Genomic DNA, 56,718 nt, shown 5'->3' on the forward strand with positions numbered 1-56,718 from the left:
TTGACCCTGACCTGTCCGTAGCCGCGCCATTGGGACCAGGTCTTCTCCTTCTCCTTGGTCAGGCCGTCGTCGTCGTTGTAGTGCCAGGCGGCGTCGCCGAGGTACTGGTAGCTGGTGACCTGGTCCGGTGAGCCACCGGTGCGGTCGGTCTGGGTGACGGATGTCGTGACGTACTTGTTGAACCAGTGTTCGGTGGCGGGGTCTGTGTCGTTGCCTCCGATGTACTGGGGGAAGCAGCGGGTGGTGTTGGTCTCGGGGGTGGGCAGGGAGTTCGCGTTGCAGGCCGGTGCGGAGTAGTTGGCGCTGATCTGTCCGCCGGACTCGTCATCGATCGTGGAGAGCCTGTCCTTGATGAAGGGGGCGAATCCGTCGCCGGTCCTGTCCAGGCGGTTGGCGAGCTGGGTGTAGGCGAACGTCGTCTTGGGGAGCGTGACGGCCGGGGTCGCGGACTCACCCGTGCGCTGGATGCTCTCCAGCAGGAGCTGGTAGTCGGTGTCGGCCATGCCCCAGCGGTGGGTCAGCTTCCAGGAGTCGACCTTGTCGTAGGTCCCGGCACCGTTGAGGACCTGGGTGGTGATGCCCGTCAGCCGCTTGCGGGTCCAGAACGACGGCGACATACGGCTGTTGTCGCAGCTCGTGCCCGCCTTGCAGTTGAGGTCCCAGGGGGTGTCGTACCAGTGGAAGGCCTGGGAGTCGATCGTGTCCGCGGCGCACGTGACACCGGACTTGGGCAGGCAGCGCTCGCCATTGGCGAAGACGACCTGCGAGAGCGGCTTGGCCGTGTACAGGTCGTTGGAGCGCTGTCCGTAGTCGATGCGCTTGAGGGTTCCGCCCCGGGTGTAGGGGGTGTCGTCGGTGGCCTTGAGGTTGCGGCCGTAGGAGTTGGTCTCCTTGGTGTAGTGGTAGCTCATGGCGTTGCCGTGGGGGTCGACCACGTAGTCGAGGTTCCACCGCCAGGCCTGCTGGCACCAGGAGTCCGCGAACGTCGCCCCGTGGCACTTCTCGCCGGTGTTGTTGCCGTAGACCGGCAGGGTCCAGGTGGAGTCGGTGGTGGGCTTGCCCGTGGTCCAGCCGGGCAGCCGGTTGTAACCGAAGAAGTACTGGATGCCGTCAGGGGCGGTCAGACGCCAGTATTCGTTGTCGTTGTCACCGTTCGCACGGTCGGCGGACTCCAGCCGGGTGACCCGGGTGCCGTCGTCGACCTTGAGCTTGAACTCGTCGTTGCCGGCCGGGACGAGCTCGCCGCCCGACCCGTTGAAGGAGACGAACGCGTTGTCGTAGGCCCAGCACATGTCGCCGGGCTTCCGGCCGTCGGCGTGTTTCACGCCGTCGTCCGCGCAGGGCTTGTAGCGGCGCTCGATGAATCCCGGCCACAGATCGAAGCCGTCACCCACCCAGGACGCCTGGTTGTTCGTCCCGCCGGTACGGCCGTCGACCGCCCCGGACGCGTAGGAGAGACCCACACTCGGTTCCAGGCCGCCCGGGACCTCCGGGGTCTGGATGTCGTAGGACCACGTGAAGTCACCGGTGTTCAAGCTGGTGTCCCACGTGGAGGAGGGCGACAGCGAGGTCGCCTTGTAGTCGCCCTTGTCCCCGTCCGCCGCCGCCACGGTGGCCAGCACGGTGGGTGCCCCCGCCCGCAGCGCCACCGCGTCCGCCGTCAGCGTCCGCGCGGCCGTGTCGTTCACCGCGGCGACGGGCGTGCCGCTACGGCACCCCTCCTTGTCCGGGGTGGTGAGCGCACAGGCCGGAAGTTCGACCAACCGCATGCGGGAGGCGTAGGAACCTCCGTAGGCCTCCGTGAACGCCTCGTAGTCCACCGACACCGCGACCGGGGTCTCGGCAGGGCTTCCCCCTGAACGGCTCGCTACGGGCGGGGACTTCGGGGTGAGCGTGAACAGCACACCACTCACACCGGCCCGCGCCGCCTGCTTGCGGTCGAGGATGCGGGAGGTGACGTCAGCAGGGGCTGAGGACGCGGACGCGACCGAACTGGCCCCCGCCGCCGCCCCCTTCTCGGCCCCTGAGCCGGCCTTGGCACCGGCCTTGGCACCGGCCCCTGCACCGGCCTTGGCACCGGCCTTGGCACCGGCCTCGGCGCGACCGATGCCGATCGGCTGCCCCTTCGGCCGGGCGAAGCGCGCATCCCCCTTCGCGCCGACGCCTGGGACGGCCACCGTCGCCTCACCGGCGGCGGGCAGCGCCACCTGCGGGGCATCAGCGGGAACCCTCGGCCCCTTGGTCACGGCCCGCGGCCTGACCTGGTCGGTCCTGCTGCCGTCGACGGGCTCCTCCGAGGCAGGCAGGCCGGGAAGGTTCGTCACGGCGGACGCGGAGACGGGAGCCGCGGCGGCCTGCAACAGCGTTGCCACCATCACGGCCGACAGAACGATCGAGGTACGGCGGAGCCGTCCGGCTCCGGATGCTCCGGATGCTCCGGGTACTCCAGGTGCACCGGGTGCTCCGGATGCCCCGGGTGCTCCGGGTGGAGGTATACGGGTGGGTCTCATATGGGTTCGTCCATTGCTGCCAGGTGCTCAGCCCCGTGGAAAAGGGCGGAGCACGGTGAGGTGGGGTGAGGTGGGGGTGCGGTGGGAAAGGCAAAGGCCCGAGGCAGGCCGGCCGGCGAAGGCCGGGCCCGCCCCGGGCCCGTCATGTCAGCTTCCGCTGGGAACTTCGGTGGGTATGTCGGCGAACCCCGCGAAGAGTTCGTAGACCTGGCTTTCGTTCAAAGCACCCTGGAAGGTCCACACATCGTCGACCGACCCGGCGAAGTACCCGCCGGAGCCCTGGGCCCGTCCGATCTGGAGCGCCCCGGTCGCCTTGAACGTCAGGACGTCACCGGCCCAGGCGATCAGGTCCTGGCATCCCGACTCGTCCGCGTTGCCGTCGCCGTCCGCGTCACGGCAGGCCACCTCTTGGAGGACGCCGTTGACGTAGAGGCGCGCTTCCTTGACGAACCCGTCGTAGACGACGGTGATGTGGTTCCAGTCCCGGACGTCGGCGAACTCGGTGTTGCTCAGCTGTTTGACGGCGGCGGCCGCGTTGTCCTTGTCGGGAAGGGCGAGCTGCCAGCTGCCGAGCCCGTTCGGATCGGCCGGGTCGGGGCGGTAGCGGACCTCCAGCGCGCTGCGCGTCGTGCCACCGGCGCTGAGTACGGTCATGTCGCGGTCCGGCACCGCCGCCGCCTGGGCCCAGGCCGTCATCGTGAAGCTGGTGCTGGTGTCGACGGGCATCTTCGCCGTCGCCGCGTAGGCGTTCGTACCGTTCAGCTGGAGAGCGCTGCTGTCGATCCAGCCCGTGCCCAGCTGGGCGGCGCCGTAAAGGCTCAGGTGGTTGTTCTCCTGCGAGGAGTCCGGGGTGCCGGCAGGCGTCCCGGAGGTCGTCCCCTCGAAGTTCCACCTGCTCTTGACCAGCGGACGCTGCCGGAAGAGCTGCTGTACCTCCTCGGCGGAGACCGGGCGTTCGAAGAGGCGGACGTCGTCGATCAGACCGGGGAAGTAGCTCTTGACGACCCCGCCGTAGGAGCCGGCCCCGATGAAGATGGACTGGTTGGCGTTGAAGGAGGTGCTGAGCTGGGTGGAGCCCGCCTTCTGGCCGTTGACGTAGAGCGTCAGCGTGTTGGCGACGGTGTCGTGGACGCCGGTCAGGTGGACCCATTCACCGCCCCGCGCTGTCGTTCCCTCCGGCTGCATCGCACGGACGGGCTGGCCCTGCGGGGTGTCGGCGGAGAACTGGTTGAACGCCCACCGGTCGTAGGCGGCCGAGTAGTACAGCTCGAACCCCGGAGCATGGTTGCCGGTCTGGGCGGCGATGATCCCTGCCTGGTTCGGCTTGGTGGCGTCCATCTTCGCCCAGGCGCTGACGCTGAAGCTGCGCGAGGTGTTCACGTGCGGGCCGCTGGTGCGGCCGACCCGCGCGTACCCGGTGCTCCCGTCGAACTGTGCGGCCTTTCCGGCGATGCCCGGGACCCCGGTGGTGACACCACCGGTGTACGTGGCGGGCAGGACGCCGCCCTGCCCCCGGATCTCCGTGGCGTCCGCCTCCTCGTCCAGCGGGAAGATCGCCACGGCGGGGCTGCCGGGGTCGCCGACGGGCTGCTTGGCGTACAGCTTGTCGATCTCCGCCTGAGAGACCGCCCTGTCGAAGATCTGGAGCTCGTCCACAGTGCCGGGGAAGAACGACTTCTTCACCCCGCTGTAGGAGCCGGCCCCGATCGTCAGACCGCGACGGGCGTTCCACGCGTTGGGCAGCGCCGCCTCACCGATGAGCTGGCGATTGACGTGGAGCCGCAGCTTCTTGGCGACCTCGTCGTACGAACCGGTCAGGTGCGTCCAGGTGTTCGCGCTCACGCCACCGGGCTGAGGAGCCATCGCCCGGATGATCTTCGCGTTGGGCTGGTCGGTCTCGAACTGGTTGAACACCCACCGGCTCAGTGAAGCCGAGTAGTACAGCTCGAAGCCTGGGCTGTGGTTGCCCGGCTGGGAGGCGATGATCGCCGCGTCGTTGGGCACCTTCGACAGCTTCACCCACGCGGAGACCGAGAACCCGCGCGTGGTGTCGACCACGGAGAGGTCGGAGGAGGCGTAGGCGTCGGTGCCGTTGAGTTCGAGGGCGGTGCCCTTCGTCCCGGCCACGCCCGTGGTCGCGCCGCCGTGCAGGGCCAGGGGCCTCGGCGGGGTCGAGCCCTGTGCCTCGGTGGCTCCGGCTTCCTCGTCCAGCTGCCAGGTGGCCCGCTCGGGCTGCCCGGCCTTGACGCGGAACTGGTACGTACGGATCTCCGAACCGTTCCCCGCCGCGTCGAAAGCCTGGGCGGTGACGAAGTTCAGCCCCGGCTTGGAGGGCAGCACCTTCATGTTCTTCGCCGCGCCGGCGGTGGTGGTGAGCTGGTTGGCGGAGGCGGGGTTGCTGTTGACGCCGTACCAGTAGCGCGTCACGTCACTGGACGACGACTTGAAGGTGAAGGTGCCGTACTGGCCCACGCCGTCCAGCCACGGGTCGTTCGGATCGTCCGGCTGCGACGCCGGGTACTCCCCGGAGGCGATGGTCGGCGCCGCCGGGACGGTCTTGTCGTAGACGAAGTAGCACGCAGTCGGGTCACCGGCCGAGGACCACGGCGAATACTGGGCCCCGTCATAGGAACGGACGTGCCAGCCGATCGTCTTGTTCTGCGGGATCGACGTGGGCAGACTCATCGTGAAGGCCGAGCCGGACTTCTTGTACGAGGTCAGGGCCGGGTTCCACCGGCCGATCATGCCCTTGCCGTCACCCGCGTCCCACGAGGCCTGGACCTGGATCGCGACGTTGTCGCCGTCCGGGTCGGTCACACCGTTGATGTTGATCTTGCCGAGCGTGCGCACCCGGGGAGCACCCGTGGTGGACTTGCAGACACCGCCGTACTCCATCGAGAGCTGCGACATCTTCAGCTGCGCGGGCGGCCGGTTGTACTGCACACGCAGGAACGCCTTGTCGGAGAACCGTTTCCAGGCCAGCCCGTCCGTCTCGCTCGCGGCCCGCAGCCCGAACGTCATCGTGGACCATTTGCCGTTGGCCGCTTCCTGGACCGCCGATTTGACGTCGAACTCGGCGTCCTTGGCCGCGCATCCGGTGTAACCGTGCGCGAACGACGACGACTTCAGCTGCTTGATCCAGAAACCGGACGCGTTCTGCGAATTCCACGTCGTCGAGGCCGAGATGCCCTTCGTCCGCCACAGCTGCACAGCCTTGGCCGTGCACGAGGCCGACCAGGTGTTGCGCACCACGAACTCCGCCGACAGCACCGTCTGGCCGGCGAACCGGGAGGTCGGAATCTGGTACAGCAGCCGCTTGGTGTCATTGGGCTGGCAGTAGCTCCAGTTGCACAGGCCCATACCGGCGTCGGACTGACCGTTGAACTTCCACTGCGGGGAGGAGGCCCAGTACTTCGACGCCATCGTCCACGCCGCAGCCTTCGGCGAGTACCACTGCGGATCGATGAAGACCGGATACGTCGTGTCCGCGCCCCGCAGCACATCGGCGTCCGGCGTCAGGACCAGCTCCTCGCCCCCGGCCGGAAGCGCCACCCCCACCGGGGCCAGCTTCCCCGACTCCGTGGGAGCGGCCTCCTCCGAACCCTCCGGAGCGGCGGAACCCACCCCCCCACGCACTGCGGGCGCCGACCGCGCCGACGCGCCGCCGGCGTTCTCGGACGTGTCGGCGTTCTCGGACACGGTGCTGGAGTCCCACATCAAGGGCTGGGGCGCTTCGAACACCGCGCCGCCCGCGCCCTTGTCGACCGCTTCCAGACCGCCGCCGGACGTCTGCTGCACATCCATACCGTCCGCGGCCAACTTCAGCCGCAGCTCCGACAGCTCCTCGTTCGCCGCCGCCTCGGCAGAGTTGACCACCAGCAACTGCGTAAAGCCGTCCTCCTGCGCCTCCATCCGCAGATCCACATCCGGCAACACATCCCGGTACGTGGCCCTGGGGCCGTCCAGCTCCGGCGCCGGCAGCTCCCCCGGCCACGACAGAGCCAGCTCACGACCGGCCTTCCGCATCCGTACGAGGGGCGCGTCGCCGCCCCCGGAGAACGCCAGCTCGACCGTGGCCGTCTTCGGTGCGACACTTCCGTCCGCCGCACGCACCAGAGCGGTGTCGACCGGCCGCCACTCGCCCTCCACCCGCGCCCGCACCGGACGCAGATACTCCCGCGCCTCCAAGTTCCCCTCGGGGGTCGCGAAGACCTCGCTGCTCTCGCCGCGCATCGATGTCACTTCGACCGGCTTGCCGGTCTGTTTCGCCTCCGCCTGCGCGGCGTCCGCGCTGACACCGCCGTCGGCGGCGGATCGCGGGGCGGGCGCGGGTGGCTCGCTCTCCGCAGCCGCCGCCTGGGGCGTCAGCGTCGCCAGCACGGCGAGGCCGACACCCCCTACCACCAGGCCCGTAGCTCTACGCGAGCGCAGCCGTCTCCACACAGTCCCACCTCATACCGAAGAGAAGATGCAGATCCTCGATGATGAGGAACCCAGCGGGACTCTATGAAGATCATGTGTAAATGACCAGTGGTTGATGTGGAACCCATGCAGGGAAAACCGGACAAGAGGTATGTGAATCGCCTCACCTGACGGCCCCTAATGCACCGTGGCGGTCAGCCGCTGCACCCCCCGTGCCGTCTCCGTGACCCCGCTGAGGAACCCCTGCGCGCGCGGCGAGGCCGTCGTACGGAGCCACTCCGGGGCGATGTCGCAGACCGCGACGTTCACACCGGTGCCGGCCAGGGCCAGCGGGAGGGTGTGGACCACCGTCGAGGGGAAGCTCACCACCGTGTGCCCGATGGGGCCGCGGCGGGCGATGAGTTCGAGGGGGAGGTCCGGGCGGACGATCTCCAGACCCGTGGCGGCTTCCAGGGCGTGGAGCTTCTCGGCGGACTCGCGGCGGTGGGCGAAGTAGCGGGTCGCGCCGTGGGTACGGGCCAGGGCCGCGACCGCCTCCTGGTACGGGACCGGGTCGACCACCCCCGTCTCCACCAGGGAGGTGCCCACCAGGTCCGCGCCCCTGCCGACGCTCGGCGGACCGAAGCGGGCGCGGGTCCAGGCGAAGGTGTTGGCGGTGACGGCGATGCCCTCGGGGGGCTCGACCGGCATCGCGGTGAAGACCTCCACCGCGTGCCGGGCCGTCGGGGTGAAGCGGCGGCGGGCGGTCGCGGTGACCGGGGCCAGGAGCAGTTCGCGCGGGCCGCCGCGGCCCTTGCGGTGCCAGCGGGTCAGCCGCTCGCCCCGGGCCAGTTGGGCGACGAACTCCATGGTCGCCGTGCCGTCGTCGACCACCGTGAGGCGCTCGGCGCGGACCAGCGTGAGCAGGAGCTGCACGTAACGGGAGAACGGGTCACCGATCACGATGTGGTCCGCGCGCCGGACCAGTCCGGCCAGGGCGCGCAGGGCCTTGAGAGGCGCGCCGGACTCCCCGCGCGCCTCCTGCCAGCGGACGGTGACGCCCTCGTCGCGGGCCAGCTCCGCCATCCGGCGCAACTGGCCGCGCGACATCGGGTCGACCGGGGGGAGGACGACGACCGTGGTGGCGGCCGGGTCGTCTCCCCCCTTGGCGTGGGTCCACTCCAGGACGTTCAGGAGCTGGACCGGGCTCTCGACGAAGGCGAGGTTCACCGGTCGGCGCTCAGACCGCGACCGGCTCGCGGGCCGGCGCGTTCTCGGTCTCGGCGACGACGCCCGGGACGCGGCGGAGCTTCTTCATCGGGCCGAGCTCGGACTCGTACACCTTCTTGACGCCGTCGCCGAGGGAGGCCTCGATGGTGCGGATGTCGCGGACCAGGCGGGTCAGGCCCTGCGGCTCGACGGAGGCGGCCTGGTCGGAGCCCCACATGGCGCGGTCCAGGGTGATGTGGCGCTCGACGAAGGTGGCGCCGAGAGCGACGGCGGCCAGCGTGGTCTGGAGGCCCGTCTCGTGGCCGCTGTAGCCGATCGGGACGTTGGGGTACTCCTGCTGGAGGGTGTTGATGACCCGCAGGTTCAGCTCCTCGGCCTTGGCCGGGTACGTGGAAGTGGCGTGGCAGAGAAGGATGTTGTCGCTGCCCAGCACCTCGACCGCGTGGCGGATCTGCTTCGGGGTCGACATGCCGGTGGAGAGGATCACCGTGCGGCCGGTGGCGCGCAGGGCGCGCAGCAGCTCGTCGTCGGTGAGGGAGGCGGAGGCCACCTTGTGGGCGGGGACGTCGAACTTCTCCAGGAAGGCGACGGCCTCGGTGTCCCACGGGGAGGCGAACCAGTCGATGCCGCGCTCGGCGCAGTGCTCGGAGATGGCGCGGTACTCCTCCTCGCCGAACTCGACGCGGTGGCGGTAGTCGATGTACGTCATCCGGCCCCAGGGGGTGTCGCGCTCGATGTCCCACTGGTCGCGCGGGGTGCAGATCTCCGGGGTGCGCTTCTGGAACTTGACCGCGTCGCAGCCGGCTTCGGCGGCCACGTCGATCAGGGCCAGCGCGTTGCCGAGGTCACCGTTGTGGTTGATGCCGATCTCGCCGGTGATGTAGACGGGGTTGCCGGGTCCGGCGGTACGGGTGCCGAACGTGCGCAGACGGGAGGTGCTCATGGTGGTGCTTCCTTACTTGGTGGGGACAGTGAGGGCTGAGGTGTCAGCGGTGGTGGTGGTGAGGGTGGGGCCCAGCAGCCAGGCCGCGATCTCGCGGATGGCGCCGTGGCCGCCGGGGGTGGTCGTGACGGCGCGCGCCGCGGCGCGTACCGAGTCGTGGGCACTGGCGACCGCCACGGGCCAGCCCGCCAGGGAGAAGCAGGGCAGGTCGTTGACGTCGTTGCCGACGTAGAGGACCCGGTCGGGGGCGATGTGCTGCTCGTCGCACCACTGCTTGAGCGCCTCGTCCTTGCGGTCGATGCCGTGCAGGACGGGCACCTGGAGCTTGCGGGCGCGGGCGGCGACGACCGGGTTCTGTTCGGTGGAGAGGATCAGGAGGGGGACGCCGGCCTTGCGCAGGGCGGCGATGCCCAGTCCGTCGCCCCGGTGCACGGCGACGGTCTCGCGGCCGTCGGAGTCGACCATGACCCGGTCGTCGGTCTGGGTGCCGTCGAAGTCCAGGACGACCGCGTCCACGTCCGCGAGGGAGGGCAGCGGCGAGGGGTCCAGGAGCGGGGCGAGCGCGCGGGCGCGGGCCAGGTCGTGCGGGTCGTCGATCTCCAGCACCCGGGCCGGGTCGGTGGGCACGAGCGCGGTGTGGCCGAAGAAGCGGTGGCGGTGGGTGCGGAAGCCCGCCGCGTCCATCGCGTACACGGCGCCGGTCTCCAGGAAGTCCTGGGGCCGGTCCTGGCGGCGGGGGCGTACCGACTTGTCGTGGTTCACGCCGTACGTCCCCTCCTCCACCGCGTGCCCGTCGCGCCAGACGAACCCGTGGAACGGGGCGACGGTGACGGCCGTGTCGGCGCCCTCCCGGGCCACCGCCCTGGCCACGCCGTCGATGTCCTCGCGGGAGACGAACGGGCTGGTGCACTGGACGAGGAGGACCACGTCGACGCTCCGGGCGCGCTCTGCCTCGTAGACGTCCAGGGCGTGCAGGACGGCCGCCTCGCTGGTGGCGGTGTCGCCCGCGATGGCGGCGGGACGCTCCACGCAGTGCAGCCGGTGGGCGGCGCCGAGGTCGGCGGCGGCGGTACGGGCGGCCTCCGCGATGGTCCCGTCGTCGGTGGTGACGACGACGTCGGTGACCTCGGGGGCGCCCAGCGCGGCGCGGACCGCACGGCCCACCAGGGGGATGCCACCGACCTCGGCGAGGTTCTTGGCGGGGACGCCCTTGGATCCGCCGCGGGCGGGGATCACGGCGAGGACGGTCGGGGTCGGGGGCGGCTGCATCGCTGCTCCTGGGTTCGTCGGGGCTCCTGAGGTCCTGGAGGTCCCTGGGGTGGTGGTCACAGCTCCCCCATCCGGCGGATCACCGGGGCGACGCGCTGGACGCCGTGGCGGTAGGCGCCGCGCGCCGCGTTGCGGACGGTCTCGCGGACCGCGCCCCGCACCCGGCCGGGCTCCTGCGGCGCGGCGGCGCCGGGCAGGGGCGTGCCGTCGGGGGCCAGGTGGTGGCGGGCGAGAATGGAGGGGAGGTAGCCGGGGGCGGTGGCGGGCGTGTAGTAGGGGGCGAGCGGCGGGAGCCGGCCGCCCTCCAGCAGCGCGGCGACCTTGGCGCGGGCGGTGTCGTAGGCGGAGCCGTACGAGCCGTCGGCGGCGACGCCCTGACCCGCCAGCCACTGCCCGTCCGGGCGCGGGCGGTATCCGCCGTCGAGCCGGTCCCAGGAGGTGAGGAGGCCGGAGCCGACGAAGTGGTGGTTGCCGAGGGGTTCGCGTACGCCGAGGTCGGTGAGGATCGCGGTCGGGATGCGGCGGTGCAGGGACTCCAGCGCGGCGGTCGAGGAGACGGTGACCAGGAGGTCGGTGCGGTCCAGGACCTCGCCCATGTGCCCGTAGACCAGGCGGAAGTTGGGCGGCAGCCCGCCGGGCAGCCTCTGCGCGAGCTTCTGGTAGGGCAGTTCCTCGATGTGCGTGGTGTGCTCGCCGGGCTTGGAGCGCAGCTTGAGCAGCACCTCGCGGCGGGGGTGCAGCCGGGCGTGCTCGACGAGCCGGCGGAGCAGGTACGTACGGTCGGCGCGGGAGGCCGGTACGGAGGGCTGGGCGGCGAACACCACGGTGTCGCGGCCCTCTTCGGCGCGGTACGGGGCTCCGCCGAGGAAGGGGAGCGCGGCCTCCGTGACGGCCGAGGCGTCGGCGCCCACCCCCTCGTACACCGCGCGGAAGCGCTCCGCGTCGTGGGCCGAGTTGGCGAGGACGATGTCCGCGCCGTGGCGGAGGAGGAGGCCGTCGGCGAGCTTCTCGTAGACGACGCCCACGTACCCGGTGACGATGACCGGGCGGCGCTCCAGGTCCAGTGCGGCCAGCCCGTGCAGCATCGCCTGGACGCCGCCGCCGACGAGGGCGAGGACGACGACGTCGTACGCCTCGTCGCGCACGGTGTGCAGGAACTCGACGGCGGTGACCTCGCGGACCCGCCCGGCGTCGATGCCGACCTCGCCGACCTCCGCGAGCTGGCGGGGCGTCGGGGTGGCCCGGCCGCGCAGCAGCAACCCGCTGACCTCGACGGGGCGCGCGCCCCCCTGGTCCGCCTCGGCGGTCAGGCGGCGCGCGGTGAGCGCGCCCCATTTCCACCGGGTGTCGGAGTCGGCGAGGACGGCGACCCGCAGCGCCGGGCGGGGCGCATCGGGGGTTCGGGCCGGATCGGCCGCGTTGCTGGTACGTGGGGGCACGTCCTAGAAGTTAGGAAGGCATTTCGATGCGCGGCCCAACGCGATGGCAACAGATGGTTAACAGCGGGCCGACTATTGGGGATTCGACGGCCTGGCTCCACCAAATGGGTTGCTGTGGTGGGTAGTTCACCTGCATTCCATTCTTCGTTCACCCTTCACCGTTCACCGGTGATTCCTCTCCGCTCGCCAGGAGGGCCCTCACCTCATTCCCGTCCCCTTTCCGGGCATTCCGTAGGGGGGAGCGATATCCAAGGCGACCGGTTCACCGCATCGACGGCCGCCGTTCACCTGTATTCCTCATCGGGGACAAGGTCCGTGCCGCGCCCCGCCCTAACGTCGGGCGGGTGGTCAAGCTCTCCGTCATCGTGCCCTTCTTCAATGTGCGGGCCTATGCGCCGGACACCCTCAGGAGTCTGCGGACCAACCTCCGCGAGGACTTCGAGTTCCTCCTCGTCGACGACTGCTCGACCGACGGGACCGGCGAACTGCTCCTGCGCGCCCTGGACGAGATCCCCGGAACGGCCCTGCACCGGCACGAGGTCAACGGCGGTATCGCGGCCGCGCGCAACACCGGGCTGAACGCCGCCCGCGGGGAGTACATCGCGTTCCTGGACGGCGACGACTGGCTCGCCCCCGGCCACTTCGCGGAGCTGCTCTCCCGGACCGAGGCGCTGGGCTGCGACTTCGTACGCACCGCCCACGTCCGGGTGAACGGCAGGTCCCGCAGCGTACGGCGGGTGCCGCACGGCCCCTGCGGATCGGTCGGTGACCCGCGGGCCGCGATCCTGCCCGCCACCCGCACCACGTCGGTGGATTACGCCTACGCCTGGGCGGGGCTCTACCACCGCCGCCTCCTGGACCGGGGGCTGCTGCACTTCACCGAGGGGCTGCACACCGCGGAGGACCGGCCGTGGATCTGGCGGCTGCACCGCGAGGCCGAGTCCTTCGCCGTGCTGGACACGCTGAGCTACTTCTACCGGCGCGGGGTCTCCACCTCCCTCACCCGGACCGGCGACCGCCGCCGGCTCGACTTCCTCCGCGCGTTCGACCAGGTCGTCGAGGAGACGGCGGCGGACCGGGACGCACAGGCCCTGCTGCCCAAGGCCGTACGCACCTACTGCGCGGTCATCGCACACCATCTGGACTCCCTCGGTGTGCTGGAGCCGTCCCTGGCACGCGAGTTGAAGGCGGGCAGCGCGGCGGCCATGGCGCGCCTGCCCCAACGGACACTGGACGAGGCCCTCGACTCCATGGACGTACAGCGGGCGACCCGGCTGCGCAGACTGCGCAGGCGTCCGGGCACCGCGAAGGGGGCGGGTGCCGCGTGACCGCCCGTATCCTCCACGCCTCCACGCCCTCCGCGGTGACGATGCTCGCCGCCATGGCCGACGCGGGGTGCTTCGCCGAGGCCGGCCGCCGGATCCTGCTGCTTTCCCGGACGGACGGACCGGCTCCGGAGACCGTGCCGGACCCGGCGGAGAGCGCCGGCTTCGCCCGGCTGCGTACGCGTTTCGACGAGGTGGTCTCGTGGAACGACGCGATCTTCCCCTTCCACCCGGACGGCTGGCTGCCCAGGGCCGACGACGTCCCCCTGTGGGAGCGCCACTTCCGGCGCGCCTGGGGCCTGGGCGACGAGGAGGTGGAGCTGGTGGTGGAGTCCCCGCACGCCGGCCCCGCGCAGAGCCTCACCCGGATCTTCGCGGGCGTACCGATCGACGTGTACGCCGACGGGCCGGCCTGCTACGGACCGACCGGGGGCAGGGTCCCGCCGCTGACCGGCACCCGGGTGCGCCGGCTGTTCCATCCGGACCTGGTCCCGGGCCTGCGGCCGCTGCTGCTCGGTGAGTACGGGGTGGAGGCGCGGGCCGTACCGAGTGCGGCGCTCCTGAAGGTCGTGGCCGAACTCGCCGACGTACCCGTGGAGTTGCCCGAGGCGGAGGCGCCCGCCCTGCTGCTGGGGCAGCGCCTCGCCGCGCCGGGGCTGCTCTCCCCGGCCGAGGCGGCGGAGGTGCGGCTGGACATGGTGCGCGGCGCGGTGGCGCTGGGCCACACCCGGCTGGTGTTCGCGCCGGATCCGGATGGGGTTGTGGGGGGCGGGGCTGTGCCGGGCGGGGCTGTGGAGGGTGGGGCTGTGCCGGGCGGGGCTGTGGAGGGTGGGGCTGTGGAGGGTGGGGCTGTGCCGGGCAGGTCGGGGGGCGGTGGGGTGGTGGGTGGCCGGTCGGAGGGGGACGTGGCCGCGATGGCCGCCGAGGCGGCGCGGCTGGGGGCCGAACTGACGGTGCTGGACGCCTCCGTGCCCGTCGCGGCCGGGGTCCTCCTGCACCGCCTGCGGCCGGCGCTGGTGGTCGGCTGCTCGTCGGCGGCGCTGTTCACGGCGGCCGGGCCGCACGGGCTGCCCGTGGCGACCGTCGGCACCGGGCTGCTCCTGGAGCGGCTGGCTCCGTACGAGAACGCCGAGCGGGTACCGGCGACGATCGCCGACGCCCTGCTGCCCGGCCTGCGGGACGCCGGCTCCGCGTCGGGCTCGGCACCCGGTACGGAGGTCGGCGCGGACACCCGTACGGGCTCCGGCTCGGACGCCGGTACGGAGGCAGAGGCAGAGGTGCGTACGGAGGCGGAAGCGCGGGCGGACACCTGTACGGGCCCCGCCCGGTCGCCTCGTACGGAGGCAGAGGCAGAGGCGAGGGTGCAGGCAGACACGAGGGTGCGGGCAGACACGAACGCCCTGCTGGCCGCGGTCGCCTTCGCGATGCAGCCGAGGGTCCGCCCGGACCTGCGGCCGGCCGCCGAGGCCTACCTCTCCAGCCGTCTCGACGACCACACCTGGCGCTACTTCAAGCGCCGCCGCCTGGCCTCGCTCGCCCTGCCCGGCGCGGTCCCCGCCCGGCTGGCGTTCCTGCGCCGCAGCCCGGCCCTGCGCCGGGTGGCCCGGCGGGCGCGGGCGCTGAAGGCGCTCCGCGCACCGCTCGCCTGACCTGCCCTGACCTGCCCTGACCTCAGCCGAGCAGCCGCGCCAGCCCCATCCGCCGCCACAACAGGGTGACGGCGAACGACAGCACGGTGATCCCGGCACACACCGCCAGGAAGAGCGCGACGGCGGCCGGCCACCCCACGTCGGCCCGGACGAACGCGTCGGCCAGCACGTCCTCGAAGATGATGTGGACCATGTAGACGCCGAACGTCGCCTCGACGAGCCGGGTCACGGTGGGGCGGATCCGGTCGGAGAGGCGCACCCGGTGCAGCGCGAGCACGAAGCCGCCGGTGAGCAGCGCGATGGCCACGCTCGCGTTCGGGATGACGTAGTGGATCCTGTGCTGGTACCCGACCACGGCGACCAGGCTCGCCGCCGCGAGCAGCAGCCAGGGCAGCCGGCGCCTGCCGAACGCCCCGGCGGGCGCCGCCAGCAGCAGGGCGCCCAGCACCGCGTATATGACCTGGTACGCCCCGAAGCTCCAGCCGAAACGCGGCACGTCCCAGTCGGTGACCCGGGCCAGGTCACCGGCCAGCGTCGGGGCGGCGGCGATGGCCAGGAGCGCGACCGCGATCCCCCAGGGGCGCTTGCCCGCCCTCACCATCGGGACCAGGGCGAGCAACATGATCACCGGCACGTAGGCGTACAGGTACCAGAGGTGGTAGGCGGGCCGGACCGAGGCGAACAGCGAGTCCAGCGCCAGGTCCCCGATCGGGCCGTCGTTGGTGCCCCGCCACCGCCCCCACAGCAGGTACAGGGCCGTCCATACCGCGAGCGGCACCAGGAACCGGACCATCCGCTGCCACAGCCGGGCGGCGTCCTTGGGCGGCGCGCCGACCAGGACGGCCCAGCCCGCTATGGCGAAGAACGTCGGCACGGCGAAGCGGCCGAGGGAATCGGCGACCAGCCCCGTCCAGTAGACGGGCGCCCCGCCGGACGCCTTGCGGCCGGCGGCGTCCATGAACGTGGCGCCCGTGTGCGAGACGATCACACCGACCGAGCAGACCAGCCGGATCAGGTCGATGTCGTAGCGGTGTTCGCGCGGTGCGCCGCCGCCCGGGACGGCCGAGGACTGCGGGCTCGGCCCGACGGGCGCGGGGTGCGGGGTGGCTGTGGTCGACATGATCCTCGAAGTCTGGGTACGGACCGAGTCCCGGCGAACTCGGTCGGTCGGGCGGGCGGAGACATCGCTCCGCCCTGCGGACCAGCAGGCGGATCCCCGTGGCCGACCGCGGTGAAGGTGCTCGCGGACCGGCTCAGAAGCCCAGGCTGCTGCGGGTGCGGCGGACGGTCCGGCGCAGCCGGACCGCGGCGCCCCGGGGGCCGCCGCCGGGGAGGGTGAGCATCTGGAGCCGGCGGCGCTTGAAGTAGTGCTGGGTGGTGCCGTCGAGCCGTTCCCGCAGCCAGGCTTCGGCCTCGGACCGCAGGGCGGGGTGGAGACGGGCCTGCATGCAGTAGCCGACCGTGCGGACCAGCGGGCCGAGCGTGGCGGGCGCGGCCCGGCCCCCGACCACGGCACCGTTCCCGCCCCCCACCACGGCACCGTTCCCGCCCTGCGGCCCGGGGCCGCCCCCGTCAGCCGAGTTCGCGCCGCCCTCCTCGTACTGCTCCAGACCGGGCACCAGGTGGTCGACGATCGTCAGCGGTATGCGGTTGCTGTTCTCGTACGGGGTGATGCGGTCCAGGACGAGCCGGGTGCCGACCCGCGCGATGGGGATGCCGTAGTACGCGGCGGCGGTGAACATCGCGGTGGAGAAGCAGCCCACGACGAGGCCCGGCGCGCAGCGCTCGTAAAGGGTCTCGGCCAGCAACGGGCTGTCCAGCACGGTCAGTTCGACCCCCGCCTCCCCGGCCGCCCGCTCCAGCGCCTGCGAGTAGCGGGCCGGTGCGGTCGGGTGCGGCTTGAAGAGGACCGAGGTGTGGCCGGCGCGGACCGCGCCGCGCAACATCCGGACGTGCAGGTCCTCCTCCTCCTCGGCCGTGAGGATGTTCAGGGTGGCGAGGTACTGGCCCAGAAGCACCGCCGTAGGGGCCTGGGCCTCCACGGCGGCGAGCCGCGGGTCCGCCCCGGCCGCGTCGGAGATCTCGGTGAGGACCCGGCGGAAGGCGTCGTCCGGGACCAGCTCCGCCGCGACACCGAACTCCGTGAGCAGCAGCGGCTCCAGACCGGTGACCAGATCGAGGTGGAGGACCCGGCGGATACGGCAGCCGACCGAGCCGGGCAGCTTGTTCCGGGTCGGCCCGTAGCTCATCAGGCCGTCCGCGTACACGTGCAGGGCGCTCTCGGAGAAGATCGCCGCGAGGGCCCCGGCCGGATTGACCTGGATGGACTCCACGGCCAGCTCCACCCGGTCCTCCGGGCCGATGCCCCAGGCCAGGCGGAAGGCGCGCTGCCACAGCACGGTCTCCTCGGCGCGGGGGCCCCAGCCGCTGGGGTGGTGCGGGCGGATCGTCTCGTTCCAGTCGACGACGGAGTCGAAGCGGGCCGCTATCGCGTCGTAGCCCGGCATCTCCTCCAGCCGCAACGCCGTCTCGGGCACAGCCGAGTTGTTGGAGACCAACAGGATGCGGCGGCTGCCCCCGGCCGCACCGAACTGGCCCGCGTCGATCGCGGCGGCGAGGGTGGCCGCACCGTACAGGGTGGAGACCTGGAAGATCTGGGTGAGCACGGGCATGGGTCAGGCGGCCTTCTGCTTGTTACGCAGGCGGCTCAGGAGCGCCCCGCGCTTGTCGTCGATCAACGTCAGGGTGCTCTCGAGCACCTCTTGCGGCATCCGGTGCAGCGCGGCGGTGGACTCGGAGCGCAGCCGCCGGGCGGTGGCGGGTTCGTAGCCGTCCGCCTTCTCGTTGTGGAAGGCGATCATCGCGCAGTACGTACGGACGGCCTTGGGGAGCAGGCGATCGGCGTCCCGGTCCTCCCCCAGCAGTCCGAGCAGCGTGTCGTAGGCGGGGAAGAAGTCGAGCTGCCGGTCGTCCTTGATCTGGGTGAGGGAGGTGGTGACCCCGCGCCGGTAGAAGACGCCGTACAGCCCGAGCGACGCGTAGGTGCGGGCGCGCAGATGGAGCTGCCAGATCCACAACCGGTCCTCGGCGGTGCGCAGTTCGGTGGCGAAGCGCTGGGCGCCGTCCGCGAAGAGCCGCCGGTGGTAGATCCCCGCCCAGACGAAGGGGTAGTCGACCATCGTCTCCCGCTCGGAGGCCCCGATCCCCTCACGGGGGTCGAGCACGGTGTCGCGGAGCGGGGCCGGGGCCCGCCGCACGACACGGCTGGTGCCGGTGGACTGGACGTGGTCCGTGCGCGCGAAGTCGCAGTCCAGGTCCTGGGCGGCCCGCAGCAGCCGGCCGAGGTGGCCGGGGGCGTACCAGTCGTCCCCGTCGAGGAAGGTGATGAAGTCGCCCCGGGCGGCGTCGATGCCGCTGTTGCGGGCGGCGGCGATGCCCGCGTTCGTCCCGTGCCTGATCACCCGGGCCCCGGGCAGCCGCTCGGCCCAGTGGTCGACCACGGCCGTCGTCCCGTCGGTGGAGGCGTCGTCGACCAGCAGGAACTCCATGTCCTGCTCCGCGTTACGGGCCAGACTGCTCAACGTGGTCCCGGCGTAGGCCCCGACATTGTGGAACGGAACGACAACGGACAGTTTCGGCACGCGGGCCCTCACCTTCGATCATGGTCCGGAACAACGTAACGACGGACCGGAAGGATTGGGTGACACCCGGTACGACACCGGGTGAACTCTGCCCGTCCGCCGGGTGACCGGATCCAACGGGAGGAGGCCGCCCGCACCCCTTGACCTCAAGTCGCGTCGAGGTTCTACGTTCGGCGCATGGACTACTCACACGATGACGCGGGACTCGCCCGCCAGCCGATCGGTTACTGGAGCTGGGCCGCGCACGAGGCGACGGTCACCCACATCCGGTCGGCGCTGGCCGAACACGGACTCACCCAGCCGCCCTGGTGGGTGCTGAACCAGGCCCTCGGCGCGGGCGCCGAGGGGGTGGACCGCGCCAAGGTGGTCGACCTGCTCAGCCACCCCCTCGACACCGGCCCGGACACCGTCGAGGCGGCCGTCGACGAGCTGCTGGAAGGGGCGCTGATCACCCAGGACGAGGAGGCCCGGCTGCGGATCACCCCCGAGGGCCGGGCGTTGCGCGACCGGGCGTACGCACGGGTCGCGCGGGCCCACGCGGAGATCCACGAGGGCATCCCCGACGAGGAGTTCGTCGCCGCGCTGAAGGTGCTCCAGCGGATGATCCACAACGTGGGGGGTGAGGCCCTGCGGGGGTGAGACCCTGCGGGGGTGGGGACCGGCGGGGGGTGAAGCCCGGCGGGGGCGAGACCCGGCGCGCGTGAGACCCGACGCGCGTGAGACCCGACGGAGGTGAGGCCGGCCCGAGGCGCGTGAGGCCCAAGGCTGGTGAGCGCGCCGCAGCGCTCACCCGCCTCGCCGGCCCCGCGGGGCAGTACGGCTAGACGCTGCTCAGCGAGAGCTTCGCCGCGAACCCCAGGAACAGCACGCCCGCCGCCGAAGTCGCCCCCGCCGACAGCCTCTTGCGGCGGCGGAAGACGGCGGCCAGGCGGGTGCCGCCGAAGATCAGCGTCGAGAGGTAGAGGAAGCTGGCGAGCTGGAGCAGCGTCCCCAGCACCAGGAACGACAGGGCCGGGTAGGCGTAGCCCGGGTCGACGAACTGGACGAAGAACGAGATCAGGAACAGGATCGCCTTCGGGTTGATCAGGCTGACCACCAGCGCCCGCCGGTAGGGGTTCTCCGCCGCCCCCGTCGCGGGCGCCTCGGCCGCCTCGGCCAGTTCGGCGGTGCGCCGGTGCCGTTCGCGCCACAGGGAGACCGCCGCCCGCAGCATGCCGATCGCCAGCCAGGTCAGATAGCCGGCGCCCGCGTACTTGACGACGGCGAACAGCAGGGGCGTGGTCCGCAGCAGCGAGGCCGCGCCGAGCGCGGCCAGCGTCATGAGGACGGCGTCGCCGGTCCACACCCCGGCGGCGGCCCGGTAGCCGGTGCGTACGCCGCGTCGCGCCGCGACGGAGAGCACGTACAGCGAGTTGGGGCCCGGCAGAAGAACGATCAGCAGCAGGCCCGCGAGGTAGGTCGGAAGGTCGGTGACACCCAGCATGGACGGAGTTTCGCACATGCGTACGGCGCGTCGCCCGGCCGTTCCACCGACGGAAAGGAGCCGCCCCGTCGTGACCTTCCGGCCTTCCTGTTGTGATCCGGGGGCACTACCGTCATGCGCAGGATTCGACCACCGGTCAGGGCGGGCATCGGTCAAGGGAAGCTCCGGTGAGGCACACCGGATCGATCGGACGGGCCGGAGAAGGGCCTGGGGGGATGGCGGGGATGACGGACAGGAACGCGGGCGTGGAGCGCGACGCGTACGGGAACGGGGGCGGCGGCGACGAGCCGTACACGCGGGACCCGTACACGCGGAGCCCGTACACGCGGAGCCCGTACGCACGCGGGCGCGGCAGGCGGACGGTGACCGCGACCGCGGCCGGGGTGCTCGCGATAGCCGCCCTGGCGGCGGGCTGCGGGCCGCAGGACCCCGAGGCCGACGCGCTGCGGCAGCCGCCGGCGCGGACCGCCGCCGAACCCGCCACCCCGCCGCCCGCGCCCTCACCCTCCGACGACGGCAAGGGCGACGGCGACGGCGCGGACAAGGCCGGGGAGCCGGAGAACACCACCCCGCCCCCGAGCCCGTCGGCCCCTCCGCCGCCTCCGCCCGCGCCCGCCGAACCGGTCGCCGCCCCGCCGCCCGCGCCCACGTCCGCCGCGCCCCGGCCGAGCACCGCCCCGCCGGCGCCGCAGATCCTGATGCGGACGGGATCCGAAGGGCCCCAGGTGCGGGAGTTGCAGGCCCGGTTGCGGCAGATCGGGCACTTCGGGCGCACGCCCACCGGCTACTACGGCACGGTCACCGCCGACGCCGTCCGCTCCTTCCAGGCCAAGCGGGGCACGGAGGTGACGGGCTCCACCGACGCGGTCACCTGGCAGAAGCTGCTGGCCATGACCCGTACGCCCACGGCCGACGAGCTGCACCCGCCGACCGAGCGCCCGGTGGCCGAGCCGGACAAGCGGTGCCTGACCGGCCGGGTGCTCTGCATCAGCAAGAAGAGCCGGACGCTGGCGTGGATGATCGACGGCCGGGTCGTCTCCGCGATGGACGTGCGCTTCGGCTCGGAGTACACACCCACCCGCGAGGGCGAGTTCCCGGTGTACTGGAAGTCCCGGGACCACGTCTCGACGCTGTACGACACCCCGATGCCGTACGCCCTGTTCTTCAGCGGCGGCCAGGCCGTGCACTACTCCGCCGACTTCGCGGCCAACGGCTACAGCGGCGCCTCGCACGGCTGTGTGAACGTCCGGGACAAGAAGAAGGTCGCGGCCCTCTTCGACCAGGTGAAGAACGGCGACAAGGTCGTCGTCTACTGGTGAGGGCGGTACGGGATCCACGGGATCCACGGGATCCACGGGTGAGAGCGGTACGGGGAGGAGAGGGCGCGGGCGGGACCGGGGGAACGTGTCCCGCCCGCGCCGATGCGCTGAGCCGAAGGTACGGGGGGAACCCCGGCTCGTCGCGCTGCCGATGACCAGTCGGCTCACTCACTACTGCGCCCGGCCGTCGAAAAACGTCACACCTGGCGGGAACCGGTCGGCAGCGCGTCCCCACGCGGGGAGAAAAGCGCGGATCAGCAGGTGAGCGGCGTCGGCCGACGGGCCGGCGGCGCGGGTCAGCGGGCGAGTACGGCCGTCGGGGCGGGCGTCACCGGCCGCGGCGGAACCGCGGCCTCCGCCCGTACGCCGACATCGCCCCGGCGCTCGTCGTCCTGGGGCGGGGCGGGTTCGAAGGAGACGGGCGGCAGTGGGCCGCCATCGCCGTCACCGTCCCCCGGCTCCTCGTCCCCGCCGCCGGGGGAGCCCCCGGGACCGCCGGGACCGCCGGGAGCACCGGGACCGCCGGAGCCGCCTCCGCCGAGGAGCTGGTCGCAGAAGCGCTCCAGGTTCTCCTCACCCTTGGCCAGCTGGATCAGCTGACGCCGGCTGCGGTCGTCCAGGGTGCCGTCGCGGAACGCCTTGCAGGCCTTGACGGACTTCTGGTACCAGTTCCCGCCCTGGTCGTCCTGGCCGCCGGAACCACCGGGGCGCTCCTCGCGGCCGGCCGGCTCCTTGACGGTGTCCTCGCCGCCCGATCCGCCCGGTCCGCCCGGCCGGTTCCGGTCGCCCGGACGGTCGCCGTCCGGCGCGGGGGCGGTCCCGCCGGGCGTCGGGCCCACCGGCTCCTCGGACGTACCGGGCTGCCGGCTGCCGGGCGGCGAGACCGGTCCGGGGTCGGCGGGAGGGGGCGGTTCGGCCTCGGCGGACGGGTCGTCGGCGGGCGACCCGGACATCAGCGGTTCGGGGGCCGCCGCCGATACGGAGGAGGCGGGCACGGGCGGGTCCTGGCCGCCGAAGGGGCCCGGGAGGAACCCCGTACCGGCGGCGACCGCCACCCCGCCGAGCGCGCAGCCCGCGAGCGAGACGGCCAGGCCGAAGCGGACCGGGCGGCTCCAGCGCGGGCGGCGGGGCGGGGCGGCGGGGGCGGCGCCGATGTGGACGGAGTGCAGCGTCCCGGGGTGCCCGGGGAACGCGGCGCCCGCGCTCCGCCCGGCGAGCCGGTCACCGCCGGTGCGGGCGGCCTGCCGGAACGCGGTGAGCACGGCGTCCTCGCCGGGGAGTTCACCGGCCGGGACGCCACGGGTGGCACGGGCCGCGCCGAGTGCTTCGGCGAGCCGGAGGGCGTCGTCGCGGGCCTGGTCGCCGAGGGGTACGACCGGCTCGCCGCGGAGCAGTCTCTCCGCCGCGTCCTTGTCGAGCCACCCGTACTGCTCGTCGGCCATCACATGTCCCTCTGCGTCCACGTCCGCGAATGCGTCACACCGGGAGTGACCCCGGCCGGCGCCGCCGGACCGCCCCTACCGGGGCGCTGAGAGGGTACGGCACCGAGCTCCGCGCCGCCGACGACGCCCTGACCTGCGCCGCTCCCGGAACCCTGGACCGGCGCCCGGTCCGGCCCTTCGGCGCCACCGCCCTGGGCGGGCACCCCGGCGGGGCACGGCGAGTCGGGGTGGTCTGCACCGAGGAGCTCGGCGAGCCGCTTGAGGCCGCGGTGGGCGGCGGTCCGTACGGCGCCGGGGCGCTTGCCGAGGGTCTGGGCGGCGCTCTTCGCGTCCAGCCCGACGACCACCCGCAGCACGACGGCCTCGGCCTGGTCCTGCGGGAGCTGGGCTATGAGGGACATCGTGCGGTCGGTGTCGAGCGCCTCCATGGCGTCGCCCGCGGTGTCGCACTCGGCGGGCCTGCCGGTCAGTTCCGTCTCGTCCCCGCCGATCGCGGGGCGGCGGCTGCGCATCCGCAGATGGTCGAGCGACCGGTTACGGGCGATCCGGGCCGCCCACCCCCGGAAGCGGTCGGCGTCCCCGCTGAAGCGGTCGAGGTCACGCGCTATCTGGAGCCAGGCCTCGGACGCCACGTCCTCGGCGTCCGGCTCTCCCACCAGCGTCCGTATGTAGCCCAACAGCCGTGGCTGCACAGCGCGGTACACAGCACGGAAGGCGTCCTCGTCCCCGTCCTGTGCCGCGAGCACCGCGGCGGTCAGCTCCGCGTCGTCCCCCAGCACTCCCTCAACCCGCCCCGCTGTCCTCAATCGCAGCTGGTCACCACTGCTGCGCCACCCTGCGCGACTCAGCACGCTACGTGGTCGGCGGGGGTCACGTCCATGACTTGTACAACTCGCAACAATTCGCGGTCCTCGGCGCGGTGTGACAGAAAACGCAGCCGCGGCGCTGAGATGAGTACGGGGTCGTGCTGCGACCCCGTGGAAGACGGCCGGGGCCTCTCCTGTGGGGGGTGGCGGCCCCGGTCGTCGCTCCTCTCCGCCTGTGCCCTGTCCAGGCACGCCCCTTGAGCACGGAACCTCCGCGTGACCGGCGCACCTGCCAACGTCCACCCGGGCTTGCGTCAGGGGCCGTCATCACCGGCCTGTCCCCCGGCGTCGTTAGGCTGAGGGACCATGGACGCGCCTCTCACCCCGCTCCTGAACCACCTCGACCGGGAGAACCCGGGTGACGTCGTCGGTGTCTACCTCTACGGCTCCGCCAGTGCCTCCGGGCTGCGTCCCGACAGCGACGTCGACCTGCTCGTACTCACCCGTCGTTCGCTGACCGCACCCGAGCGGGCCGCGCTGGTCTCGCTGCTGCTGGACAGCTCCGGATGGCGCGGCCACGCCGAGCGCTTCCCCGGCGCGGCGCATCGGCGGCCCATGGAGCTGACCGGCCTCGTCGTCGACGACGTCGTTCCCCTGACAGACAGTCCACGCCGCGACTTCCAGTACGGCGAGTGGCTCCGCGCGGACCTCGTCAACGGCCGCCTTCCCCGGCCCACGGACGATCCCGATGTCGTCGTCCTGCTGGCGACAGCGCACTCCGCGTGCCGGGTACTGGCCGGCCGAGCGTTCGGAGACGTCGTCCCTCTGGTCCCGCCCGAGCTGCTCAGGAAGGCGGTCCTCGCCGTTGTCCCGGACGTCCTGGAGGGAATCGAAGGCGATGAGCGCAATGCTCTCCTCACCCTGGCGCGCATCCTCGTCACGCTCGACACCGGCCGGATCGTCTCCAAGGACGCGGCCGCCGAGGCGGTCGCCCCGACGCTGACGGCAGCCGACCGTGGTCTGCTGGAGCTGGCCCGAGCCGGCTACCTCGGCACGGTCACCGACGACTGGACCGGCCGCACGCCTCAGGTGACCGTGCTCGCCCGCACCCTCGCGGACCGAGCGCAGCGACACAGCCGGCCGGGTTAGGCGGCACACCGGGAATCCGTCACCGATGCCGTCGCGACGACCACGGCACGGCAGCCACTAAGGTGCTCCGCGTGAACACCGCTCCTCAACCGCCGTCCGCCTTCCGCCTGATCGTCACGGGCGGCGGCACCGGCGGTCACACCTACCCCGCTCTCACCGCCATCCGCACCTTGCAGGCACGCCTGGCGGCTTCCGGCCGCACTCTCGACGTCCTGTGGATCGGGACGGCGGAGGGTCTGGAGGCCCGGGTCACCAGCGCGGAGGGCATTCCGTTCGCCACCGTCGCCACGGGCAAGATCCGACGCCACGCCAACCCGCTGAGGATGGTGTCCCCGGCCAACGTCCGGGACATGGCGCGCGTGCCGATCGGGGTCGCCCAGGCGCGCAGCGCCGTCTCCGCGTTCCGGCCGGACGTCGTGCTCGCCACGGGCGGTTACGTCGCCGTGCCGACCGGGCTCGCCGCCAGAATGTGCCGCGTTCCGCTGGTCCTGCACGAGCAGACCGTCCGCCTCGGCCTCGCCAACCGCAAACTGGCCGGCTCCGCCGCGCGGATCGCCGTCTCCTCGGAGTCGACCGTTCCGCTCCTGCCGGAGAGCGTGCGGTCGGCGGCCGTGGTCACCGGCAACCCCGTACGACCCGAGATCCTGACCGGTCACCCGGACAAGGCCGTGACGGCGCTGGGCCTCCACAGCTTCGACCGGCGTCTTCCGACGGTGTACGTCACCGGAGGCGCGCAGGGCTCGCAGCAGATCAACGACGTGGTCGGCGGCGAACTGCCGTGGCTGCTGGAGCGCGCCAACGTGGTGCACCAGTGCGGCCCCGCCCACCGCGAGGCGCTGTCCGCGCGCGCCGCGGGGCTGCCCGCCGCGCTTGTCGCCAGGTACCACCTCACTCCGTTCGTCGGAGAGGAGCTGCCGGACGTCCTGGCCCTGGCCGATCTGGTGATCTCCCGCAGCGGCGCGGGGACCCTGGCCGAACTCACCGCCCTGGGCAAGCCCGCGGTGTTCATCCCGCTCGCCTCGGCGGCCGGCGACGAGCAGGCGCACAACGCCCGCCACCTGGAGGAGTCCGGGGCGGCGGTCGCCCTCCTCGGAGACGTCACGGGCGGACAGCTTCGCGAGGCGGTCGGCCCGCTCCTCGGCGATCCGGCGCGCCGGGAGGCGATGGCCGCCGCGGCCAGGGCGCACGGCCGCCCGGATGCCGCGGACAGGCTCGTGGACGTGCTGCTGTCCGCGGCCTCCGCGTAACCGCTCACCCGTGGCGGGCTACGTGCACCACCCGCCGGTGTGGAGGGCGGTTCGGGCTCGATCATCAGCCTCGTGCCCAGGGCGTTGCGGTCGTACAGGGCGGTGAGCGCACCGATGTGGTCCCGGACCGGCATCGTGCGGTAGTCCACGTGTTCCCGCGCGCGGACGACGCGTCCGTTCGGGATGAAGTCGGTGCTCTCGCCGTCGTGTCGGCGTCCATCGTGAAGTACGAGGTGAACGTCAGGGGCGCACTACCGGCCGCCGCGAATGCGACCTGCCGCTCGGCCTTCTCCGGCAGCCACATGTCGTCGCTGTCGAGGAAGGCTACGTAGTCCCCCGGGCCCTCGCCATGGCAAGGTTGCCTGCCCGCCCCGCACCGCCCCGTTCGGGGTGCCGGGCGAACTCCATGAGCAGGTCCATGGAGCCGTCGGACGACTGGTCGTCGGTGACCAGCGGCTCCAGGTCGCCCAAGGCCGGCGGCGGTACGTCCAGCCGCACCGAACCGTGGAGAAACAGTGCCGGCTTCGACGTGCACGGCACCGCACAGCACCGCACGGCACGGCACCGCACGGCACGGCACGGCACGGAGCTGGATGCGCGCCGGACAGGTCCAGGGCCTTGCGCACCCCGGCCCCGCTGCCCGCCGTGCCGGTGGTCTCCGCGAGGATCTCCAGGATCCGGACCTGGCGCTCCAGCTCCCCCGCCACCAGCGGCCCCGCGCCCTCCGTCTCGCCGCCGCGCGCCGCCTTCAGCAGGCCGGCGTCCTGCGGGGCGTCACCGTCCGGGGAGTCGAACCGGCCGTGGATCTCCAGTGCGACCAGTGAGCAGGCGTCCGCCCACTCCCGTAGCGGTGCGGGGGCGAAGTCGGAGGGGGCGGCGCCGAGCATCGCGCGCACCCGTGCGGCCGGCCCGTCCGTGACGGCCTCGTCGTCCATCGCCGTACGGACGGCCGCGAGACGGATGGCCCATTCCCGCCCGTCCTCACAGCTCGCCCAGAGCGGCCTCAGCGGCTCCGCGCCCTCCGGTCCCGCCAGTAGTGGCAGGCAGCGGTCCAGGCAGGCCACGGCACTGGCGGCGAGCGCTCGCTCGTCGGCGCGTTCGATCAGTTCCAGCAGACTCATCGACGTCTCCCTCGGTCTACCGCGTACAGCGCCGAATGGCTGAAAATCGTCACTACCGGCGCCGAAGCCGCCTCGCCGCGTGGCGGCAACCGGCCCCGGTTGCACGACAGTCGGGGCCGGCTACGTCCCAGTCGGCCGGCTACGCGGCAGTCGACCCGGCCACGCGGCAACCGGCCCCGGCCATACGGCGGCGGGCCCCGGCCACACGGCAACCGCCCCAGCTATACGGCGGCGGCCCCGGCCACGCGGCTGAGGGCCCCGGCTACGCGGCGGCAGGCTGCGGCGCGTGGTGTCCGGCGCGTGCCACCTGCATCCGGGTCAGGGCGCGGACGAAGAGGATGGCCAGTACGGCGGAGACGACGTCGAGCGCGTCGGCGGCCATCATCAGGGCGAGGCCGTCCACGATCTCCCCCGGCTCCTCGGCCCGCCCCCACGCCCGTGCGGCGATCCGGTCGAGGAGCATGGCGGCGACCCATACGGCCCACCAGAGGTTGAGCGGCGCCCGCGAGACCGGGAGCCGGGCACCCTCCGGGCCCACGGGGGCGCTGGCCCTCCAGCTGCCGGCGGCGACCCGGTAGGGCAACCAGAAGTTGGCCACGGGGACGAACCAGCCGCCCACCGACCAGCCCGGCCTCAACGTGAGGGCGGTCGGGTCGAAGATTTCGGCGTTCCGGCTGGTGCGGTGGAACCAGATGACGAAGACGACGGCGGTGGCGAGGAAGGCCATGAACTGGACGACCCCGGTGGCGGCGTAGAGCCCTTCGGCCCACTCGCCCCGGCTGCCGTGGACGGCCTCGTCGCCGTCGTCCGCGTACCCCGCCCACAGCCCGCGCAGGCGGAGCCCGGAGGCGAGGGCGGCCAGGTCGGTCGCGATGACGGTGGCGAGCAGGGCGGTCACCGCCCGGGAGAGGCCGACGGGTGAGCGCAGCCAGGTCCCGGCGCCCCGGCCGCCGGGGTCGGTAGCCAGGGTGACCGGGCGGCCGGGCAACACCGGCCGGGTGCCCGAACAGAAGGTGCAGAGGCCGTCGTCGGTGACGGCGGTTCTGGTGCGGCAGCGGGTACAGAGCATGAGGCGGTCCCCCCCGGGGTGCAGTGGTGATCGGTGACCTCTCACGTCCCTCCCCAGGAGCGCGCGGTCGGCGGACCGTAGCCCGTGGACGGTCCCGCTGTCCAAGGACTTACGGCCCGCCGTTCCCGGCCGGGGACCGGCAAAAGCCCCCCGGCCGGGGACCGGCAAAAGCCCCTCGGCCGGGGCTCCGGGGTCCCTCAGCCCGCGCTGCCCGTCCGCCCCGCCAGCTCCTGGAACTGCGCCCACGTCAGCTCGGGCTTTCGCGGGTCCCACAGCTTCTGCGAGGTCGCGACGAGCGGCATCCTGATGCCGTCCGCGACCTGCTGGGCGGTCTGCGCGTTGGGCAGGTCGCCCCAGACGGCGAACCGGCCGCCCAGGATCTGCGGCGAGTAGCGCTCCGCCACCGGCTCGGTGCCGCGCAGCACGAGCGGGGTCCACTGCTCGTAGATCCGCTTGCCGGTCGGGTAGACGAACTCGTTCGGCTCGCCGAGCACGTAGTACATGAACTCGTCGTTGAGGTTCAGCATCTTGTAGCCCTCGGCGAGGTACTCCTGCGGGGGCCGGGCGCCGATCTCCTTGCCGGTCCAGTAGTCGATCTCGATGCTCTTGTCGGCCTTGACCTTCGAGTCGCGGAAGAGGCCGTCGTTCCAGGACTTGGCGATCCGGCCCTTGGGTTCGACCACCGCCGCCCGGTCGTTCAGCCAGCCGGTGGCCAGGTCCTCGATGGTGGCGCCGGAGCCGTGCTCGCGCTCGGCGGCCCGCTGGAGCTGCGGGTAGGAGGCGGCGGGGTCGCGGACCATCAGCGCCTGGTACTCGTCGGCGCCCAGGTGCCAGAACTTCCCCGGGAACAGCTCGGTGTACTCGTCGAGCAGCTCGTCGATCAGCTTCGCCGCGCCCGGCTTGGAGATGTCGATGGACCCCCGCGACTCCTGGCCCTGGGTGTTGCGGAGCTGGAGGTCGGGGTGGGCGCGCAGTACCGCGCCGAGGTGTCCGGGCGAGTCGATCTCGGGGACGACCTCGATGTGCAGGCTGTTGGCGAGGCCGACGATGCGGCGGACCTCGTCCTGAGTGAGGGCCTCGTCCGAGACCACCTCGGGGTGGGTCTTCGACTCGATCCGGAAGGCCTGGTCGTCGGAGAAGTGCAGGCCGAGCTGGTTGAGTTTGAGGTCGCCCATCTCGCGTATGCGGTCCTCGATCCACTCCGCGCTGTAGTGCTTACGGGCGATGTCGAGGTTGAGCCCGCGCTGCGGCCGGTCGGGGCGGTCGTTGACCACGCCCTCGGGCACGGTCCGGTCCGCCTTGAGCGACTGCTTGAGGGTGCGGGTGCCGTAGAACACGCCCGACTCGTCGGGGCCGGTGATCCTCACCTTCCGGTCGCGGACGGTGAGGGTGTACGACTCGGCGGGCTTCCCCTCCTTCTCGCCGAGCGCCAGCTCGACGTCCCCCTCGCGGGGCGCCTCGGCGCCCCGGTAGCGGATCTTCAGCTCCTTGGCGAGCAGCTGGGCCTCGTCGGCGAGCACCTGGCTGCCCTCGGCTATGACGACCGTGCTGTCCTCGCCCGGCTGCCAGCCGGGCCCGCGCGCGGGGGTGTGCTCGCGGACGGCCGGGATCGTGCTCGGCGCGCTGGACATCGGGTAACTGCGGGAGGGCGACGGGGCGGCCGCCGTGGCGGAGGTCCCGGACGGTGACGCCGCGTCGCGGGAGGGGTGGCTGCCGGAGCCTTCCGGCCAGACGACGACGGTGAGGACGACGGCGGCCGCGGCCGTGACAGCCGCGCCGGTGACGAGGGCACCACGCGTGGGCGACATCGGTCAGATTCCTCCGGAATAGGGGCCAGGGGGCAGGTAGGGGGCAGGGGCAGGTGAATAGGCTGAAAGGTTGACATTTTTGCTGACGATCCGCCTACCGAGAACGAGCGGGGAGCGTACAGAACCTCAAACCTCGCAGGTCAGGCGGCTGTCAAACGTTCCGAAACTCTCCCGTTCGGGTGATTTTCAGCCGATCCCCCGGACGGCCGCCGACCGATCTCGCTAGCGTTACGGCACATTCGTCTCTCCCTTCACTCCCTCCTCTCACTCCGCCCCGAGAACGTCGCACTCCCACCCGCTGTGCGTCTCACTTTCACCCCGCGTACGCCCCCGTCGGGCAACCTTGTTGCCCTCCTGCCCCTCTTCAGGGTCATAGATGTCGTTGATTCGAGGAGTCCACGCTGTCCAGGTCCAGCGAGTCCCCCGCCGGCCTGCCCAAGCAGTCCACGGCCCCGGCCCGGCCCTGCGCCATACCCGTGCAGCACCGCCGTCCGCCGCAGGTCAGCGGCGCCCTCGGGGTATCCCCCGCCGAACTGGCGGCCGGTCTCGCCCGCTTCAACGAGGCCCCCTCCGCCACCGCCGAGGCCGCCCTCCTGGAGTGCTGCGGCAGCCGCCGCTGGGCCCACCGGATGGCCGCCCACCGCCCCTTCCCGGACCTGGCGTCCCTGCTGGCCGCCTCCGACGAGGCGGGGTACGACCTGGCGCCCGAGGACATCAGGGAGGCGCTCGACGCCGAGCCGGCACCCCTTCTGCACCACGACGCGCCCCGCGCCGCGCACCTCGCGCTGCAGGCCGCGCACGCGGCGTACGAGAGCAGATTCGGCCATTCCTTCGTGATCTGCCTGGACCCCTGCCCGCCCTCGCAGGCAGCGGACCAGGTCCTGGCCGGCATCCGGGTCAGGCTGACGCACGAGGTGGACGAGGAGCGGGCCGTGACCGCCGACGAGCTGCGGCGACTCGCCCGGAGCCGCCTCGTCGAGCTGGTGACCGAGGGCTGGTGACCCGGGGCCGCCGCCCCGGGCCCGCCGGCCACGGAGAGCGCCCGGGGGCAGGGCCGGGGCAGGCCTCCGGGCACCGTGCCCGGGAAGGGCCGCTCTAGCCCGTACGTGCCTGTTTGGTTGCCGCTTTGATCACACCGGAGGCCCCGGCGCGAACGAACCGACAATGCGTCGCTACGATGGCCGGGGCCGGTGGACCGTACCCGGCCGGGTCAGACCGACAGTCAAGCCGGCCGACCCTCATCCCCGCTCCCGGAGGGTTCTTCCGTGCCGGCTGGAACGCTGTACCGCGGCCGGGAAGGCATGTGGTCCTGGGTGGCTCATCGAGTCACCGGTGTCCTCATTTTCTTCTTCCTGTTCGTACACGTCCTGGACACCGCTCTCGTCCGCGTCTCCCCCGAGGCCTACGACGAAGTCGTGGCCACGTACAAGACGCCGATCGTCGCGCTCCTCGAATACGGCCTCGTGGCCGCCATTCTCTTCCACGCGCTGAACGGTCTCCGGATCATCGCCGTGGACTTCTGGGCCAAGGGCCCGCGCTTCCAGAAGCAGATGCTCTGGACCGTGCTGGGCATCTGGATCGTGCTGATGGTCGGGGCCCTGTACCCCGTCCTCGGTCACGCCGTACGCGACGTCTTCGGGAGCTGAGGCCCATGTCCAGCGAGACTTCTTCCGCAGCCGCGATCGGCGACGTCGAGGGCGTGAGCCTCTACGACGTCGACCACCCGGCCCCGGTGATCGAGCCCCCGCGCAAGCGGACGGCCAAGACGCCCAAGGGATCGCGCACCAACTTCGAGATGTACGCCTGGCTCTTCATGCGCCTGTCGGGCATCGTCCTGGTCGTCCTCGTCCTCGGCCACCTGCTGATCCAGCTGGTGCTCGACGGCGGCGTCTCCAAGATCGGCTTCGCCTTCGTGGCGGGCCGCTGGGCCTCGCCGTTCTGGCAGATCTGGGACCTGACGATGCTCTGGCTCGCCATGCTCCACGGCGCCAACGGCCTCCGTACGGTCATCAACGACTACGCCGAACGGGACAAGACCCGCTTCTGGCTGAAGATGCTCCTGTACACCGCCACGGTGTTCACCGTCCTGCTGGGCACGCTGGTGATCTTCACCTTCGACCCGAACATCCGCTAGGCGCCGGGACAGAGGGACCAGAGGAAAACCATGCAGATCCACAAGTACGACACCGTCATCGTCGGCGCCGGCGGCGCCGGCATGCGCGCGGCCATCGAGTCGACCAAGCGCAGCCGCACCGCCGTGCTGACGAAGCTCTACCCCACCCGCTCCCACACGGGCGCCGCGCAGGGCGGCATGGCCGCCGCGCTCGCCAACGTGGAGGAGGACAACTGGGAGTGGCACACCTTCGACACGGTCAAGGGCGGCGACTACCTGGTCGACCAGGACGCGGCCGAGATCCTGGCGAAGGAGGCCATCGACGCCGTCCTCGACCTGGAGAAGATGGGCCTGCCGTTCAACCGGACGCCCGAGGGCCGCATCGACCAGCGCCGCTTCGGCGGTCACACCCGCAGCCACGGTGAGGCCCCGGTCCGCCGGTCCTGCTACGCCGCGGACCGCACCGGCCACATGATCCTCCAGACGCTGTACCAGAACTGCGTCAAGGAAGGCGTGGAGTTCTTCAACGAGTTCTACGTCCTGGACCAGCTGATCACCGAGGTCGACGGGGTCAAGAAGTCCGCCGGCGTCGTCGCGTTCGAGCTGGCGACCGGCGAGATCCACGTCTTCCAGGCGAAGTCGGTCATCTACGCCTCCGGCGGCACCGGCAAGTTCTTCAAGGTGACCTCCAACGCGCACACCCTGACCGGTGACGGCCAGGCGGCCTGCTACCGGCGCGGCCTGCCGCTGGAGGACATGGAGTTCTTCCAGTTCCACCCGACGGGCATCTGGCGCATGGGCATCCTGCTGACGGAGGGCGCCCGCGGTGAGGGCGGCATCCTCCGCAACAAGGACGGCGAGCGCTTCATGGAGAAGTACGCGCCGGTCATGAAGGACCTGGCCTCCCGTGACGTCGTCTCGCGCTCCATCTACACGGAGATCCGCGAGGGCCGCGGCTGCGGTCCGGCCGGCGACCACGTCTACCTGGACCTGACCCACCTGCCGCCGGAGCAGCTGGACGCCAAGCTCCCGGACATCACGGAGTTCGCGCGGACCTACCTCGGCATCGAGCCCTACACGGACCCGATCCCGATCCAGCCGACCGCGCACTACGCCATGGGCGGCATCCCGACCAACGTCGAGGGCGAGGTGCTGGCCGACAACACCACCGTCGTCCCGGGCCTGTACGCCGCCGGCGAGGTCGCCTGTGTCTCCGTGCACGGCGCCAACCGCCTGGGCACCAACTCGCTGCTCGACATCAACGTCTTCGGCAAGCGCTCGGGCATCGCGGCGGCCGAGTACGCGGCGAAGAACGACTTCGTCGAGCTTCCCGAGAACCCGGCCCAGCTCGTCGCCGACCAGGTGGAGCGGCTGCGCAACTCCACCGGCACCGAGCGCGTGGCGACCCTGCGCCTGGAGCTCCAGGAGTGCATGGACGCCAACGTCATGGTGTTCCGCACCGAGCAGACGATCAAGACGGCCGTCGACAAGATCGCCGAGCTGCGCGAGCGGTACCTCGACGTGTCCATCCAGGACAAGGGCAAGCGGTTCAACACCGACCTGCTGGAGGCCGTCGAGCTGGGCAACCTGCTCGACCTGGCCGAGGTCATGGCGGTCTCCGCGCTCGCCCGCAAGGAGTCCCGCGGCGGTCACTACCGCGAGGACTACCCGAACCGCGACGACGTCAACTTCATGCGCCACACCATGGCGTACCGCGAGGTGGCCGCCGACGGCGCCGAGTCGATCCGGCTCGACTACAAGCCGGTCGTGACGACCCGCTACCAGCCGATGGAGCGTAAGTACTGATGGCTACCCCGACCCTGGACAAGACCGACAAGGCCGAAGCCGGCTTCGCCGACTCTCCGTTCATCACGGCCACGTTCCGGATCCGCCGCTTCAACCCGGAGGTCTCCGACGAGGTTCAGTGGCAGGACTTCCAGATCGAGATCGACCCGAAGGAGCGTGTCCTCGACGCCCTTCACAAGATCAAGTGGGAGCTCGACGGGACCCTGACGTTCCGCCGGTCCTGCGCGCACGGCATCTGCGGCTCCGACGCGATGCGGATCAACGGCAAGAACAGGCTCGCCTGCAAGACGCTGATCAAGGACATCAACCCGGAGAAGCCGATCATGGTGGAGGCCATAAAGGGCCTCACGGTCCTCAAGGACCTCGTGGTCGACATGGACCCGTTCTTCCAGGCCTACCGCGACGTCATGCCCTTCCTCGTCACCAAGGGGAACGAGCCGACCCGCGAGCGCCTTCAGTCCGCGGAGGACCGCGAGCGGTTCGACGACACCACCAAGTGCATCCTGTGCGCCGCGTGCACGTCCTCGTGCCCGGTGTTCTGGAACGACGGCCAGTACTTCGGCCCGGCGGCGATCGTCAACGCGCACCGCTTCATCTTCGACTCGCGCGACGAGGCCGGCGAGCAGCGGCTGGAGATCCTCAACGACCGTGACGGCGTGTGGCGTTGCCGTACCACGTTCAACTGCACGGACGCCTGCCCCCGTGGCATCGAGGTCACCAAGGCGATCCAGGAGGTGAAGCGCGCGCTCATCACGCGTCGCTTCTGACCCCTTCGAGGACCTTCACGGGCCCCGGCCGCCCCGGTCGTCACGACCGAGGCGGCCGGGGCTCGTTGCTGCGTCCGGGCGATACGGGCGGTACGGTCATGCGGAGCTCAGGACGTACAGAGAACGGGGATCCCCATGAGCGAGCCGAATCCGTCACCGGGCGACGCGTACAAGTGGGGTCCTCCCCAGCAGCACGGCCACCCGCCGACGGTGGCCGACGGGCAGGCGTACGGTTACCCGCCGCCGGGCCCCGCGCCCGCGTACGGCTACCCGCAGCCGCTGCCCGAGTCGGCGGTCCAGCCCGGCCCCGGCTACGGCTACCCGAACCCGGCGCAGCCGACGATGCCCGGCCAGTACCTCCCCGTACCCCAGGGCGTGCCCGGTCAGGGCGGGGCCCCGGTGCTGTCGATCGGCGACATCACGGTCATGACCGACGCGATCGTCACCCCTTCGGGGACGATGCCCCTCAGGGGCGCGGTCTGGACGGCGACCGACATGTCGCGCACCGAGGAGAAGATCCCGGCGCACGCCATCGTGCTGGCGATCGTCTTCGCCCTGTTCTGCCTGGTCGGCCTGCTCTTCCTGCTGATGAAGGAGAAGCGGACCGTCGGGTTCGTCCAGGTCACCGTCGTCAGCGGCGGCCGTCACCACGGCACGATGATCCCGGCGACGGGCCCGCACACCTTCCCCGCCGTGATGGGCCAGCTCAACCAGGCCCGCTCGATGAGCGCCTGAGCGCCGGGCCGGCGTCATGGCACGTTACGAGCACACGGTCACCGTCGCCGCCCTGGACCGCCCCTGGTTCGAGGAGGCGGCCTCGACGGTGGTGGACCTCTTCGACGCCTCCCGGGAGCAGGGCGGCGCGATCCTGCTGCCCGACGGGCGCCCGGTACACGGTCTGCGGCTGCTGAAGGGGCGCCACCTCCAGTCGGGGGCGCAGTACGGTGAGGCGCCCGGGGAGGGTGAGGCGCCGGAGACGTCGGAGACGACCGTCCTGCGCGAGTGGCGGCCCTCGCGCACCGTCGAGGTGGAGAGCCTCATGGCGGAGGAGGGCATGGCCCTACGGGTGGGGGTGCGGCTGCGCGATCCCCGGGCACCCAGGGCGCTGGAGGTGTCCCTCGACGGGCACAACCCGAAGGGCGGTTCGCTGTACCGCTTCTCGGGCCGCGCCAAGGCCGACCTGCACGCCTGGTGGGCGGCGCTGGACCGGCCCTCCTCGGCGCCCCCGGCGGCTCGGGCCCCCGTCATCGGCAAGGCGGTGCACCGGCTGGGCAAGGCCCGTCTGACGGTGACCCCGCACCCGGCGGAGGACGGCACCTGGCGGGTCCGCGTCGTGCTGAGCGTGCGCGGGCGGTGGCTGCTGCGTCCGGTGGGCGCGGTGGGGCTGTTCTTCGCCCGGAGGCCGATCGAGCGGGGGTTCCGGGAGGCGGTGGACGGTGCGGCCGAGGAGTGGGCCGAGATGCTGGCGGAGCTGCCGTCGCTGCACGGTGAGGCGCTGCGCGCGGAGATCGCGGACGCGCTGACCGAGCCGCCGGAGCCCCGGGAGCCGTCCGAGCCTCCTGAGTCCCGGGAGCTGTCCGAGCCGTCCGAGCGGTCCGAGTCGGCCGAGCTGTCCGAGCCGTCGGGGCCGGGGGCCAAGTCCCTCTGACACCACACCTGTAGACCCCTTCTTGAACATGTTCAAGAAGGGGTCTACAGTCATGCCCAAGAGCAGATTTGAACGCGTTCAAAGGAGGGTGAGGCATGGACCTCACTGTTGTCGCGTACGTCATCTACCTGCTGATCAGCGTGGCGCTCACCGTCTGGGTCGCCCGCACCCTCAGCCGTAACGGGCGGGTCTTCCTCGCCGACGTGCTGCACGGGAACGAGAAGCTCGCCGAAGCCGTCAACCACCTGCTGGTGGTGGGCTTCTACCTGGTCAACCTCGGGTTCGTCACGCTCTACCTCAAGAACGCCGACGGGGTGGCCGACGCCCGCGGACTCTTCGAGGCGCTCTCGGTGAAGGTGGGCGTGGTCCTGCTGGTGCTCGGCGTCATGCACCTGGGCAACGTGTACGTGCTCAGCCGCATCCGCCGCCGCAGCGCGCTGGAGCGCGAGCAGACGCCGCCCGTACCCCCGCAGGGCTGGACGAAGCCGGGGGCCCCCGGCCCGTGGGCCGCACCCGCCCCCGCTCCCGCTCCCGGACAGTGACCTCGGTGACCGCCTCCTGGCCCGTCCGCCGGCTCACCGTGCTCTACGACGCCCAGTGCCCGCTCTGCACCCACCTGAGGCACTGGCTCGGCCGTCAGCGCCAGCTCGTCCCGCTGGACCTCGTACCGGTCGGATCCGCCGAGGCGCGGCGGCGGTTCCCGGAGCTGGACCCCGCCTCCACCTACGCGGAGATCACCGCGGTGGGCGACCTGGGGCAGGTCTACCTGGGGGCCTCCGCCTGGATCGTCTGCCTGTGGGCGCTGGCCGAGTACCGTTCGAAGGCCCACTGGCTGACCACCCCGGCGGGAGCGCCCTTCGCCCGGGGGACCGTGCTCGCCGCGGCGAGGTACCGGTCGGCGACGGCTCCGCGGTGCGGCCCGGGGCAGGCGTGCACCGTGCCACCGGGCGGGCCACGGAGGCCCTAACCTTGGGGCCGTGGTGAAGGAAGAGAAGAACGAGCAGGAGAACGGGGCCGCGAAGCCCGCCAAGGCCGGCAAGGCCGCCCCGCCCGGCAAGGCCGCGAAGAGCGAGCAGACCCGCACGCTGATTCTCGAGACGGCGCTCCGGCTCTTCGCCGAGCGGGGGTACGACCGGACGACGATGCGGGCCATCGCGCAGGAGGCGGGCGTCTCCGTCGGGAACGCCTACTACTACTTCTCCTCCAAGGAACACCTGGTCCAGGGCTTCTACGACCGCATCGCCGGCGAACACGCGGCGGCGGTGCGGCCCGTCCTCGCGGACGAGGCGGAGCTGGCCGCGCGGATCCGGGGGGTGCTGCTGGTCTGGCTGGACGTGGCGGAGCCGTACCACCGGTTCGCCGCCCAGTTCTTCAAGAACGCGGCCGACCCGGAGAGTCCGCTCTCCCCGTTCTCCGACGAGTCGGTGGCGGCCCGTGAGGCGGCGATCTCCATCCACCGGGACACCCTCGCCGGTTCGAGCACCAAGAGCGATCCCGAACTGGCCCCGCTGCTGCCCGAGTTGCTCTGGCTGATACAGATGGGCCTGGTGCTGTTCTGGGTGTACGACCGCTCCCCTGGCGCCGAGCGCAGCCGGCGGCTCGTCGAGCGCACCGCGCCGATCGCCGCACGGGCCATCGCGCTCTCCCGCTTCCGGGTGCTGCGACCGCTCGTACGTCAGGTGCACTCGGTGCTGGTGGAGTTCATGCCGGGCCAGGCGGCCGGGACGGGGCCCCGGCCACCGGCCACCGGCTGACCGACTGCTGGCTGACCGGCTGCTGGCTGACCGGCTGCCGGGCGGGCCGACTACTGGTCAGCTACCGGGCCGGTCGGCCGGCCCGCGATGCGCCCCGGCCCTCGGCCGGGGCGGACCGTCAGAGCCAGCTGAGCTCCCACAGGCGCCAGAAGCCGGTGCCGTCGGAGAGGTACTGGGAGCCGGCGACGCCCGTCTTGGCGACGACGTAGTCCTTCTTCTGCCACAGCGGCAGCAGCGGCACGTCCTCGCCGACCAGCTTCTGCATCGCCTTGAAGTCGTTGGAGGTCCGGCCGCGGTCGCTGAACTGCTGCGTCGCGGTGATCAGCTTGTCCATCTTCTTGCTGGAGTAGCCGCTGTGCAGGACGTTGCCGGTGCCGACGAGCGGCTGGCTGAAGGTGTCGGGGTCCGGGAAGTCGGGGAACCAGCCGACGGTGTACATGTCGTACTCGGCGGCCGCGTACCCCTTCTGGTACCTCGTCCACTCCACGGCCTTGACCGAGACCTTGAAGAGCCCGTCCTTCTCCATCTGGCGCCGCAGCTCGGCGGTCTCCTTGGTGTACATGTCGCCCTCGCGGTAGGCGAAGTTGACGGCCACCGGAGTCTCGACGCCGGCCTCCTCCAGCAGCTGCGCGGCGCGCTTCGGGTCGGACGAGGGGTAGGCGTCGAAGAAGGGGGTGCTGTGCCCGATGTAGCCGGTGGGGATCAGCGAGTACAGCGGGTCGACCGTGCCCTGGTAGACCTTGCTGACCAGCGGCCCCCGGTCGAGGATCGCGGCGACGGCCTGACGGATCTTCTTGTCGGCGAACGGGGAGCCGTCACGGACGTTGAAGATCAGGTTGCGGATCTCGGCACTGGCCGCCTCGGTCACCCGCACGTCCGGGTCGCCCGTGTCCAGCTCGGCGAGCTTCGCGGACGGCAGCTGGCGGTGGGCGACGTCCACCTCGCCGCCGTCCCAGGCGGCCAGCAGGTCCTCGGACGTCTTGAAGTAGCGGATCGTGACGGCCTCACCGATCTTCTTGAGCGCGCCCTTGTACTTCAGGTTCGGCACCAGCACGGCGCGGTTGCCCGACTCGTACGACTTGAGGACGTACGGGCCTGAGCCGTCGATCTGGCTGCCCTTGCGGAGCTCGTTCTCCGGGTACTTGGTCGAGTCGACGATCGCCGCGGCGCCGGTGGCGAGCTTCTGCGGGAAGGTGGCGTCCTTGCCGGAGAGGTTGAACGTGATCGTGCGGCCCTCGGTCGTCACCGTGTCGAGCGTGGGGAAGAGACCCGAGGGGCCGACGTCCGACTTGATCGTGAAGATCCGGTCGAAGGAGTGCTTGACGTCCTCGGCGGTGATCTTCCGGCCGTTGGAGAAGGTCAGGTCGTCGCGGAGCTTGCACTGGTACGTCTGGAGCTTCTGCCCGACGAACCCGCAGCTCTCCGCCGCGTCCGGCTCCGGCACGATGGCGCCGGGCTTGAAGGTCATCAGCGACTGGTAGATGTTGCTGTAGATCGCCCAGGAACCCGCGTCGTACGCACCGGCCGGGTCCAGGGAGGTCACGACGTCCGACGTCCCGACGGTGATCGCGTCGGTCTTCGCCTCCCCCGACGGGAGCAGTTGCCAGGCGCCGACGCCTGCGATGACCAAAACCGCGAGTATCGCGAGAATCCGTACCCGGACCGACCGCATTGCCGTGCTCTCCCTTACCAGCCCCACCACGGCGGGCCGCGCTCAGACACGCACACCGCCGCACGTTCGCGCTTACCCAATCACACGATTTTCACATCTGGAAGAGTAAATGGGGCACTCACAGCCTTTTGTTGGACACGCTCGACGCAGCGTGTCCGAAAAGGACGTTTCTCGCCTCCCACCTGCAATTTTCCGTAGCTGACGGTGACGTTACGGTGCGGTTTTGGCGAAAGTCGCATGATCGCAACCGCAACGCATCCGGAGGCGGGGAGGCGGCTTTCTAGGCCTGGCGCGAGGCGAGTTCGACGACGGTGATGTCGGCCGGGGCGCCGACCCGTACCGGCGGCCCCCAGGCGCCCGCCCCGCGCGAGACGAACAGCTGCGTGTCGCCGTACCGTTCGAGCCCGGCCACGGTCGGATTGGCCAGCTCGGCGAGGTAGTTCCCCGGCCAGAGCTGTCCGCCGTGGGTGTGGCCGGAGAGCTGGAGGTCGACGCCGTGCTCGACGGCGTCGTGGATGACGACGGGCTGGTGCGCGAGGAGGACGGAGGCCCGGGAGCGGTCCCGGTCGCCGAGCGCGCGGACGAAGTCGGGGCCCTGGCCCTCGGTCTGACCCGCCACGTCGTTGACCCCGGCGAGGTCGAAGCCGCCGATCTCCACCCGGGCGTTCTCCAGCGGGATCAGCCCCAGTTCGCGGACGTGGTTCACCCACTGCTCGGCGCCGGAGAAGTATTCGTGGTTGCCGGTGACGAAGAAGCTGCCGTGCGGTGCCCGCAACCCCGCCAGCGGTTCGGCGGCGGAGCCGAGGTCGGCCACCGAGCCGTCGACGAGGTCGCCGACGACGGCGACCAGGTCGGGCGAGGTGGAGTTGATCGTGTCGACGATGCGCCGGGTGTGGGCACGGCCGAGGATCGGGCCGATGTGGATGTCGCTGACGACGGCGATCCGGAAGCCGTGGGCCGCGCGGGGCAGCTTGGCGAGCGGCACGGTGACGCGCTTGACGGTCGGTCCGCGCAGCACGCCGTAGGTCCCGTACCCGACGGTGGCGAGCCCGGCGGCGGCAGCGGCGCCCCCGACGACCCGGGAGACGAAGAGCCGCCGGGAGGGGAGGGCGGGTGCTGCGGTGGCCGGCGATTCCGGTCGCGGTTCCGGCTCCACCGACGCGTCCGGTCGCGGTTCCGGTTCCACCGGTGTGGCGGGTTCCGTTCCTGCCGCCGCTTCCGGTTCCGGTTCGGTGACCGGGGAGGCCGAGGCCCCCTGGCCGGCCTGGGTGGACGGGGAGGCCAGGCCCGCCGGGACGAGTTCCTCCGTACGGGGGCGGGTTCCGCTCGCGGTCGCGGCCACGGTTCCGTCCACCGCCGATACGGAGGTTCCGGTTCCGGCGGCGCTCCGGGCGGCGGCCGCCGCGTCGCGCCGGGCGAGCACCCGGCCGAGGACCGGGCGGACGACCTCGCCCACCAGCAGGGCCAGCGTCAGATACAGCAGGGCGGCCAGCCACAGGAACCCCGGCCAGGCGAGCACCTGCTGGAGCCAGAAGGGCGCGCCGATCCGGCCGGAACTCATGGCGCCGACGCTCAGCAGAGGCAGCACGAAGGCGGCGACGGTGCCCACCTTGCGCATCCTGCTGCCCGGTGCCGTCGTGTCACCGACGAACCGGCGCCACACATAGCGGTGCACGCTCGCCAGGAGCGCCAGCACCACGAGTGCCACCAGGACGAAGACCACTGCTGCCATCCGCGCTTCCCTACGTTCCTGTCGTCATGCGCGCTCGTTGCGCAAAGCCCGGACACCACGGAACCCGATCGCGCCGACCGCCGTCCCCAGAGACAAGGACGTGATGGCGAGCAGCAGGTGCACCCAGAAGTACCCGGTCGGCTCACCCGCGTCGTCGAACGCGAGCCCGCTGCCGTCCTGCCACAGGTTCTTGACGAAAGTGATCCAGATGAACCAGCTCCACACCCCGAAGACGAGCAGGAACCAGGAGACGGGGCGGCTGAGCTTCATGGATCCAGTATCGCCGCCCCCCTCCGGGCCCCTCGCCCGGGGTGGCGTCCGAAAGGGGCAGTCCCGGCCACCCCTTCGGCGGGTCAGCCGGTCCGGGTCCCCATCCACATCTTCGCCCTGTACGTTTTCGACCGTGCCCGCTCTGAAAAAGATCGCTTCGACGGTCGCCTCCGCCGCCGTGCTGTCCAGTCTTGTCCTCACCCCCGCGTGGGCGGCCGACAAGGACAAGGAGAAGGACAAGCAACCGCAGCCGAACCACGTGATGTCCAGCATCGGTGGGGAGCAGCTCTCCAAGGTCGGCACCCAGGTCAACCTCGGCCCGGGTGCCCCGGTGCTGCCCAAGGGGCTGACCGGCCGTTCGTGGGTCGTCGCGGACGCGGAGAACGGGCAGGTGCTGGCGGCGCACAACGCCCACTGGCGGCTGCCGCCCGCCTCCACCCTCAAGATGCTGTTCGCGGACACGGTCCTGCCCGCGCTCCAGCCCACCACCCTGACCCACACGGTGAAGGACAGCGACCTGGCGGGGGTCGGTGAGGGCAGCAGCCTGGTGGGCGTCAAGGAGGACCACACGTACACGGTCCACGACCTGTGGCTCGGGGTCTTCCTCCGGTCGGGCAACGACGCGGTGCACGTGCTGTCGGAGATGAACGGAGGGGTCGCCGAGACCGTGACGGCGATGCAGAAGCACGCCGAGGAGCTCCAGGCGCTGGACACGACGGTGGTCTCACCGGACGGGTACGACGCGCCGGGCCAGGTCTCCAGCGCCTACGACCTGACGCTGATCGCCCGCAGCGGCATGCAGAAGAAGGACTTCCGCGAGTACGCGGCGACGGCCTCCGCCGACTTCCCCGGCGAGAAGAAGAAGGGCAAGAAGCGCGAGACCTTCGAGATCCAGAACACCAACCGGCTGATCACCGGGGACAACGGCGTCGAGCCGTACAAGGGCATCGCGGGCGTCAAGAACGGCTACACCACCCACGCGGGCAACACCTTCACCGGGGTCGCCGAGCGCGACGGCCGGGTGCTGCTGGTCACCGTCATGAACCCGTCGGCGGACGAGAGCCACGCCGTCTACAAGGAGGCCGCCGACCTGCTCGACTGGGGCTTCGCCGCGAGCGGCAAGGTGCGGCCGGTCGGTGAGCTGGTGCCGCCGAAGTCCGTGGACACCGGCACCGGCGACATCTCCGGCGGCAAGGGCGCGCAGCCGGCCTCCGGGGCGGACCAGGGCACCGGGGGCCAGGCCAAGGCCGCCCACGCGGCGGCGGCCGGACAGGCGTCCGGCGGGGTCGGTGTCGCGCTGGCGATCGTCGGTGGCGTACTGGTGGCCCTGGCCGCCGCGGTGTTCCTGGTGAACCGCCGCTGGCCGCTGGGCGGCCGGGGCCGCCAGGCGCCGCAGGACTGATTCAGGAGGCCCGGGTGCCGACGCGGGAGGGCTCGGGCTCCATGACTCAGGAGGCCCGGGTGGAGCCGCCGGTCTCGGTGGCCTCCGGCTCCCCGGCCTGCACGGCCTTCCCGGCTTCCTTGTCGTCCTCCCTCTCGACGTCCTCGTCGTCCTCCTCCTTTGACCGCGTCGCGGTCCAGGCGGCGCAGAACAGCAGCAGCTTGGCGGAGAAGTTGATCCACAGGAGCAGCGCGATCGGCACACCGAACGCGCCGTACATGCTCTTGCCCGCGACCCCCTTGATGTAGCTGCCGAGCAGCAGCTTGAGCAGTTCGAAGCCGACCGCTCCGATCAGGGCCGCGACCACCAGGCGGCGCCGCGGCGGCTCCGTACCGGGCAGCAGCGACAGCAGATAGAGCATCAGCAGGAAGTCGGCGAGGACCGCCACCACCAGGGCCGCCAGCTGGAGCAGGATGCCGCCCACCCCGCCCTGGGAGATGCCGAGTTGGTCGGCGGTCCAGCCGATGGCGGTCGTCCCGACGGTGGAGACCGCCAGGGTGGCGAGCGCCGCTCCGCCGAGACCGACCAGGAGCACGGCGTCCTTGAGCTTGGCGACGACCGGATTGGCCTCCTGCACGTCGTCCAGCTCCCAGACCGCGCGCAGGCACTCCCGCATCGAGCCGATCCAGCCGACACCCGTGAAGAGCAGCAGCACACCGGCCACCAGACCGACCGTGCCCGCGTTGGCCACCAGGTTGTCGATGCCCAGCTGGTCGGAGATCCCCGGCACCTGGTCGGCGATCTTCTCCTGGATGGTGTCGAGCTGTCGGTCGCTCAGCAGCGCGGCCGCGACCGCCGCGCCGACCGCGATCAGCGGGAAGAGCGCCAGGAAGCTGATGAAGGTGATCGCGGCGGCGAGCCTGGCCCAGTGGACCCGGTCCAGCCGCTCGTAGGAGCGCCAGGCGTGTGTCTCCATCAGCCGGGAGACGAGCGGCCCGACGACGGGGAGTTTCTTGAGCCAGTCCATGAACCTACGCGTACCCTCCCGGGCCCCGAAAACCTGCGGACCGCACCGAGGACTCTTCCGGACGCGTCCGAAAGAGCGAGGCCCCGCCCCCGTGGCACCCGCTCCATCACCCATTCCGGTGAGGGATGTAACAAAGGAGACGAATAGGTTTTCCCGGACGATACGCCCGGGGCTACGGTCACGGGCATGTCCGTCGACACGGTGTCCTTGTCCGGCTGGGGCCGCACCGCCCCGACCACCGCCGTACGGTTTCGCCCGCGCACGTACGAGGAAGCGGCCGCCGTGGTCCGGGGCCGCGGGCCCCGGGGCGCCATCGCCCGCGGGCTCGGGCGCGCGCCCGGTGACGCGGCGCAGAACGCGGGCGGCTCGGTGCTCGACATGACGGGCCTGGACCGCGTCCGCGCGCTGGACGAGGGGGCGGGGACGGTCCGCTGCGACGCGGGGGTGAGCCTGGAGCGGCTGCTGCGCGTCGTGCTGCCGCGCGGCCTGTTTCCGCCGGTCGTCCCCGGGAGCGGACGGATCACCGTGGGCGGCGCGATCGGCTCCGACGTGCACGGCCGCGACCACCCGGGCGCCGGTTCGCTCGCCCGGCACATCAGCGAGCTGTGCCTCCTCACCGCCGACGGCGAGGTGCGTACGGTGACGCCCGGCACCGCCCTCTTCGACGCGACCACCGGCGGCCTGGGGCTGACCGGGGTGATCCTCTCCGCCACGCTCCGCCTGAAGCGCGTGGCCACCCCGCTGATCGCCGTCTCCACCGAGCGGGCCACGGACCTGGACGACCTGCTGGCCCGCCTCACGGCCGTCGGCGGCCGGCGTGCGGGCCGGGTGCCGTACGCCTCCGCCTGGGTCGACCTGTCCGCCCGGGGCCGGGCGACCGGGCGCGGTGTCCTCACCTGGGGGGAGCATGCGCCCCTCTCCGTGCTACCGGCGCACGCCCGGCGCACAGCTGCTCACCGGCAGCGCGAACCATGGACCGCCGCCCTGTCGGCCCTGTCGGCCCTCTCCGGCGGGCTGCTGGGCCCGGCCGCCACCGCCCTCCTCGACGAGGTCCGCTACCGGAGTGCGCCCCGCGCGCGGAGCGGTGAGCTACGGACGGCCGCCGCCTTCTTCCACCCGCTGGACGCCGCCCCCGCGTGGGACCGGCCGCGGGGCCGGGCCGGGCTCGTGCGCTATCGGTTCACGGTCGGGTACGGGCAGGAGGAGACGCTGAGCCGGGTGGTTCGGCGGCTCTCGGCGCGGCGCTGCCCCGCGCTCGGGGCCGAGCTCCAGCTCCTCGGCGCCCCGTCACCGGGGTGGCTGTCGTTCCCCGCGCCCGGCTGGGCGCTCACCGTCGGCCTGCCCGCCGCGCTGCCCGGTCTCGGCCGCTTCCTGGACGGGCTCGACGAGGAGGTGGCGGCGGCCGGGGGCCGGGTCTGCCTGGCGCAGGACGCCCGGATGCGCCCGGAGACGGCGGCCGCGATGTACCCGCGCCTCGCGGAGTTCCGGGAGCTGCGGGCGGAGCTGGACCCGACGGGGGCGTTCCGCTCGGACCTGGCCCGCCGGCTCGGTCTGTGACCCGTCCGGCCCGCCCACTCCGTCCGGCCCCGCCCACCCCGTCCGGCTAGTCCGGCCCGTCAACCCCATCCGGCCCGTCCACCCCGTCCGGCCCGCCCTGCCCGTCCGGCCCGCCCTGCCCCTGTACGTACGTAAGTTCCCCCTGAACAGGAGTGTTCCGTGAAGGACGCCTTCGGTGCCCCGCAGTCCCTGCTCGTCCTCGGCGGCACCTCCGAGATCGCCCTGGCCACCGCGCGCCGCCTGACCGCCCTGCGCACCCGCCGCGTCCGGCTGGCCGGCCGCCCCTCCCCCGCCCTGGAAGCGGCCGCCGTCGAGCTGCGCGACCGGGGCGCCGACGTCCGTACGGTCGCCTTCGACGCGCTGGACACGGCCACGCACGAGGAGGTGCTCGGGAAGGTCTTCGCGGAGGGCGACATCGACGTGGTGCTGATGGCGTTCGGGATCACCGGGGACCAGGCACGCGACGAGGAGGAGCCGTCGGCGGCGGTCCAGGTCGCCCAGACCAACTACACGGGGGCGGTCTCCGCCGGGCTGGTGTGCGCCGGCGCACTCCAGGCGCAGGGGCACGGTTCGCTGGTGGTGCTGTCCTCGGTGGCCGGGGAACGCGCCCGGCGGGCCGACTTCATCTACGGCTCCAGCAAGGCGGGGCTCGACGCCTTCGCCCAGGGGCTCGGGGACGCGCTCCAGGGCACCGGCGTACAGGTGCTGGTCGTGCGCCCCGGAACCGTACGGACACGGGCGATGACCGGGCAGCCGGAGCCGCCGCTCTCCACCACCCCGGAGGCGGTCGCCGGGGCGATCGTGACGGGGCTGCGGCGGCGCTCGGAGACGGTGTGGGTGCCCGGTTCGCTCCGGGTGGTGATGTCGGCGCTGCGGCACGTGCCGCGCCCGCTGTTCCGGCGGCTGCCGGTGTGAGGGCCGGGAGGACGCGGCGGGTGGTTCAGGGGCGCAGCGACGGCGCGTCGACCGAGTAACCGCTCTGGGCCGGGACGGCGGGCGCACCGCCCCCGGCCCCGAACGGGAAGTCCCGGATCTTGCGCCAGACGGCGTCCGCGCCCTGCTCGTAGAGCGCGAAGGAGCCGCAGGTCCAGGCCGCCTCGTACTCGGCGAGCTCCGCGTAGGCCCGGTCCATCGCCTCTTCGGAGATGCCGTGCGCCACGGTGACGTGCGGGTGGTAGGGGAACTGGAGCTCGCGCACCAGCGGCCCCGAGGCGTCCCGGACCCGCTTCTGGAGCCAGGAGCAGGCCGAGGCGCCCTCGACCACCTGGACGAAGACCACCGGGGAGAGCGGCCGGAACGTGCCGGTCCCGGAGAGCCGCATCGGGAAGGGGCGGCCGGCCGTGGCGATCCGGTCGAGGTGCGCCTCGATCGCCGGCAGGTCGGCCGCCTCCGCCTCGGTCGGCGGCATGAGGGTGACGTGGGTGGGAATGCCGTACGCGGCGGGATCCCCGAAGCTCGCGCGCCGCTCCTGGAGCAGGCTGCCGTAGGGCTCCGGGACCGCGATCGAAACGCCGAGCGTTACGGTCCCCACGTCGTTCTCCTCCATCGTCGATGGTCGATTTCCGGCCTTGCGCCGCGACCCGCCGCCGCAAGTGTGGCCCCTTCGGCCCTGATCTCGCCAGGGCCCTTGGACTCAGTGCTTGGCGGGCAGGAAGCCCATCCGGTCGTACGTCTGCGCCAGGGTCTCGGCGGCGACGGCCCTGGCCTTCTCCGCGCCCTTGGCCAGAAGGGAGTCCAGCGTCTCCGGGTCGTCCAGATATTCCTGGGTGCGGGCCCGGAAGGGGGTGACGAATTCCACCATGGCCTCGGCCAGGTCGGTCTTCAGCGCACCGTAGCCCTTGCCCTCGTACTTCCGTTCCAGGTCCTCGACGGGGCTGCCGGAGAGGGTGGAGAGGATCGTGAGCAGGTTGCTGACGCCCGGCTTCTTCTCCTCGTCGAAGCGGATCACCGTGTCGGTGTCGGTGACCGCGCTCCTGACCTTCTTCGCCGTGGCCTTCGGGTCGTCGAGGAGGTTGATGAGGCCCTTCGGCGTGGAGGCCGACTTACTCATCTTGACCGCCGGGTCCTGGAGGTCGTAGATCTTCGCCGTCTCCTTGAGGATGTACGGCGCCGGGACGGTGAACGTCTGCCCGAACCGGCCGTTGAACCGCTCCGCGAGGTCGCGGGTCAGCTCGATGTGCTGGCGCTGGTCCTCGCCCACCGGGACCTGGTTGGCCTGGTAGAGCAGGATGTCGGCGACCTGGAGGACGGGGTAGGTGAAGAGGCCTACGGTGGCGCGGTCGGCGCCCTGCTTGGCGGACTTGTCCTTGAACTGCGTCATCCGGGAGGCCTCGCCGAAGCCGGTGAGGCAGTTCATCACCCAGCCGAGCTGGGCGTGCTCGGGCACATGGCTCTGGACGAAGAGCGTGCACCGCTCCGGGTCCAGGCCGGCCGCGAGCAGCTGCGCCGCGGCGAGCCGGGTGTTGGCCCGCAGCTGGGCGGGGTCCTGCGGCACCGTGATCGCGTGCAGGTCCACGACCATGTAGAAGGCGTCGTGGGTCTCCTGCAGCGCCACCCACTGGCGCACCGCGCCGAGGTAGTTGCCGAGGTGGAACGAGCCGGCGGTGGGCTGGATCCCGGAGAGCACGCGCGGACGGGCGGGCACGCCGGTGCTGCCCGTCTGCGGCTGGTCGGTGGAGAGCGCGGGGCGATCAGAGGCCATGGGCCCATTGTCTCAGGTGCGGGGGCGATCTCCGGCAGCCGGTGCGGGGCGCAGCGGGGGCGCACCCGCTCGGGTACGGGGGCCGCTCACGCCCCAGGAGCGCGCACCTGAGACGAAGCGCACATTCCGGCCGCCGGAGTGCGCGCGGGCGGGCGCGCCGGGAACTGAAGGTTTCCCCGCGCCGGATGCGACCGACGATACAAAGTGGGCACCACCACCGCCCACGCCGCACGACGAACGGAGATCCCGTGTCGACCACGGAAACTGCCATCGCCTCCGCCGAGGCGCACAGCGCGCACAACTACCACCCGTTGCCGGTCGTCGTGGCCTCGGCGGAGGGTGCCTGGATGACCGATGTCGAGGGGCGCCGCTACCTCGATCTGCTCGCCGGGTACTCGGCGCTCAACTTCGGTCACGGCAACCGCCGGCTGATCGACGCGGCCAAGGCCCAGCTGGAGCGGGTGACGCTGACCTCCCGGGCCTTCCACCACGACCGGTTCGCCGACTTCTGTACGCGGCTGGCCGAGCTGTGCTCCATGGAGATGGTGCTGCCGATGAACACCGGGGCGGAGGCCGTGGAGACGGCGGTGAAGACCGCCCGGAAGTGGGGCTACCGGATCAAGGGCGTGCCGGACGGGATGGCGAAGATCATCGTCGCCTCGGACAACTTCCACGGCCGCACGACGACGATCGTCAGCTTCTCCACCGATCCGGAGGCGCGGGCCGACTACGGCCCGTACACCCCGGGGTTCGAGATCGTGCCGTACGGGGATCTCACCGCGCTCCGGGAGGCGATGACGGAGAACACCGTGGCGGTGCTGATCGAGCCGATCCAGGGCGAGGCCGGGGTGCTGGTGCCGCCGGCCGGCTATCTGCCCGGGGTGCGGGAGCTGACCCGGGAGCGGAACGTGCTCTTCATCGCGGACGAGATCCAGTCGGGGCTGGGGCGTACCGGGAAGACCTTCGCGTGCGAGCACGAGGGCGTGGTGCCGGACATGTACCTGCTGGGCAAGGCGCTCGGCGGCGGGGTGGTGCCGGTGTCGGCCGTCGTCTCCTCGGCGGACGTGCTCGGGGTGTTCAGGCCGGGCGAGCACGGCTCCACGTTCGGCGGCAACCCGCTGGCGTGTGCGGTGGCGCTGGAGGTGATCGCGATGCTGCGGACCGGCGAGTACCAGGAGCGCGCCGCCGAGCTGGGCGACCATCTGCACCGGGAGCTGGGGCTGCTGACCGGGGGCGGTGCGGTGGAGGCGGTACGCGGCCGGGGGCTGTGGGCGGGCGTCGACGTCACGCCCGCCCTCGGCACCGGGCGGGAGATCTCCGAGCGGCTGCTGGAGGAGCGGGTGCTGGTGAAGGACACCCACGGCTCGACGATCCGGATCGCCCCGCCGCTGGTGATCTCCAAGGAGGACCTGGACTGGGGTCTGGACCGGCTGCGGACGGTGCTGACCCCTTAGGTCCCGGAGGATGACGTGGGGTCTCAGAGGACGACGCGGGGTCCCGGAGGACGACGTGCGGTCCCGGAGGACGACGTGCGGTCCCAGAGGACGACGTGCGGTCCCAGAGGACGACGTGCGGTCCCAATAGAACGACGCGAAGTCCCAGAGGCCGACGCGAGGCCCCACAGGACGACGCGAGGTCTCAGAGGATGACGTGGGGCAGGAAGCGGGCGTACTCGTCCGTGACCGGCCCCGCCGATTCCCGGATGCCGAGCCCGGCCGCCTCGTCCTCCACCACCCACGCCCCGAGCACCACCCGGTTGCCGTCGACGTCGGGCAGCGGTGCCAGCTCCTGGTAGCAGCACGGCTCCTCGCGCGGGACCGCCGGGGAGCCGGGGCCGTGGAGGTCGACCCCGGCGCCCTCGCGGCCGAGCAGCGGCTTGGAGACGTACCCCGCCCCGCCGGGCCCGGCCAGCTCGCGGGGGCCGTCGAGATAGGCGGGCAGCAGGTTGGGGTGGCCCGGGTACAGCTCCCACAGGATCGCCAGCAGCGCCTTGTTGGAGAGCAGCATCTTCCAGGCGGGCTCGATCCAGCAGGTGGTGCCGGAGCCGCCGCCGTTGTCGAGGGTGTCCAGCACCTGCGGCCCGAAGCGGTCCGTGGTCAGCCACTCCCACGGGTAGAGCTTGAAGCAGCTGCGGATGAAGCGGAGCCGGTCGTCGACGAACCGGCCGCTCAGCCGGTCCCAGCCGATCTCCTCCACGGACAGGGCCTCGGTCTCGATCCCGGCCTGCTGGGCGGTCTCGCGCAGATACGCGACCGTCATCAGGTCCTCGCCGGCCTCGTCGCCCTCCGAGTGCGCGAAGTGCAGCGGGCCCGGCGGCAGCAGGGGCGCCTGCCGCCTCCAGGCGTCCACCAGCCGTTCGTGCAGGGAGTTCCACTGGTCGGCGCCGGGGAACCGTTCCTCCATCCAGAACCACTGCGCGCCGGCGGCCTCGACCAGCGAGGTCGGGGTGTCGGCGTTGTACTCCAGCATCACCGCCGGGCCGCTGCCGTCGTACCGCAGGTCGAACCGCCCGTAGACGGACGGCAGTTCGGCGCGGCGGTGCCAGGAGTCGGCGACCAGAGCGGCCAGTCGCGGGTCGGTGATCCCGAGATCGGCGAAACGATCCTTCGCCACGATGTGCGCGGCGGCGGCCAGGCTCATCGTGTGCAGCTCCTCGACGGTCTCCTCCAGCGCCTCGACCTCGGGCAGGGAGAAGACGTAGTAGGCGCTCTCGTCCCAGTACGGGCGCAGGGACCCGTCCGGGTAGCGGGTGAGCGGGTAGACCAGCCCCTGCGACTCGACGGTCTCCTGCCAGCCGGGGCGCGGTTCGACGGTGCGGCGCTCCATCGGCTCAGCCCCCGCCGGACTTGGTGCAGCCGAAGCCGCCCCGGTCGACCGCCGACTTGTCGAAGCTGCCGCCCTGGACCTTGCCGTCGTAGCTGCTGGTGCTGCCGCCGTAGTAGTACGAGCCCCGGCCTCCGCCGGAGCCGCCGCCGCCCGTGGATCCGCCCCCGCCGCCGCCCCGGCACTCGTAACTGGGCAGGGCCTCGCGGGTCGACCGGTCGGCGCAGCGCCGGTCCGGTTCCGATCCGCAGGATGTGATCGCCAGGGCGAGCAGCCCCATACCGCCGAGCACGACCGTGCTCGACCTCAGCCTCCGATGGGCCATGTTCAGTTCTCCCCCGTGCGTCGTGCGCCATGCGTCGTACCCGTCCGGCGCCTCTCACCTCTCGTCCCGCCACCGGACTGGTTGTCAGAATAGGTGTACGGTACGCCGGTTCGGAAGCCGGAGGGTGGGACCGCGCTCGCCGCGCCCCACGCGGTCACGGCGCCCGTCGCGGCCCGCCGGCTCACGCGGAAGTGCCGGACACCTCCTGGGGCAGCACCCGGCACAGCGCGTCCAGCGCGCCCGTCCAGGCGCTCTCCGACGGGGAGCCGTAGCCGATCACCAGCGCGTCGCGCCCGGCCGGGGCGTCGGGGTGCCGGTAGTTCGCCAGGCCCTCCAGCGCCAGGCCCTGCATGGCCGCCGCCTGGACCACCGCGCGCTCGGTGCCCGCGGGGAGTTCGAGGACCGCGTGCAGCCCGGCCGCGATGCCGCTGACCTCGATGCCCGGCACGCGGTCGGCGAGCGCCGCGACGAGCTGGTCGCGGCGGCGCCGGTAGCGCAGCCGCATGGAGCGCACATGCCGGTCGTACGCCCCCGAGGCGATGAACTCCGCGAGCGTCAGCTGGTCGATGGTGCCGGACATCCGGTCGAACGCGCCCTTCGCCGCCACGACCTCCGCCACCAGGCCCCGGGGCAGCACCATCCAGCCCAGGCGCAGGCCGGGGGCGAGCGACTTGGAGGCGGTGCCGAGGTAGACGACCCGTTCGGGGTCGAGTCCCTGCAACGCCCCGACGGGCTGCCGGTCGTAGCGGAACTCCCCGTCGTAGTCGTCCTCCAGGATCAGCCCCCCGCCGGCCCGCGCCCAGTCGACGGCGGCGGCCCGCCGGTCCGGGTGGAGCGGTACGCCGGTGGGGAACTGGTGCGCCGGGGTCAGCAGGACCGCCCCCGTACCGCGCATCGCGGCCAGCTCCCCGGTCCGCGAACCCAGGTGGTCCAGCTCCAGGCGGGGGGTGGCGAGCCCGGCGCCGGCGATGAGGCCGCGGTGCAGGCCGAGCCCGTACGACTCGACGGCGACGTCCCGCGTCCGGCGCCGGTGGAGGACCGTGCCCAGCAGCGTCAGCCCGTGGACGAAGCCGGAGCAGATCACGATGCGCTCCGGGTCGGCGTGGACCCCCCGGGCGCGGGCCAGGTACTCGGCCAGCACCGTGCGCAGTTCGCGGCGCCCGCGCGGGTCGCCGTAGTCGAACGCCTCGTCGGGCGCCGCGACGAGCGCCTTGCGGGCCGCCCGGAGCCAGGCGGTGCGCGGGAAGGAGGACACGTCCGGGGAGCCCGGTTTCAGGTTGTGGCCGGTCCGGGGCCGGGCCTGCCGGGTGCGGGCCGCCACCGGGTCGGCCCGGCGCGGTGCGGCCCGCTGCGCGACCCGGGTCCCGGAGCCCTGGCGGGCGGTGAGCCAGCCCTCGGCGACGAGTTCGGCGTAGGCGTCGGCGACCGTGTTGCGGGCGATGCCCAGGTCGGCGGCGAGCGCCCGGGAGGACGGCAGCCGGGTGCCGGGGGCCAGCCGCCCGCTGCGCACCGCCTCCCGCAGGGCCTCCATCAGCCCGCTGCGCAGCCCCGCACCGACGGGTTCGAGGTGCAGGTCGGCGCCGAAAGTGGCCCAGGAATCCGTCATGGAAATGGACCATACCGGGGAGCCACCGGGCCCGTAGCGTCGATGCCGTGACAACAACCGCGCACCACACCCACACGGACACTCCGTACGCCCCCGAGCACTCCGCCCGCCTGCCCTGGACCGAGCTGGTCCCCGAGGTCTTCCAGGCGATGATCCGCCTCGACGCCGCCTCGCGCAAAGGGCTCGACCCGCTGCTGCTGGAGCTGGTGAAGGTCCGGGCCTCGCAGCTCAACAAGTGCGCGCTCTGCCTGGACATGCACTCCAAGGACGCCCTCGCGGCGGGCGAGAGCGTCGAGCGGATCATCCAGCTGAGCGCCTGGGAGGAGTCGCGCCACTTCTACACGGAGAAGGAGATCGCGGCGATCGAGCTGACGGAGGCCGTCACCGTCCTGACCGACGGATTCGTCCCGGACGACGTCTACGCGCGGGCCGCCGAACACTTCGAGGAGGCCGAACTGGCCCGGCTGATCGCCGCGATCACGGTGATCAACGCCTGGAACCGCTTCGGGGTCGCCACCCGGCAGGTCCCCGGCCACTACACACCCGGCGACATCAAGCACTGACCGCCGCCCCCGCCCCCGAGGAGAACCCCATGGCCGGCCCCGTCTCCGTCTTCCGCGCCCTGCACCACGGCCGCGCCGCCGACGACCCGCTGGTACTGCCGGGGCCGTGGGACGCGGCGAGCGCGCGGGCGCTGGAGGAGGCCGGGTTCCCGGCGCTGGCGACCCCGAGCGCGGGCGTCGCCGCCTCGCTCGGCCACGAGGACGGGCGGACCCCGGCGGACGAGATGTTCGCCGCCGTGGCCCGGATCGTCCGCGCGGTCTCCGTACCCGTGTCGGCGGACATCGAGGCCGGTTACGGGCTGGAGCCGAAGGAGCTGGTGGAACGGCTCCTGGAGGCGGGGGCCGTCGGCTGCAACCTGGAGGACTCGGTGGACGGCGTCCTGCTGGACCCGGGCCACCAGGCCGACCGGCCGGCCGCCTTCCGCCAGGCGGCGGGCGACCGCCTCTTCCTCAACGCCCGTACCGACACCTATCTCCGCGAGGCACCCGCCGGTACGGACCGTACGGCGGACGCGCTCGACCGGGCCCGGCGCTACGCGGCGGCGGGCGCCGACGGCGTGTACCCGATCGCCGCCCCGCCCGAGGACCTGCCCGCACTGGCCGCCGCCGTGCCCGTGCCGGTCAACGCCTTCGGTACGCCGGACGCCCCGGCCGTCCGCCGGCTGGGCGAACTGGGCGCGGCCCGCATCACGTTCGGCCCCGGCCTCCAGCGACTGGCGGTGGCGGCGGCGCGGGAGGCGGCGCGGCGGCTGCGGTAGGCCGCACGGGCCCCGGACGCCGAGCGCCCCCGGCAGCGTGTGCTGCCAGGGGCGTCCGGTGTGGTGCGGGTGCGGGCCGGATCAGATCAGGCCGAGCTCGCGGACCGCGTCGCGCTCCTCGGTCAGCTCCTTGACCGACGCGTCGATGCGCGTACGGGAGAACTCGTTGATGTCCAGGCCCTGGACGATCTCGTAGACACCGTTCTTCGTGGTGACCGGGAACGAGGAGATGATGCCCTCGGGGACGCCGTAGGAGCCGTCCGACGGGATGCCCATCGAGGTCCAGTCGCCCTCGGCGGTGCCGTTGACCCAGGTGTGCACGTGGTCGATGGCGGCGTTGGCGGCCGAGGCGGCCGAGGACGCGCCACGGGCCTCGATGATCGCGGCGCCGCGCTTGGCGACGGTCGGGATGAAGGTGTCGGCGAGCCACACCTCGTCGTCGACGGTCTCGGCGGCGTTCTTGCCGGCGATCTCCGCGTGGAAGATGTCGGGGTACTGGGTGGCCGAGTGGTTGCCCCAGATCGTCAGCTTCTTGATGTCGGAGACGGCGGCGCCGGTCTTGGCGGCCAGCTGCGAGATCGCGCGGTTGTGGTCCAGGCGGGTCATCGCGGTGAAGCGCTCGGCCGGTACGTCCGGGGCGGCGGCCTGCGCGATGAGCGCGTTGGTGTTGGCCGGGTTGCCGACGACGAGGACCTTGATGTCGTCCGCGGCGTTGTCGTTGATCGCCTTGCCCTGCGGCTTGAAGATGCCGCCGTTGGCGGCGAGCAGGTCGCCGCGCTCCATGCCCTTGGTACGGGGGCGGGCGCCGACGAGCAGGGCCACGTTCGCACCGGCGAAGCCGACGTTCGGGTCGTCGGTGATCTCGATCCCGCGCAGCAGCGGGAAGGCGCAGTCGTCGAGCTCCATCGCGGTGCCCTCGGCGGCCTTGAGGCCCTGCGGGATCTCCAGGAGGCGCAGGTTGACCGGCACGTCCGGGCCGAGCAGGTGGCCGGAGGCGATGCGGAAGAGCAGCGCGTAGCCGATCTGGCCGGCAGCGCCGGTCACGGTGACATTCACGGGAGTGCGGGTCATGGCGGTCTCCGTTAGACAGCTGGCGGTGGGGGTCCCGGCCCCTGGTGCCGGACCCTGGTGCGGGAGACCCCTTCGCGCCCCGACGCGTCTTCCGACGAATCTTGACGTGAAGAGATATCCGGCGGCCAGGCTATCGGACCCGGCCGGGCCGGGCCGCCCGGCCCCCTGTGGTGGCGCGCACAGCCGGTCACTCACCGCACGCACGGCGCGGTGCGGTTGGGTGCGGTGCGGTGCGCGCCGTTCTGACGGCCTCAGACCGTGCAGGCCTCAGACCGCGCAGGCCTCAGACCGTGCGGGCCTCAGGCCGTGCACCCCTGCGTGCCGGAGGTGAGCGTCGCGCAGGCCTTGGCGTCGGCCGCCTTCTCCACCGCGACCATCGGGGTGTACGCCTCCGTGGCCCCCATGACCTCGCTGTCCTGCCCGTCCGCCTCCGCGCCCCCGGTGATCGTCACGGTGTCGCCGAGGCCCGCCTCGGTGAGCCGGGCCCAGGCGGCGGAGCAGACCTCGCTGTACCGGACCTCGACGCGGGCACCGCCGACCTCGGCGGTGGAGACCGTACGGGCGTAGTCGCCGCCGCACCCCATCGCCTCGGGGTTCTGTCCGGCGCAGTCGGCGCCCCGGCACTCGACGCCGACGGGCAGTTCGGCGGCGGGTTCCTTCGTCGTGGGCGCGGCCGTCGGGGGCGGGGTGGCCTTGGCGGGCTCGTCGCCGCCGGGCGCGAGCATCACGGCGCCGACGATCACGATCAGGGCTCCGGCCGCGCCGACGGCGAGCATGGCCGCCCTGCCGCGGCCGTCGGCGGCCCGGCCCGACACGCCGCCGCCCCGCTTCGCGTCCGCCCGACGTCCGCCCTGCCGCTGCTGCGGGACCGAGGGCCCGGCACCGCGCCGGCCGGGGGCGGAGGGGGTGCGTCCGTCGCCGCCGTGGGCCTCTTCGCCGTACGCGTCGGTCCGGTGGCCGCCGGGGCGGTCGCCGTCCGGGCCACGGTGGCCGGTTCCGTGACCGTCCGGCCCGTAACCCTCGGGCCCGTAACCCTCCGGTCCGTAACCTTCCGGTCCGTAACCCTCCGGCCCGGTCGCCGTGGAGCCGCGCCCGCCGGAACCGGCCACCGTGTGACGGCCGCCGGCGGACCGGCCGGGGCCGCTCCTGCCGCCGCCGCCCGCCGGGTCCGTCGGGCCCAGCGCCTCGCGCGCCTGGGCGAAATGCGGGGTTTCCAGGTGGTCGTTCGGCAGAATGACGATACGCGCCCGGGTGCGCAGTTCGATCTTGGTGATCGAGTTGCGTTTTTCGTTG

General features: G+C 72.2%; 47 protein-coding genes and 2 pseudogenes. 22 read left to right on the top strand and 27 right to left on the bottom strand.

Going from position 1 to position 56,718, the window contains the following annotated elements; all coding sequences use genetic code 11:
- The 6 genes from AB0917_RS10170 to AB0917_RS10195 all read right to left on the bottom strand — a co-directional run.
- Nucleotides 1–2,375: SpvB/TcaC N-terminal domain-containing protein (locus tag AB0917_RS10170; protein WP_366819052.1), on the bottom strand; the 2,375-nt coding region annotated here is incomplete at its 3' end.
- A gap of 282 nt (nt 2,376–2,657) precedes the next feature.
- The gene (locus tag AB0917_RS10175) at nt 2,658–6,743 is read right to left on the bottom strand and encodes a LamG-like jellyroll fold domain-containing protein (RefSeq protein WP_366819094.1); all 4,086 of its coding nucleotides are present in this window, start codon (nt 6,741–6,743) and stop codon (nt 2,658–2,660) included.
- A gap of 366 nt (nt 6,744–7,109) precedes the next feature.
- Nucleotides 7,110–8,141, bottom strand: coding sequence for a hypothetical protein (locus AB0917_RS10180; protein ID WP_366819053.1), 1,032 nt, complete (start codon nt 8,139–8,141; stop codon nt 7,110–7,112).
- 10 nt (nt 8,142–8,151) lie between these two features.
- Entirely contained in the window at nt 8,152–9,084 is a 933-nt protein-coding gene (locus AB0917_RS10185; protein WP_366819054.1) for an N-acetylneuraminate synthase family protein, read from the bottom strand.
- A gap of 12 nt (nt 9,085–9,096) precedes the next feature.
- The gene (locus AB0917_RS10190) at nt 9,097–10,353 is read right to left on the bottom strand and encodes an acylneuraminate cytidylyltransferase (RefSeq protein ID WP_366819055.1); all 1,257 of its coding nucleotides are present in this window, start codon (nt 10,351–10,353) and stop codon (nt 9,097–9,099) included.
- Nucleotides 10,354–10,409: 56 nt separating this feature from the next.
- Nucleotides 10,410–11,792, bottom strand: coding sequence for a DUF6716 putative glycosyltransferase (locus AB0917_RS10195; protein ID WP_366819056.1), 1,383 nt, complete (start codon nt 11,790–11,792; stop codon nt 10,410–10,412).
- Between the two features lie 344 nt (nt 11,793–12,136).
- On the opposite strand from AB0917_RS10195, the gene AB0917_RS10200 reads away from it, so the two are divergent.
- Nucleotides 12,137–13,120: a glycosyltransferase family 2 protein gene (locus AB0917_RS10200; protein ID WP_366819057.1), complete on the top strand. Its 984-nt coding sequence runs from the start codon at nt 12,137–12,139 to the stop codon at nt 13,118–13,120.
- A complete protein-coding gene (locus AB0917_RS10205; protein WP_366819058.1) occupies nt 13,117–14,766 on the top strand; it encodes a hypothetical protein in 1,650 nt (549 codons plus the stop codon). The genes AB0917_RS10200 and AB0917_RS10205 overlap by 4 nt, the downstream gene beginning before the upstream one ends.
- Nucleotides 14,767–14,788: 22 nt before the next feature.
- Here the strand turns inward: AB0917_RS10205 and AB0917_RS10210 are convergent, their stop codons facing one another.
- The 3 genes from AB0917_RS10210 to AB0917_RS10220 all read right to left on the bottom strand — a co-directional run bounded on the left by AB0917_RS10210 (nt 14,789) and on the right by AB0917_RS10220 (nt 18,407).
- Complete coding sequence (locus AB0917_RS10210; RefSeq protein WP_366819059.1) at nt 14,789–15,886, bottom strand: acyltransferase; 1,098 nt, start codon at nt 15,884–15,886, stop codon at nt 14,789–14,791.
- Nucleotides 15,887–16,019: 133 nt separating this feature from the next.
- Complete coding sequence (locus AB0917_RS10215) at nt 16,020–17,438, bottom strand: polysialyltransferase family glycosyltransferase (RefSeq protein ID WP_366819060.1); 1,419 nt, start codon at nt 17,436–17,438, stop codon at nt 16,020–16,022.
- 3 nt (nt 17,439–17,441) lie between these two features.
- Nucleotides 17,442–18,407 (bottom strand): glycosyltransferase family 2 protein, encoded by a 966-nt coding sequence (locus tag AB0917_RS10220; protein WP_366819061.1) that lies wholly within the window; start codon nt 18,405–18,407, stop codon nt 17,442–17,444.
- A 177-nt stretch (nt 18,408–18,584) separates the two neighbouring features.
- Between AB0917_RS10220 and AB0917_RS10225 the strand changes: the two genes are divergently transcribed.
- A complete protein-coding gene (locus tag AB0917_RS10225; protein ID WP_366819062.1) occupies nt 18,585–19,046 on the top strand; it encodes a MarR family winged helix-turn-helix transcriptional regulator in 462 nt (153 codons plus the stop codon).
- Nucleotides 19,047–19,227: 181 nt separating this feature from the next.
- On the opposite strand, the gene leuE is transcribed toward AB0917_RS10225, so the two are convergent.
- Nucleotides 19,228–19,890, bottom strand: a complete 663-nt coding sequence (gene leuE / locus AB0917_RS10230) for a leucine efflux protein LeuE (protein WP_366819063.1) — start codon at nt 19,888–19,890, stop codon at nt 19,228–19,230.
- A 224-nt stretch (nt 19,891–20,114) separates the two neighbouring features.
- Here leuE and AB0917_RS10235 point away from each other — a divergent pair, with 224 nt between their 5' ends.
- The gene (locus AB0917_RS10235; protein ID WP_366819064.1) at nt 20,115–21,209 is read left to right on the top strand and encodes a L,D-transpeptidase family protein; all 1,095 of its coding nucleotides are present in this window, start codon (nt 20,115–20,117) and stop codon (nt 21,207–21,209) included.
- Nucleotides 21,210–21,505: 296 nt separating this feature from the next.
- Here AB0917_RS10235 and AB0917_RS10240 read toward each other — a convergent pair whose 3' ends face one another.
- Both AB0917_RS10240 and AB0917_RS10245 read right to left on the bottom strand, forming a co-directional pair.
- Nucleotides 21,506–22,672: a hypothetical protein gene (locus AB0917_RS10240; RefSeq protein WP_366819065.1), complete on the bottom strand. Its 1,167-nt coding sequence runs from the start codon at nt 22,670–22,672 to the stop codon at nt 21,506–21,508.
- Nucleotides 22,651–23,430: an RNA polymerase sigma factor gene (locus AB0917_RS10245; protein WP_366819066.1), complete on the bottom strand. Its 780-nt coding sequence runs from the start codon at nt 23,428–23,430 to the stop codon at nt 22,651–22,653. The genes AB0917_RS10240 and AB0917_RS10245 overlap by 22 nt, the downstream gene beginning before the upstream one ends.
- A gap of 393 nt (nt 23,431–23,823) precedes the next feature.
- Here AB0917_RS10245 and AB0917_RS10250 point away from each other — a divergent pair, with 393 nt between their 5' ends.
- Nucleotides 23,824–24,606, top strand: a complete 783-nt coding sequence (locus AB0917_RS10250; RefSeq protein WP_366819067.1) for an aminoglycoside adenylyltransferase domain-containing protein — start codon at nt 23,824–23,826, stop codon at nt 24,604–24,606.
- 71 nt (nt 24,607–24,677) lie between these two features.
- Complete coding sequence (locus tag AB0917_RS10255) at nt 24,678–25,853, top strand: UDP-N-acetylglucosamine--N-acetylmuramyl-(pentapeptide) pyrophosphoryl-undecaprenol N-acetylglucosamine transferase (RefSeq protein ID WP_366819068.1); 1,176 nt, start codon at nt 24,678–24,680, stop codon at nt 25,851–25,853.
- A gap of 56 nt (nt 25,854–25,909) precedes the next feature.
- Here the strand turns inward: AB0917_RS10255 and AB0917_RS10260 are convergent.
- From AB0917_RS10260 to AB0917_RS10275, 4 genes and pseudogenes are all read right to left on the bottom strand, one after another.
- A pseudogene (locus AB0917_RS10260) lies at nt 25,910–26,318 on the bottom strand (glycosyltransferase family A protein); the annotation flags it as partial.
- A gap of 137 nt (nt 26,319–26,455) precedes the next feature.
- Nucleotides 26,456–26,974: pseudogene (locus tag AB0917_RS10265) on the bottom strand (hypothetical protein); the annotation flags it as partial.
- Nucleotides 26,975–27,236: 262 nt separating this feature from the next.
- A complete protein-coding gene (locus AB0917_RS10270; protein WP_366819069.1) occupies nt 27,237–28,043 on the bottom strand; it encodes a DUF4328 domain-containing protein in 807 nt (268 codons plus the stop codon).
- A gap of 197 nt (nt 28,044–28,240) precedes the next feature.
- The gene (locus tag AB0917_RS10275) at nt 28,241–29,851 is read right to left on the bottom strand and encodes a family 20 glycosylhydrolase (RefSeq protein ID WP_366819070.1); all 1,611 of its coding nucleotides are present in this window, start codon (nt 29,849–29,851) and stop codon (nt 28,241–28,243) included.
- A gap of 476 nt (nt 29,852–30,327) precedes the next feature.
- Here AB0917_RS10275 and AB0917_RS10280 point away from each other — a divergent pair, with 476 nt between their 5' ends.
- The 10 genes from AB0917_RS10280 (at nt 30,328) to AB0917_RS10325 (ending at nt 37,939) form a co-directional block, all read left to right on the top strand.
- Nucleotides 30,328–30,852: a 2-oxo-4-hydroxy-4-carboxy-5-ureidoimidazoline decarboxylase gene (locus tag AB0917_RS10280; RefSeq protein ID WP_366819071.1), complete on the top strand. Its 525-nt coding sequence runs from the start codon at nt 30,328–30,330 to the stop codon at nt 30,850–30,852.
- Nucleotides 30,853–31,116: 264 nt separating this feature from the next.
- On the top strand, nt 31,117–31,497 hold the full coding sequence (gene sdhC, locus AB0917_RS10285) for a succinate dehydrogenase, cytochrome b556 subunit (RefSeq protein WP_003966815.1): 381 nt from the start codon (nt 31,117–31,119) through the stop codon (nt 31,495–31,497).
- Between the two features lie 5 nt (nt 31,498–31,502).
- The gene (locus tag AB0917_RS10290; protein WP_366819072.1) at nt 31,503–31,985 is read left to right on the top strand and encodes a succinate dehydrogenase hydrophobic membrane anchor subunit; all 483 of its coding nucleotides are present in this window, start codon (nt 31,503–31,505) and stop codon (nt 31,983–31,985) included.
- A gap of 30 nt (nt 31,986–32,015) precedes the next feature.
- On the top strand, nt 32,016–33,770 hold the full coding sequence (sdhA, locus tag AB0917_RS10295) for a succinate dehydrogenase flavoprotein subunit (RefSeq protein ID WP_366819073.1): 1,755 nt from the start codon (nt 32,016–32,018) through the stop codon (nt 33,768–33,770).
- Nucleotides 33,770–34,537, top strand: a complete 768-nt coding sequence (locus AB0917_RS10300) for a succinate dehydrogenase iron-sulfur subunit (RefSeq protein WP_366819074.1) — start codon at nt 33,770–33,772, stop codon at nt 34,535–34,537. Before sdhA ends, AB0917_RS10300 begins: the two co-directional genes overlap by 1 nt.
- Nucleotides 34,538–34,672: 135 nt before the next feature.
- Entirely contained in the window at nt 34,673–35,272 is a 600-nt protein-coding gene (locus AB0917_RS10305) for a hypothetical protein (RefSeq protein WP_366819075.1), read from the top strand.
- 16 nt (nt 35,273–35,288) lie between these two features.
- Nucleotides 35,289–36,185 carry a hypothetical protein gene (locus AB0917_RS10310; protein ID WP_366819076.1) on the top strand — a complete coding sequence of 299 codons (897 nt, stop codon included), beginning with the start codon at nt 35,289–35,291 and terminating at the stop codon, nt 36,183–36,185.
- A 95-nt stretch (nt 36,186–36,280) separates the two neighbouring features.
- Nucleotides 36,281–36,727: a hypothetical protein gene (locus AB0917_RS10315; RefSeq protein WP_366819077.1), complete on the top strand. Its 447-nt coding sequence runs from the start codon at nt 36,281–36,283 to the stop codon at nt 36,725–36,727.
- Nucleotides 36,724–37,152: a DCC1-like thiol-disulfide oxidoreductase family protein gene (locus AB0917_RS10320; RefSeq protein WP_366819078.1), complete on the top strand. Its 429-nt coding sequence runs from the start codon at nt 36,724–36,726 to the stop codon at nt 37,150–37,152. Before AB0917_RS10315 ends, AB0917_RS10320 begins: the two co-directional genes overlap by 4 nt.
- A gap of 10 nt (nt 37,153–37,162) precedes the next feature.
- The gene (locus AB0917_RS10325) at nt 37,163–37,939 is read left to right on the top strand and encodes a TetR family transcriptional regulator (RefSeq protein ID WP_366819079.1); all 777 of its coding nucleotides are present in this window, start codon (nt 37,163–37,165) and stop codon (nt 37,937–37,939) included.
- Nucleotides 37,940–38,057: 118 nt separating this feature from the next.
- Here AB0917_RS10325 and AB0917_RS10330 read toward each other — a convergent pair whose 3' ends face one another.
- From AB0917_RS10330 to AB0917_RS10340, 3 genes are all read right to left on the bottom strand, one after another.
- Nucleotides 38,058–39,611, bottom strand: coding sequence for an ABC transporter substrate-binding protein (locus AB0917_RS10330; protein ID WP_366819080.1), 1,554 nt, complete (start codon nt 39,609–39,611; stop codon nt 38,058–38,060).
- Between the two features lie 280 nt (nt 39,612–39,891).
- Nucleotides 39,892–41,334 (bottom strand): metallophosphoesterase, encoded by a 1,443-nt coding sequence (locus tag AB0917_RS10335; RefSeq protein ID WP_366819095.1) that lies wholly within the window; start codon nt 41,332–41,334, stop codon nt 39,892–39,894.
- A gap of 33 nt (nt 41,335–41,367) precedes the next feature.
- The gene (locus tag AB0917_RS10340) at nt 41,368–41,613 is read right to left on the bottom strand and encodes a hypothetical protein (RefSeq protein WP_366819081.1); all 246 of its coding nucleotides are present in this window, start codon (nt 41,611–41,613) and stop codon (nt 41,368–41,370) included.
- Nucleotides 41,614–41,746: 133 nt separating this feature from the next.
- Here AB0917_RS10340 and AB0917_RS10345 point away from each other — a divergent pair, with 133 nt between their 5' ends.
- Nucleotides 41,747–43,015: a D-alanyl-D-alanine carboxypeptidase gene (locus AB0917_RS10345; protein WP_366819082.1), complete on the top strand. Its 1,269-nt coding sequence runs from the start codon at nt 41,747–41,749 to the stop codon at nt 43,013–43,015.
- Between the two features lie 46 nt (nt 43,016–43,061).
- Here AB0917_RS10345 and AB0917_RS10350 read toward each other — a convergent pair whose 3' ends face one another.
- On the bottom strand, nt 43,062–44,021 hold the full coding sequence (locus AB0917_RS10350) for a YihY/virulence factor BrkB family protein (RefSeq protein WP_366819083.1): 960 nt from the start codon (nt 44,019–44,021) through the stop codon (nt 43,062–43,064).
- A 186-nt stretch (nt 44,022–44,207) separates the two neighbouring features.
- Between AB0917_RS10350 and AB0917_RS10355 the strand changes: the two genes are divergently transcribed.
- Both AB0917_RS10355 and AB0917_RS10360 read left to right on the top strand, forming a co-directional pair.
- On the top strand, nt 44,208–45,578 hold the full coding sequence (locus AB0917_RS10355) for an FAD-binding oxidoreductase (protein ID WP_366819084.1): 1,371 nt from the start codon (nt 44,208–44,210) through the stop codon (nt 45,576–45,578).
- A 159-nt stretch (nt 45,579–45,737) separates the two neighbouring features.
- A complete protein-coding gene (locus tag AB0917_RS10360; protein WP_366819085.1) occupies nt 45,738–46,493 on the top strand; it encodes a decaprenylphospho-beta-D-erythro-pentofuranosid-2-ulose 2-reductase in 756 nt (251 codons plus the stop codon).
- Nucleotides 46,494–46,518: 25 nt separating this feature from the next.
- On the opposite strand, the gene AB0917_RS10365 is transcribed toward AB0917_RS10360, so the two are convergent.
- Both AB0917_RS10365 and trpS read right to left on the bottom strand, forming a co-directional pair.
- Nucleotides 46,519–47,109, bottom strand: coding sequence for a 2'-5' RNA ligase family protein (locus AB0917_RS10365; protein ID WP_366819086.1), 591 nt, complete (start codon nt 47,107–47,109; stop codon nt 46,519–46,521).
- 102 nt (nt 47,110–47,211) lie between these two features.
- A complete protein-coding gene (trpS, locus tag AB0917_RS10370) occupies nt 47,212–48,204 on the bottom strand; it encodes a tryptophan--tRNA ligase (RefSeq protein WP_366819096.1) in 993 nt (330 codons plus the stop codon).
- Between the two features lie 323 nt (nt 48,205–48,527).
- On the opposite strand from trpS, the gene rocD reads away from it, so the two are divergent.
- A complete protein-coding gene (rocD, locus tag AB0917_RS10375; RefSeq protein ID WP_366819087.1) occupies nt 48,528–49,733 on the top strand; it encodes an ornithine--oxo-acid transaminase in 1,206 nt (401 codons plus the stop codon).
- A gap of 184 nt (nt 49,734–49,917) precedes the next feature.
- Here the strand turns inward: rocD and AB0917_RS10380 are convergent, their stop codons facing one another.
- The 3 genes from AB0917_RS10380 to AB0917_RS10390 form a co-directional block, all read right to left on the bottom strand.
- Nucleotides 49,918–51,105, bottom strand: a complete 1,188-nt coding sequence (locus AB0917_RS10380; protein ID WP_366819088.1) for a glutathionylspermidine synthase family protein — start codon at nt 51,103–51,105, stop codon at nt 49,918–49,920.
- 4 nt (nt 51,106–51,109) lie between these two features.
- A complete protein-coding gene (locus tag AB0917_RS10385) occupies nt 51,110–51,427 on the bottom strand; it encodes a hypothetical protein (protein ID WP_366819089.1) in 318 nt (105 codons plus the stop codon).
- 181 nt (nt 51,428–51,608) lie between these two features.
- Nucleotides 51,609–53,033, bottom strand: a complete 1,425-nt coding sequence (locus AB0917_RS10390) for a PLP-dependent aminotransferase family protein (protein ID WP_366819090.1) — start codon at nt 53,031–53,033, stop codon at nt 51,609–51,611.
- Nucleotides 53,034–53,080: 47 nt separating this feature from the next.
- On the opposite strand from AB0917_RS10390, the gene AB0917_RS10395 reads away from it, so the two are divergent.
- Nucleotides 53,081–53,596 carry a carboxymuconolactone decarboxylase family protein gene (locus AB0917_RS10395; protein WP_366819091.1) on the top strand — a complete coding sequence of 172 codons (516 nt, stop codon included), beginning with the start codon at nt 53,081–53,083 and terminating at the stop codon, nt 53,594–53,596.
- Between the two features lie 29 nt (nt 53,597–53,625).
- Nucleotides 53,626–54,354: an isocitrate lyase/phosphoenolpyruvate mutase family protein gene (locus tag AB0917_RS10400; protein ID WP_366819092.1), complete on the top strand. Its 729-nt coding sequence runs from the start codon at nt 53,626–53,628 to the stop codon at nt 54,352–54,354.
- 81 nt (nt 54,355–54,435) lie between these two features.
- Here AB0917_RS10400 and AB0917_RS10405 read toward each other — a convergent pair whose 3' ends face one another.
- Nucleotides 54,436–55,425, bottom strand: a complete 990-nt coding sequence (locus AB0917_RS10405) for a malate dehydrogenase (RefSeq protein ID WP_366819093.1) — start codon at nt 55,423–55,425, stop codon at nt 54,436–54,438.
- Between the two features lie 299 nt (nt 55,426–55,724).
- A complete protein-coding gene (locus tag AB0917_RS10410; RefSeq protein ID WP_366819097.1) occupies nt 55,725–56,699 on the bottom strand; it encodes a DUF2690 domain-containing protein in 975 nt (324 codons plus the stop codon).
- Nucleotides 56,700–56,718 lie beyond the last annotated feature (19 nt).

Origin of the sequence: Streptomyces sp. NPDC007346 (assembly GCF_040703535.1) — a bacterium.
Classification (GTDB): domain Bacteria; phylum Actinomycetota; class Actinomycetes; order Streptomycetales; family Streptomycetaceae; genus Streptomyces.

What these genes read in the sequence shown, in the direction of transcription:
- leuE (WP_366819063.1), bottom strand. Translation starts at nt 19,890, where the DNA reads ATGCTGGGTGTCACCGACCTTCCGACCTACCTCGCGGGCCTGCTGCTG.
- AB0917_RS10185 (WP_366819054.1), bottom strand. Translation starts at nt 9,084, where the DNA reads ATGAGCACCTCCCGTCTGCGCACGTTCGGCACCCGTACCGCCGGACCC.
- AB0917_RS10210 (WP_366819059.1), bottom strand. Translation starts at nt 15,886, where the DNA reads ATGTCGACCACAGCCACCCCGCACCCCGCGCCCGTCGGGCCGAGCCCG.
- AB0917_RS10300 (WP_366819074.1), top strand. Translation starts at nt 33,770, where the DNA reads ATGGCTACCCCGACCCTGGACAAGACCGACAAGGCCGAAGCCGGCTTC.
- AB0917_RS10305 (WP_366819075.1), top strand. Translation starts at nt 34,673, where the DNA reads ATGAGCGAGCCGAATCCGTCACCGGGCGACGCGTACAAGTGGGGTCCT.
- AB0917_RS10340 (WP_366819081.1), bottom strand. Translation starts at nt 41,613, where the DNA reads ATGAAGCTCAGCCGCCCCGTCTCCTGGTTCCTGCTCGTCTTCGGGGTG.
- AB0917_RS10290 (WP_366819072.1), top strand. Translation starts at nt 31,503, where the DNA reads ATGTCCAGCGAGACTTCTTCCGCAGCCGCGATCGGCGACGTCGAGGGC.
- AB0917_RS10380 (WP_366819088.1), bottom strand. Translation starts at nt 51,105, where the DNA reads ATGGAGCGCCGCACCGTCGAACCGCGCCCCGGCTGGCAGGAGACCGTC.
- AB0917_RS10190 (WP_366819055.1), bottom strand. Translation starts at nt 10,353, where the DNA reads ATGCAGCCGCCCCCGACCCCGACCGTCCTCGCCGTGATCCCCGCCCGC.
- AB0917_RS10330 (WP_366819080.1), bottom strand. Translation starts at nt 39,611, where the DNA reads ATGCGGTCGGTCCGGGTACGGATTCTCGCGATACTCGCGGTTTTGGTC.
- AB0917_RS10270 (WP_366819069.1), bottom strand. Translation starts at nt 28,043, where the DNA reads ATGCTCTGTACCCGCTGCCGCACCAGAACCGCCGTCACCGACGACGGC.
- AB0917_RS10400 (WP_366819092.1), top strand. Translation starts at nt 53,626, where the DNA reads ATGGCCGGCCCCGTCTCCGTCTTCCGCGCCCTGCACCACGGCCGCGCC.
- AB0917_RS10390 (WP_366819090.1), bottom strand. Translation starts at nt 53,033, where the DNA reads ATGACGGATTCCTGGGCCACTTTCGGCGCCGACCTGCACCTCGAACCC.
- AB0917_RS10275 (WP_366819070.1), bottom strand. Translation starts at nt 29,851, where the DNA reads ATGTCGCCCACGCGTGGTGCCCTCGTCACCGGCGCGGCTGTCACGGCC.
- AB0917_RS10355 (WP_366819084.1), top strand. Translation starts at nt 44,208, where the DNA reads ATGTCCGTCGACACGGTGTCCTTGTCCGGCTGGGGCCGCACCGCCCCG.
- AB0917_RS10215 (WP_366819060.1), bottom strand. Translation starts at nt 17,438, where the DNA reads ATGCCCGTGCTCACCCAGATCTTCCAGGTCTCCACCCTGTACGGTGCG.
- sdhA (WP_366819073.1), top strand. Translation starts at nt 32,016, where the DNA reads ATGCAGATCCACAAGTACGACACCGTCATCGTCGGCGCCGGCGGCGCC.
- AB0917_RS10250 (WP_366819067.1), top strand. Translation starts at nt 23,824, where the DNA reads ATGGACGCGCCTCTCACCCCGCTCCTGAACCACCTCGACCGGGAGAAC.
- AB0917_RS10405 (WP_366819093.1), bottom strand. Translation starts at nt 55,425, where the DNA reads ATGACCCGCACTCCCGTGAATGTCACCGTGACCGGCGCTGCCGGCCAG.
- AB0917_RS10175 (WP_366819094.1), bottom strand. Translation starts at nt 6,743, where the DNA reads ATGCGCGGCGAGAGCAGCGAGGTCTTCGCGACCCCCGAGGGGAACTTG.
- AB0917_RS10385 (WP_366819089.1), bottom strand. Translation starts at nt 51,427, where the DNA reads ATGGCCCATCGGAGGCTGAGGTCGAGCACGGTCGTGCTCGGCGGTATG.
- AB0917_RS10310 (WP_366819076.1), top strand. Translation starts at nt 35,289, where the DNA reads ATGGCACGTTACGAGCACACGGTCACCGTCGCCGCCCTGGACCGCCCC.
- AB0917_RS10315 (WP_366819077.1), top strand. Translation starts at nt 36,281, where the DNA reads ATGGACCTCACTGTTGTCGCGTACGTCATCTACCTGCTGATCAGCGTG.
- AB0917_RS10350 (WP_366819083.1), bottom strand. Translation starts at nt 44,021, where the DNA reads ATGGACTGGCTCAAGAAACTCCCCGTCGTCGGGCCGCTCGTCTCCCGG.
- AB0917_RS10235 (WP_366819064.1), top strand. Translation starts at nt 20,115, where the DNA reads ATGACGGACAGGAACGCGGGCGTGGAGCGCGACGCGTACGGGAACGGG.
- AB0917_RS10225 (WP_366819062.1), top strand. Translation starts at nt 18,585, where the DNA reads ATGGACTACTCACACGATGACGCGGGACTCGCCCGCCAGCCGATCGGT.